At 70.4% G+C, this 53499-nt stretch carries 45 protein-coding genes, 4 tRNA genes and 1 pseudogene (1 of these 50 cut by a window edge); 22 read left to right on the forward strand and 28 right to left on the reverse strand.

What is annotated here, in order from left to right:
• The 3 genes in view from AB0E94_RS16660 to AB0E94_RS16670 are tightly spaced (each overlapping or abutting the next) and all read right to left on the reverse strand, a layout consistent with a single transcriptional unit that may run on beyond the window.
• Nucleotides 1–495, reverse strand: partial view of a GNAT family N-acetyltransferase gene (locus AB0E94_RS16660; protein WP_360326957.1) — the 5' portion only. The gene continues 126 nt to the left of window position 1, outside the view; only the first 495 of its 621 coding nucleotides appear in the window; the start codon lies at nt 493–495; its stop codon lies beyond the left edge, outside the window.
• On the reverse strand, nt 492–2129 hold the full coding sequence (locus AB0E94_RS16665; RefSeq protein ID WP_360326959.1) for an APC family permease: 1638 nt from the start codon (nt 2127–2129) through the stop codon (nt 492–494). The genes AB0E94_RS16660 and AB0E94_RS16665 overlap by 4 nt, the downstream gene beginning before the upstream one ends.
• A complete protein-coding gene (locus AB0E94_RS16670; protein WP_360326960.1) occupies nt 2126–2767 on the reverse strand; it encodes a GPP34 family phosphoprotein in 642 nt (213 codons plus the stop codon). The genes AB0E94_RS16665 and AB0E94_RS16670 overlap by 4 nt, the downstream gene beginning before the upstream one ends.
• A gap of 241 nt (nt 2768–3008) precedes the next feature.
• On the opposite strand from AB0E94_RS16670, the gene AB0E94_RS16675 reads away from it, so the two are divergent.
• Nucleotides 3009–3857: a helix-turn-helix transcriptional regulator gene (locus AB0E94_RS16675; protein WP_360326961.1), complete on the forward strand. Its 849-nt coding sequence runs from the start codon at nt 3009–3011 to the stop codon at nt 3855–3857.
• Nucleotides 3858–3897: 40 nt separating this feature from the next.
• Nucleotides 3898–4113: a DUF397 domain-containing protein gene (locus AB0E94_RS16680; RefSeq protein WP_360327141.1), complete on the forward strand. Its 216-nt coding sequence runs from the start codon at nt 3898–3900 to the stop codon at nt 4111–4113.
• Nucleotides 4114–4251: 138 nt separating this feature from the next.
• Here AB0E94_RS16680 and AB0E94_RS16685 read toward each other — a convergent pair whose 3' ends face one another.
• Both AB0E94_RS16685 and AB0E94_RS16690 read right to left on the reverse strand, forming a co-directional pair.
• Nucleotides 4252–5055, reverse strand: a complete 804-nt coding sequence (locus AB0E94_RS16685) for a hypothetical protein (RefSeq protein ID WP_360326962.1) — start codon at nt 5053–5055, stop codon at nt 4252–4254.
• 78 nt (nt 5056–5133) lie between these two features.
• Nucleotides 5134–5505 (reverse strand): hypothetical protein, encoded by a 372-nt coding sequence (locus AB0E94_RS16690; RefSeq protein WP_360326964.1) that lies wholly within the window; start codon nt 5503–5505, stop codon nt 5134–5136.
• A 181-nt stretch (nt 5506–5686) separates the two neighbouring features.
• Between AB0E94_RS16690 and AB0E94_RS16695 the strand changes: the two genes are divergently transcribed.
• Nucleotides 5687–7534, forward strand: coding sequence for a GGDEF domain-containing protein (locus tag AB0E94_RS16695; protein ID WP_360326965.1), 1848 nt, complete (start codon nt 5687–5689; stop codon nt 7532–7534).
• On the opposite strand, the gene AB0E94_RS16700 is transcribed toward AB0E94_RS16695, so the two are convergent.
• Together AB0E94_RS16700 and AB0E94_RS16705 are read right to left on the reverse strand one after the other, a co-directional pair.
• The gene (locus AB0E94_RS16700; protein ID WP_360326967.1) at nt 7504–8739 is read right to left on the reverse strand and encodes a YncE family protein; all 1236 of its coding nucleotides are present in this window, start codon (nt 8737–8739) and stop codon (nt 7504–7506) included. The genes AB0E94_RS16695 and AB0E94_RS16700 overlap by 31 nt on opposite strands.
• A 165-nt stretch (nt 8740–8904) precedes the next feature.
• A complete protein-coding gene (locus AB0E94_RS16705; RefSeq protein ID WP_360326969.1) occupies nt 8905–10338 on the reverse strand; it encodes a hypothetical protein in 1434 nt (477 codons plus the stop codon).
• Between the two features lie 146 nt (nt 10339–10484).
• On the opposite strand from AB0E94_RS16705, the gene AB0E94_RS16710 reads away from it, so the two are divergent.
• On the forward strand, nt 10485–11153 hold the full coding sequence (locus tag AB0E94_RS16710; protein WP_360326970.1) for a DUF305 domain-containing protein: 669 nt from the start codon (nt 10485–10487) through the stop codon (nt 11151–11153).
• A 2-nt stretch (nt 11154–11155) separates the two neighbouring features.
• Here AB0E94_RS16710 and AB0E94_RS16715 read toward each other — a convergent pair whose 3' ends face one another.
• Complete coding sequence (locus AB0E94_RS16715) at nt 11156–11728, reverse strand: hypothetical protein (protein ID WP_360326971.1); 573 nt, start codon at nt 11726–11728, stop codon at nt 11156–11158.
• 37 nt (nt 11729–11765) lie between these two features.
• Nucleotides 11766–12956, reverse strand: a complete 1191-nt coding sequence (locus AB0E94_RS16720) for a cytochrome P450 (protein WP_360326972.1) — start codon at nt 12954–12956, stop codon at nt 11766–11768.
• A 411-nt stretch (nt 12957–13367) separates the two neighbouring features.
• Between AB0E94_RS16720 and AB0E94_RS16725 the strand changes: the two genes are divergently transcribed.
• Complete coding sequence (locus AB0E94_RS16725; protein ID WP_360326974.1) at nt 13368–14924, forward strand: sulfatase; 1557 nt, start codon at nt 13368–13370, stop codon at nt 14922–14924.
• Here AB0E94_RS16725 and AB0E94_RS16730 read toward each other — a convergent pair.
• The 6 genes from AB0E94_RS16730 to AB0E94_RS16755 all read right to left on the reverse strand — a co-directional run bounded on the left by AB0E94_RS16730 (nt 14917) and on the right by AB0E94_RS16755 (nt 22434).
• Complete coding sequence (locus AB0E94_RS16730) at nt 14917–15570, reverse strand: NADPH-dependent FMN reductase (RefSeq protein ID WP_360326975.1); 654 nt, start codon at nt 15568–15570, stop codon at nt 14917–14919. The genes AB0E94_RS16725 and AB0E94_RS16730 overlap by 8 nt on opposite strands.
• A gap of 224 nt (nt 15571–15794) precedes the next feature.
• Nucleotides 15795–15867, reverse strand: a tRNA-Lys gene (locus AB0E94_RS16735).
• Between the two features lie 42 nt (nt 15868–15909).
• Entirely contained in the window at nt 15910–16176 is a 267-nt protein-coding gene (locus AB0E94_RS16740) for a hypothetical protein (protein WP_360326976.1), read from the reverse strand.
• A gap of 8 nt (nt 16177–16184) precedes the next feature.
• On the reverse strand, nt 16185–17546 hold the full coding sequence (locus AB0E94_RS16745; RefSeq protein WP_360326978.1) for a hypothetical protein: 1362 nt from the start codon (nt 17544–17546) through the stop codon (nt 16185–16187).
• Nucleotides 17546–20410, reverse strand: a complete 2865-nt coding sequence (locus tag AB0E94_RS16750; protein ID WP_360326980.1) for an ATP-binding protein — start codon at nt 20408–20410, stop codon at nt 17546–17548. Before AB0E94_RS16750 ends, AB0E94_RS16745 begins: the two co-directional genes overlap by 1 nt.
• Nucleotides 20407–22434 carry a hypothetical protein gene (locus tag AB0E94_RS16755; protein ID WP_360326981.1) on the reverse strand — a complete coding sequence of 676 codons (2028 nt, stop codon included), beginning with the start codon at nt 22432–22434 and terminating at the stop codon, nt 20407–20409. The genes AB0E94_RS16750 and AB0E94_RS16755 overlap by 4 nt, the downstream gene beginning before the upstream one ends.
• A gap of 181 nt (nt 22435–22615) precedes the next feature.
• Here AB0E94_RS16755 and AB0E94_RS16760 point away from each other — a divergent pair, with 181 nt between their 5' ends.
• Complete coding sequence (locus AB0E94_RS16760) at nt 22616–22924, forward strand: hypothetical protein (protein WP_360326983.1); 309 nt, start codon at nt 22616–22618, stop codon at nt 22922–22924.
• A 49-nt stretch (nt 22925–22973) separates the two neighbouring features.
• On the opposite strand, the gene AB0E94_RS16765 is transcribed toward AB0E94_RS16760, so the two are convergent.
• A tRNA-Lys gene (locus tag AB0E94_RS16765) sits at nt 22974–23046 on the reverse strand.
• A gap of 139 nt (nt 23047–23185) precedes the next feature.
• Between AB0E94_RS16765 and AB0E94_RS16770 the strand changes: the two genes are divergently transcribed.
• Entirely contained in the window at nt 23186–24403 is a 1218-nt protein-coding gene (locus tag AB0E94_RS16770) for an Ig-like domain-containing protein (protein ID WP_360327143.1), read from the forward strand.
• Nucleotides 24404–24612: 209 nt separating this feature from the next.
• Nucleotides 24613–25788 (forward strand): Ig-like domain-containing protein, encoded by a 1176-nt coding sequence (locus AB0E94_RS16775; protein WP_360326985.1) that lies wholly within the window; start codon nt 24613–24615, stop codon nt 25786–25788.
• A gap of 59 nt (nt 25789–25847) precedes the next feature.
• On the opposite strand, the gene AB0E94_RS16780 is transcribed toward AB0E94_RS16775, so the two are convergent.
• From AB0E94_RS16780 to AB0E94_RS16815, 8 genes are all read right to left on the reverse strand, one after another.
• Nucleotides 25848–26630, reverse strand: coding sequence for a hypothetical protein (locus AB0E94_RS16780; RefSeq protein WP_360326987.1), 783 nt, complete (start codon nt 26628–26630; stop codon nt 25848–25850).
• Complete coding sequence (locus tag AB0E94_RS16785; RefSeq protein WP_360326989.1) at nt 26623–27141, reverse strand: SigE family RNA polymerase sigma factor; 519 nt, start codon at nt 27139–27141, stop codon at nt 26623–26625. Before AB0E94_RS16785 ends, AB0E94_RS16780 begins: the two co-directional genes overlap by 8 nt.
• Before the next feature lie 41 nt (nt 27142–27182).
• Nucleotides 27183–28430 carry a cellulose binding domain-containing protein gene (locus tag AB0E94_RS16790; RefSeq protein WP_360326991.1) on the reverse strand — a complete coding sequence of 416 codons (1248 nt, stop codon included), beginning with the start codon at nt 28428–28430 and terminating at the stop codon, nt 27183–27185.
• Nucleotides 28431–28607: 177 nt separating this feature from the next.
• A tRNA-His gene (locus AB0E94_RS16795) sits at nt 28608–28683 on the reverse strand.
• A gap of 78 nt (nt 28684–28761) precedes the next feature.
• A complete protein-coding gene (gene orn, locus AB0E94_RS16800; RefSeq protein ID WP_360326992.1) occupies nt 28762–29352 on the reverse strand; it encodes an oligoribonuclease in 591 nt (196 codons plus the stop codon).
• A 204-nt stretch (nt 29353–29556) separates the two neighbouring features.
• Nucleotides 29557–30624, reverse strand: a complete 1068-nt coding sequence (locus AB0E94_RS16805) for a winged helix DNA-binding domain-containing protein (RefSeq protein ID WP_360326994.1) — start codon at nt 30622–30624, stop codon at nt 29557–29559.
• A gap of 83 nt (nt 30625–30707) precedes the next feature.
• The gene (locus AB0E94_RS16810; RefSeq protein WP_360326995.1) at nt 30708–34883 is read right to left on the reverse strand and encodes a hypothetical protein; all 4176 of its coding nucleotides are present in this window, start codon (nt 34881–34883) and stop codon (nt 30708–30710) included.
• A 144-nt stretch (nt 34884–35027) separates the two neighbouring features.
• Nucleotides 35028–36704 carry a copper resistance protein CopC gene (locus AB0E94_RS16815; RefSeq protein WP_360326997.1) on the reverse strand — a complete coding sequence of 559 codons (1677 nt, stop codon included), beginning with the start codon at nt 36702–36704 and terminating at the stop codon, nt 35028–35030.
• A gap of 56 nt (nt 36705–36760) precedes the next feature.
• On the opposite strand from AB0E94_RS16815, the gene AB0E94_RS16820 reads away from it, so the two are divergent.
• The 4 genes from AB0E94_RS16820 to AB0E94_RS16835 all read left to right on the forward strand — a co-directional run bounded on the left by AB0E94_RS16820 (nt 36761) and on the right by AB0E94_RS16835 (nt 39586).
• Nucleotides 36761–37309: a sigma-70 family RNA polymerase sigma factor gene (locus AB0E94_RS16820; protein ID WP_360326998.1), complete on the forward strand. Its 549-nt coding sequence runs from the start codon at nt 36761–36763 to the stop codon at nt 37307–37309.
• An 89-nt stretch (nt 37310–37398) separates the two neighbouring features.
• Nucleotides 37399–37890 (forward strand): MauE/DoxX family redox-associated membrane protein, encoded by a 492-nt coding sequence (locus AB0E94_RS16825; RefSeq protein WP_360326999.1) that lies wholly within the window; start codon nt 37399–37401, stop codon nt 37888–37890.
• The gene (locus AB0E94_RS16830) at nt 37887–38609 is read left to right on the forward strand and encodes a thioredoxin domain-containing protein (protein WP_360327000.1); all 723 of its coding nucleotides are present in this window, start codon (nt 37887–37889) and stop codon (nt 38607–38609) included. Before AB0E94_RS16825 ends, AB0E94_RS16830 begins: the two co-directional genes overlap by 4 nt.
• Nucleotides 38606–39586: a hypothetical protein gene (locus tag AB0E94_RS16835; RefSeq protein ID WP_360327002.1), complete on the forward strand. Its 981-nt coding sequence runs from the start codon at nt 38606–38608 to the stop codon at nt 39584–39586. The genes AB0E94_RS16830 and AB0E94_RS16835 overlap by 4 nt, the downstream gene beginning before the upstream one ends.
• On the opposite strand, the gene AB0E94_RS16840 is transcribed toward AB0E94_RS16835, so the two are convergent.
• The gene (locus AB0E94_RS16840) at nt 39587–39958 is read right to left on the reverse strand and encodes an Asp23/Gls24 family envelope stress response protein (protein WP_360327004.1); all 372 of its coding nucleotides are present in this window, start codon (nt 39956–39958) and stop codon (nt 39587–39589) included.
• Nucleotides 39959–40226: 268 nt separating this feature from the next.
• Between AB0E94_RS16840 and AB0E94_RS16845 the strand changes: the two genes are divergently transcribed.
• The 4 genes from AB0E94_RS16845 (at nt 40227) to AB0E94_RS16860 (ending at nt 42408) form a co-directional block, all read left to right on the forward strand.
• Complete coding sequence (locus AB0E94_RS16845; RefSeq protein ID WP_360327005.1) at nt 40227–40661, forward strand: S-adenosylmethionine decarboxylase; 435 nt, start codon at nt 40227–40229, stop codon at nt 40659–40661.
• Between the two features lie 20 nt (nt 40662–40681).
• The gene (gene bcp / locus AB0E94_RS16850) at nt 40682–41158 is read left to right on the forward strand and encodes a thioredoxin-dependent thiol peroxidase (protein WP_360327006.1); all 477 of its coding nucleotides are present in this window, start codon (nt 40682–40684) and stop codon (nt 41156–41158) included.
• A 200-nt stretch (nt 41159–41358) separates the two neighbouring features.
• Nucleotides 41359–42309, forward strand: coding sequence for a helix-turn-helix domain-containing protein (locus tag AB0E94_RS16855; RefSeq protein WP_360327008.1), 951 nt, complete (start codon nt 41359–41361; stop codon nt 42307–42309).
• Between the two features lie 12 nt (nt 42310–42321).
• Nucleotides 42322–42408 (forward strand) — tRNA-Leu (locus AB0E94_RS16860).
• 81 nt (nt 42409–42489) lie between these two features.
• On the opposite strand, the gene AB0E94_RS16865 is transcribed toward AB0E94_RS16860, so the two are convergent.
• Entirely contained in the window at nt 42490–43434 is a 945-nt protein-coding gene (locus AB0E94_RS16865; RefSeq protein WP_360327009.1) for an expansin EXLX1 family cellulose-binding protein, read from the reverse strand.
• 43 nt (nt 43435–43477) lie between these two features.
• Nucleotides 43478–44311 (reverse strand): MOSC N-terminal beta barrel domain-containing protein, encoded by an 834-nt coding sequence (locus AB0E94_RS16870; protein WP_360327010.1) that lies wholly within the window; start codon nt 44309–44311, stop codon nt 43478–43480.
• Between the two features lie 165 nt (nt 44312–44476).
• Here AB0E94_RS16870 and AB0E94_RS16875 point away from each other — a divergent pair, with 165 nt between their 5' ends.
• Genes AB0E94_RS16875 through hutH form a run of 6 tightly spaced genes read left to right on the forward strand, consistent with a single transcriptional unit; the run spans nt 44477 to nt 52302 of the window.
• The gene (locus AB0E94_RS16875) at nt 44477–45322 is read left to right on the forward strand and encodes a MurR/RpiR family transcriptional regulator (protein WP_360327012.1); all 846 of its coding nucleotides are present in this window, start codon (nt 44477–44479) and stop codon (nt 45320–45322) included.
• A gap of 27 nt (nt 45323–45349) precedes the next feature.
• The gene (gene hutU, locus AB0E94_RS16880; protein ID WP_360327014.1) at nt 45350–46981 is read left to right on the forward strand and encodes a urocanate hydratase; all 1632 of its coding nucleotides are present in this window, start codon (nt 45350–45352) and stop codon (nt 46979–46981) included.
• Nucleotides 46978–48132 carry an allantoate amidohydrolase gene (locus AB0E94_RS16885; protein WP_360327016.1) on the forward strand — a complete coding sequence of 385 codons (1155 nt, stop codon included), beginning with the start codon at nt 46978–46980 and terminating at the stop codon, nt 48130–48132. Before hutU ends, AB0E94_RS16885 begins: the two co-directional genes overlap by 4 nt.
• Entirely contained in the window at nt 48129–49541 is a 1413-nt protein-coding gene (locus tag AB0E94_RS16890; protein WP_360327018.1) for a formimidoylglutamate deiminase, read from the forward strand. The genes AB0E94_RS16885 and AB0E94_RS16890 overlap by 4 nt, the downstream gene beginning before the upstream one ends.
• A complete protein-coding gene (gene hutI, locus AB0E94_RS16895) occupies nt 49538–50725 on the forward strand; it encodes an imidazolonepropionase (protein WP_360327020.1) in 1188 nt (395 codons plus the stop codon). Before AB0E94_RS16890 ends, hutI begins: the two co-directional genes overlap by 4 nt.
• Nucleotides 50722–52302 (forward strand): histidine ammonia-lyase, encoded by a 1581-nt coding sequence (gene hutH / locus AB0E94_RS16900; RefSeq protein WP_360327022.1) that lies wholly within the window; start codon nt 50722–50724, stop codon nt 52300–52302. Before hutI ends, hutH begins: the two co-directional genes overlap by 4 nt.
• A 339-nt stretch (nt 52303–52641) precedes the next feature.
• Here hutH and AB0E94_RS16905 read toward each other — a convergent pair.
• A pseudogene (locus AB0E94_RS16905) lies at nt 52642–53454 on the reverse strand (MFS transporter); the annotation flags it as partial.
• Nucleotides 53455–53499 lie beyond the last annotated feature (45 nt).

Here is a 53499-nt window from a genome sequence, read left to right on the forward strand (position 1 = left end):
CAGATAGGCGGGGATGCCGGCCCGGTCCAGCCGGGAGTGGTGGCGGTCGAGCAGCGCGCTGCCGATGCCCTCGTTCTGCCGGCCCGGCCGGACCGCGAGGAACGCCAGATAGTGGTGCGGGTCGAGGGGGTGTTCCCCCTCCAGCGCCGCGTCCAGCTGCTGCACGCGGTGGAACGCGGTGTCGGACGCCTCCTTGACCCGCCGCTCGTAGTCCATCGGCGGCGGGATCATCGCGGTGAGCGGGAACCAGAGGGCGACTCCGCACATCCGGCCGTCGTCGGCGTCGGCGGTGCTGTAGACCTCGCCGTACTGGAGCGCGTACTCGACGAAGATCTCGAAGTATCCGGGTGACAGGCGCCGGCGCTCGGAGGCGTCCGGGTGCAGCCAGCGGGCGACCGGTCCATCCCACATCGCCTCGGCCACGAGGTCGGTGATCTCCTCGGTGTCGAACGGCGACACGTGACGGATCACGAGTTCCTGGATGGCGTACGTCATCGGGAGTCCCTACCTGAGCTGGTCGTCGAATAGTGGTCCTGGAAGGCCATCGAGTGGGAGTGCGGCCGGGGAGGCTCGGGGAACTCGAAGAGGGTCCGGCGTTCCACACCACGACCGATCACCGCGTACACGTCCGGCTTGGTGTATCTGACGATCGCCGCCCAGCCGGCGCCGAGGACGGCCAGCACCGCGTACCCGGTCGCGAAGGCCCAGTTGAAGATCGAGTCCTCGGCCAGCCCGAGCACGTCGCCGAGTCCCACCACGGTGGCGAACAGGATGATGCTGAGTAGGAAGAACGCGATCACCGGGGTGACCCGGCCACGCCACACGTTCTCCAGCCTCGGGTGTTGCACGAAGAACGCGATCACCGCGGCCGACGTGCCCCACATCAGGATCAGCACGCCCAGGCCGCCGACCACGGTGAGGTAGCCGAAGAGCTGGACCAGCGGGTCGGCCTGGGTGAACCAGTAGGCCAGGATCGCGATCAGGGACAGCACGCTCTGGGTGATCGAGCCGACCACCGGCGCGCCGGTCCGCGGGTGGGTGTAACCCCAGCGGCTCGGCAGCATCCGCTCGCGGCCCAGGGCGAACTGGTACCGGGAGACGGCCGCGTGGAAGGCCAGCAGGGCCGCGAAGATACTGGTCATGAAGAGCAGATAGCCGATGGTGATCATGATGTCCGGCACATGTGGACCGACCAGGCTGAAGACCAGGTTCGTCTCCTCCCGCTGGGCGTCCGCCACGATCCGGCCCGGTCCGGCGCCGACCGACATCGCCCAGGCGGACACCGCGCACATCAGACCGGCGAGCAGCACCGCGATGTGGGTGGCCCGGGAGATCGTCCGTTTCGGGTCCTTGGCTTCCTCGGAGAGCACGACGGTGGCCTCGAAACCGGTGAAGCCGCCGATCGCGATCACCATCATCGCGACGACCTCAGGGGTCAGCAGCTGTGCCGGGTTGAGCATCGCGACACTGACCTCGCCGTCCCGCGGGTTGGCCACCATCACCAGGTCGTAGACCAGCACCACGGCGATCTCGGCGACCAGCAGGATGCCGAGCACCTTGCCGCTCAGGTCGACCCAGAGCATGCCGAGCACCGCGATGATCGCCCAGGCGAAGAGCGCGCACACCACCCATGGGACGTTCAGCCCGAGTGAGGCGAGGATCCCGGCGGCGACGACGCCGAAGAGACCGAACAGGCCGATCTGCATCATCGCGTACGCCGGAAGGGCCACGAAGGCCGCCGCGACGCCGAGTTCCCGGCCGAGACCATGGCTGATGTACGAGTAGAAGGCACCCGAGTTCACGATGTGCCGGCTCATCGCCACGAAACCGACCGTGAAGATCGACAGGATGCCCGCGACCACTATGTAGACCAGTGGCAGCGCGGTGTTGCCGACCACCGCGTACACCGTCGTGATGGCTCCGATGATCACCGTGAGCGGGGCGGCTCCGGCGACGCCGAAGAAGACCACTGACGAGACGCCGAGCCGGTTGTTGGCCAGGGCCGCGCTGATGATGTCCGAACCGGGGGCGCCGCGCTTGGCGGCCGCCTCACGGTTCAGTTCGTTCAGCATCGTGCCGGCCCAGCGGTCGACGTTGTCCCGGCGTCGTTGATGGCGTCCGGGGCTCACCGGCGACCGACCGCGAGGGCGGAGCCGACCAGGGCCTCGGTGCACTCGACCAGTTCCTGGAGGTCACCGGGCAGGGAGGCGATCATGCTGGGCAGCGCGTGGTAGATGTGCGGGTAGTTCTCGAACCCGTACATCACATGCCTGGTCAGACCGGTGGAGACGACGAGACCGACCAGCATCCGGTCGGTGACGTTCAGCTCCATCCCGCGGACCAGCATGTTGGCGACCCGGGTGGAGGCCCAGGCGGCGGCGTTGCGCTGGCGTGCGGTGTTGGGCATGTAGAGGGTCTGTGTGGTGCCGAGCATCCGGCGCTTGGTCACCAGCTCGACCGCGCCGACCCGCATCAGCCGCTCCGCCACCCGCAACGCCGAGTCCTGCGCGAGGAAGGCGAGCCAGGTGCGGATGTCGCGGTGCTGCGGCTGGGCGTTGAGCAGGTCGAGGATGTCGTGGTTGAGCGCGTCGCGTGGCGGGCGCCGGTCGAGGACGATCAGGTCGCCGTCGCTGACGGCGATACGGCCTTCGAGGACCAACTCCGCTAGTAATGCGGCAGCCAGCCCCAGGCCGGTCGCACGAGGATGCAGCCGGGACCGCCCGGTGCGGTCCTCGTGTGCGATCAGGTAATACTGGTCAGCCAACACTCCGTCCACGCCCCTTAGACGCAAGTTCCAATGATCTTTTACCTAGGAATGTAGGAAACAAGACAGAACTCGATGTCCGCAGCATCATGTACCCAACATCAAGGTCAATACAAGAAGTACTAGACTTCTTATTCAGCACCCGCAGTATTTGATCATTCGAGAATCGCGATCATGAAATGGGTATCTGGATCGTGTTGGCGCGGTCGTAATATCGACCACATCAGGACCGTAGGGAGTCCAGGTGTCCGATATAGAGGGTCCGACGCTGCGACGCCGCCGCCTTGGGGCTGAGCTCAAACGCTGCCGGGAAGCCGCCGGCCTCACACAACAGGACGTGTCCCGACATTTCGAGTGGCACTCCGCCAAGGTGACCCGCATCGAGACCGCGCGGGTCGCGGTCACCCCGCGGGACGTCCGTGACCTGCTCACTCTCTACAACGTGCGCGATCAGAACATGCGCGAGGCGCTGGTCGAGCTGGCTCGCCAGTCCCGCGAGCGCACGTGGTGGACCGACTATCGCGACATCATGCGGCCGGGCAACTTCGTGGGCCTCGAGGCCGCCGCGTCGGCGATGCGCACGTGGGAGCCGGTGCTGATTCCCGGCCTTCTCCAGACCCCCGACTACATGCGGTCACTGATGAGAAGCGGTCGGCCGACCGACCCCGAGGAGCACATCGACAGGCGTATCGCGCTGCGCCAGACCCGCCAGGGCCGGCTCACCAGCGACCGTCCGCTGGAATTGTCGGCGTTCATGGACGAGGGCTCACTGCATCGGGTGATCGGCGATCGGACGGTCATGACCGACCAACTCCGCCATTTAATCGAGATAGCTAAATTGCCAAATGTTTTCCTTCAGATACTCCCCTTCACCGCAGGTGCGCACCCCTTCCTGAGCGGGCCGGCGGCGCTTTTGGAGTTCCGAGAGACCACCCATTTGGATGTTGTTTATATGGAAGGTCTTGCGGGAGACTTGTACGAGGAACAACCAGACATGGTTGACTGGTATCGGCAGGAGTTCGAGCGATTGAGCGCCATGGCGCTCGACCACCGCACGACCATAAAGATGATCGAGAGTCTGCTCGTCGCTTAGCACTCCCGAGGAAATCTCACATCGAAGGGAGGTGCTTGAGTTGCTCGCGCACCAAATCAACGGAGCTGTCTGGAAGAAGGGCAGCCGTAGTAACGGGACCGGCGGCAGCAACTGTGTCGAGGTCGCATTCCTCGACCAGGGAATTGCCGTCCGTGACAGCAAGGACCGGATGGGACCGGCCCTCATGTTCACGTCGGCGGAGTGGACCGCCTTCGTGGACTCAGCCAAGGACGGCGAATTCGACATCGTTTCGTGAAAGCCTACCGATAGGTGCGCACCGATGGAAGTCCTGCGCTGAGGCCCGGACTTTCACGATGTGCACCCGGTAGGCAGCGCCCGGTCGCTTCCAGCGACCGGGCGATCACGCATTCCAGAAACGTGAAATTGCTTCCGTTCATCCATTTCCGGAGTGGGCCGGGAACAGCCGGTGAGCGCCGTTTCCGACAGTGAGCGGCAAGTCACCCGCAGCCATGATGAAGATCGGCCAGGTCGCTACCCGTGACTCGGCGGTCACTGCTTCCCGTCGCAGACTGTCCCGGCCCCGGCGAGCCAGCTGCGTGTCGTGCCAGGCGGCCCGCTCGGCCTCGATCGCGCTCCGGTACACCCGCTCCAGGTGCTCGGCGCGCGCCCGGTCCAGGACGACCTCCTGCTCGGCCGGGTGCCGTCGCGGGTCCCAACCGGCCCGGCCGGCCAGGGCGTCCGCCAGCGCCGACATCGGCAACTCGGCCCGGGACACGGCAGCACGCACCCCCTCGTGCAGGAAGTGCTCGCGGGCGGCGTACTCCGCGGGGTCCTGAGGGGTCCTCGGCGTGCCGAAGGCCGTCGTCTCCCGGCTTCGCGCCCGCCGCGCGTCGGCCGCCCGGAACGCCGCCCACGTCGCGTCGACCCGATCGGCAGCCGCCCGCCAATGCGCCTGCCACCGCTCGACCGCCTCGGCGGCCTGCGCCGCCGCGACCCGGACCTCCAGCGCATACCGCACCGCCGCCTGCGCCTCGGCCGACTCGGCGGCCCGCCGCTCGGCCCGCCGCCGCCTGGTTCGCCGGACGAAGTTCGCCGCCTCCAGCAGGGCGGTGCCCGGGTTGCGAACTCCATCCGGATTCGCCAGCACCACCAGCGCGGGCAGGGTGAGCAGCATCAGCGCCGCCCAGATGGCCATCGGGGCCGGTTCGTTCAGCAGCATCTCGGCAAGGAGGTTCATGGCGGGTCCGTCCGCTCGTGGGGGAATTCGCACAGCGCAGGCGTCGCCCCGGCCGCCCGATCGGGCGAACGCGAGGTCTCAGGCCGCGTGCGGAGGAGCGCGGGAGACCGCGGCGCCCGCGGTGTCCTGCGAGGTCAACGCGGGGGCACGGTCCGCGGCCGGAAGGGTCGCGGCAGGCGGTTCGGCGTCCGGCCCGACGGTGGCCGGCGCTTCATCCGCGGCGGTACGGGCTACGCGCTCAGTCCGCGCGCAAGAGGCGGCCACGGGGCCGGAGGACGCTGGAACAGCACCGCGCGCGGGCGCTCCGGTGGCGGGCGCTGCGGTGGCGGGCGCTGCGGTGGCGGGCGCTGCGGTGGCGGCCGTTTCGGTGGTCCCGGCGAACAGCGCCAGAAGCAGGACGAAAAGGACGGAGATCGACCGCAGCAGCGCACTGCCCCGGCCCGTCGTCATGTCCACTAAAGTACCCGATTGTGGCTGATTGTCCGATCAGCCGCGCCGCAGGTCAGACCATGTCCGAGGCCGCTCCTCCGGGTTCGCCTGACCGGAACGGATCACTCACGTCCGCCCGGCTACGGCCGATGGAACGTACCGACCCGGAAGCCATCCGGAGCTGTCGCCGACGGGAGCCATCATGCCGAAGCGATCCGTGGTCACCGACCCGGTCCTGCTGGGTCTGGTGGCGCTCGGCGTGCTCCTGGTCCCCTGGTTCCTGCACTACGGCGACCGGCCGGCGGCCTCCTGGGGCCTGCAGACCATCATCGACGCCGCGAATGTGTACTTCACCTTCCGTACCGCCACCCACCCGGCCATGTCGGCCGCCGGGCGTCGGTTCTGGCGGGCCGCGGTGATCGCCTGCGCCGGCTGCCTGCTCGGTGACGGATATCAGACCGTCCTGATCCTGCTGGACCCGTCGACCACCGCGGTCAGCCCGGTCCAGACCGGCCTCGTCGTGCTGGGCATGGTCATCGTGGTCGGGGCGATGCTGCGGCACCCGCTCGGCGGCGCCGGGCGGCAGCGGCTGCGGCTCTGGTTCGACGCGGCCACGGTCCTCACCGGCGTGGCCGTCTTCCTCTGGTACTTCGTGCTGGCCACCGACCTGAGCGGGCGGCAGGCGGCCGACCGCTGGGGCGCCGCGGCCACCGCCGTGGTGATGCTCCTGATCACGTTCGGGCTGCTCAAGCTGATCCTCAGCGGCACCGCCCCGTTCACCCGTTCAGCGGGCATCGCGGCCGCCGTCGGGGTGTCCGGCACCGCCTTCGCCGGGCCGGTGACGCTCGGCCTGATCGGCGACCCGGGCCCCGGCGGCGGCGCGATCGTGGCGCTGCTGCCCTGCGTGCTGGCGTCGGCGGCCTTCCGGGTCCAGCAGCTGCAGGTGTGGCGGCTCGCCGAGACCCGGTCGGCCGGGATGGGCGGCCGGTCCAGCCGGCTCCCCTACTTCGCGGTGATCGCCACCCAGATCCTGCTGGTCGTCTCGCTCCGGGAGGACGAGGTCGACCTGCGGGTGTGGGGTGTCGCGATCGGGGCCGTGGTGATCACCGCGCTGGTCCTGGGCCGCCAGGTGGCGGCGCTGCGCGACAACGAGCGGCTGCTCACCAAGATCGACGGGCAGGCCGAGCGGTTCCGGGCGCTGGTGCAGAACACCTCCGACCTGACCCTGGTGATCGATTACAACGGGGACATCAGCTACGCCACCCCGGCCGCGTTCCGGGTTCTGGGCGTGCCGGCCGACGAGCTGGTCGGCAGCTCGCTCTACGACCGCACCCACCCGGACGACGGGCCACAGGTCGCCGAACTGACCGAACTGCTCGCCAACGACCCGGGCGCCGGTGTCAGCGCCCAGGTCAGGTGGCAACACGCGGACGGGTCGTTCCGATGGCTCGACCTGGTGATCAACGACCTGAGCGACAACCCGAACGTAGCCGGGGTGGTGCTCAACGCGCGGGACGCGAGCGAGACCCGGGCCCTGCACGACGAGCTGCAACGGCAGGCCACCCACGACGCGCTGACCGGGCTGGCCAACCGGGTGCTGCTGCACCGGCGGCTGAACGCCGCGACCGAGCAGGTCAGCATGCTGCTGATCGACCTGGACGGCTTCAAGGAGATCAACGACCGGCACGGGCACCACACCGGCGATCAGGTGCTGAAGGAGGTCGCGCAGCGGCTCGGCGGGCTGCTCGGCGCCGGAGAGCTGGCCGCCCGGCTGGGTGGCGACGAGTTCGCGGTGCTGCTGCCCGGCACCGACGCCACCGCGGCCGGCCGGCTGGCCGAGCGGATCGCCGCCGTGGTCGCCGAGCCGATGCCGATCGGGGGCGAGCTGCTCACCGTCGGCGCCAGTGTGGGCGTCTCGGCCGGTGTGCCGGGGGACGGCGACGGCCTGCTGCGTGAGGCCGACGCCGCCATGTACCGGCGCAAACACGAACGCAAGGAACGACGTGCCCAGGCCGTCGGTCAGGGAGCGGTCCAGCCCGCCGGGACCTGACCGATCCGTACCCGCTGGGGGTGATCGCCGACGGCGACCGAGGCGACCGCCTGGCCGGTCGCGAAGCTGATCGCGGTGACCCGGTCGGCGCCGGCCTCGGAGATCACGCAGTCCCGTCCGTCCGCGCTGACCGTGGCCCAGTAGGGCTTGATCGCGGTGACCAATGGACCCGGGGTGAGGGTGGCCCGGTCGACGACCGTCGCGTAGTCGTCCATGGTCCCGGCCACGCAGAGCTTCGCGCCGTCCCGGCTGATCGACAGGCCGTGGTGGCGGGAGTCGTTCACCCATGTGGTGCGGTCCGGGTCGGTGGCCGGGTTCTGCGGCAGGTCCTTGATCCGGGTGATCCTGTCGGTGGCCACGTCGTACTCGATGAGCCCGGCGAAGAACGAGACCTGGAAGTAGAGCTTCGACTCGTCCGGGGTGAAGACGGCGGGCCGGACCGCGTCGGACAGGTCGCTACGGCCGAAGGCGTCCAGCCGGGTCCGCATGTCGACGGTACGAACCACCCGGTACGTGCTGGTGTCCGCGATCGTGATCTTCCGGTCCCCCTTGGTGAAGTCCAGCCAGGGGTCGTCCAGGTCGGTGTTGACCTCGCCGATCGAACTGTTCCAGAGGTACCTCCCGCCGTCGGTGTAGATGTTCTCGTGCGGCTTGTCGCCCGTCGCGAACGAGCCGAGCTGGCGGCCGGTGACGATGTCCAGCACGTGCACGGTGTTGCCGGTGGAGGCGGAGACCGCGACCGAACGGCCGTCCGGGGCGACCGCCATGTGGTCGGAGCGGAAGCCGCTGACCGCGAAGCGCCACTTCAGGGCGCCGGTGGCCAGGTCGATCGAGACCACGTCGGCGAAACTCGGCCGGGAGACGACCAGGGCGTCCCCGGCCGGTGTCGTGTACATGTCGTCGACGAGCTGGTCGTGCCCCTCCCCCGGCCCCTGCTGGATGCCGAGGTAGAAGGCGAGCCGGATCGGGTTGAGGTAGATCTCGGCGAGCCGCTGCGAGCGGTCCGGGATGACCGACAGCCGGCCGATGCGCGTGTAGCCGCCGCTCGGCTCGATGACGTCGACCGTGCCGTCCCAGTTGTTGCCGACGAACATGACCTGGCGCAGAGCAGCCGCGGCCTGGGCCGGAGCGGTGAGGGAACCGAGGGCGAGCAGGCCGCCGACGGTGGCGGCGATCAGGCGGCGAAAGGGTACGGGTGAGGCCATCATTTGACTCCCATCAATGCGTTCCACTGTGTTACCAGCAAGTAACGACCATGAGACACGAGGGCCGTTCACATTGATAGATGTCGTTATCTACGATTCCCGGGAACGGCAGAGCCGGCGCCACCCGCTCGGGTCGCGCCGGCTCTGTCCGGATCAGGCCTCAGATCACCAGTACTTGCGGTAGTCCGTCTGGGTCTGGGGGTTGAACTGCCAGGTCCACTCCCGCTCCGCCTTGTCGATACGGCGGTCGCTGATCTCCAGAACGTCGAAACCCTTCTGGATGTCGTTGGAGTAGATGTGGCCGTTGTACCAGTACGCCGACCACGAACCGCCGACGATCAGGCGCTCGGTGCTCAGCGGGCCCCGCTCCCAGTACGCGATCTCCACCGGCTTGCGCGAGTTGGTGAAGTCCCACACCGAGATGCCGCCCTGGTACCACGCCTGGACCATGATGTCGCGGCCCTTGACCGGGATCAGCGAGCCGTTGTGGGCCACGCAGTTCTCGGTCGCGGCGTTCTCCCGCGGGATCTTGTAGTAGCTGCGGAACTCCAGCTTGCGCTTCTTGCCGTGGCCGGTGATGTCGTAGATCGCGTCGGCGCCCTTGTTCGCGCCGATCGACGGCAGACACTCCGCGCCGCCGCCGCCACCGAGCTCGTCGGTGAAGACCACCTTGGTGGCGTCGTTGTTGAACGTCGCCGAGTGCCAGAACGCGAAGTTCTCCGCGTCACGGACGGTGGTGATGACCTTCGGGGCCGCCGGCTTCGAGATGTCCAGCAGCACACCGTCACCCATGCAGGCGCCGGCCGCGATGTCCTTCTCCGGGTACGCCGTGATGTCGTGGCAGCCCGAGGTGGTGCGGGAGTCCGCGTCACCGGGGAAGCCACCGTCCGGGAAGAGCACCGGCGCAGCCACCAGGGCCGCCTCGGCGGGCTTCTTCAGCGGGACCCGGACGATCGAGATCTTGTCGTGCGGCTGCGCGCAGTTCGGCAGGTCGACGACGTCCAGGTTGTACGAGGACACGTAGGCGTACACCGAACGGTCGTGGCCCTTGCCCGGCACCAGCGTCAGCGTGTGCGAGCCGCAGTCGGTCTTGACCGCGGTCACGTACTGCGGGTTACGCGGGTCGCTGATGTCGAAGACCTTGATGCCCTCCCACCGCGGCGTCTCCGGCGGAGCGCTGTTCGGCACGCCGACGCTGTTGCAGGAGTTGTCACTGCGGATGCCGTCGGTGCCGAGGAACAGCAGGTTGCCGTAGACCGAGACGTCGTTCTGCGCGCCCGGGCAGAGCACCTGGACGGCCTGGACCGGGTCCTTCGGGTTGCTGATGTCCCAGACGGTGAAGCCGTTGTAGTTACCGGCGAACGCATACTTGCCCTGGAAGGCCAGGTCGCTGTTGAGTGCGTTCTCCGGAGCGAACGGGCCCGTCTTGGGCTCGTTGGCGATCAGTTTGATGTTGGGGCTACTGACGATCTCGTCCACACCCGGGATCGTGGCCGGGTCGGCCTGGGCGGGCGCCGTGACCAGGAAACTGGTCAGGACCGCGGCCGCCCCGATACTCGCCAGGCGCTTGAACCGCCCTCGTGGGGCAGGATGCCTCATGAAGATCCTTCCGCGCTACTTCCGGCTTGCTGGCACCGGAAACGCACGGCGAGTCGTGTCGCCAAGTACCCCCGGTGATAGCGATGTCGATCGTTACGATAGTCGTCGTGACCCTCTCATGGGGACGCTTGCTGGAAAGGAAATACATGCAACACCGACGCGCATGGGCCCTGACCGCCGCAACCCTGGTCCTTCTCGGCACGGTCGGACTCGCCCTGTTCGCCCGGTTCTCCAACGACGAGCCCGAGCCGGTCGCCGCGCCGTCAGCGTCCTCCTCACCGGCCCGGGTCCTGGTGCCCGGCAAGCCCGGTGAGTCCGCGTCGGTCACCGACTCCGATCACGTGCAGGCCCCCGAAGCCTCGCCGTACAACAAGGCCGACGTCACGTACGCCCAAATGATGATCGCCCACCACGCGCAGGCGCTCCAGATGGCAGATCTTGTACCCGACCGGGCAGCGGATCAGGGCGTGAAGAACATCGCGAGCCGGATCACCGCCGCTCAGGGACCGGAGATCGCTATCCTCCGCACCTGGCTCAGCGACCGTGGGCAGCCCGAGTCGGACCCCGCCCACGACCACGCCACCATGCCGGGCATGCAGTCCGCGGCGGCCCTCACCGAGCTGACCGCGGCCCGGGGCGCCGACTTCGACAGGCGCTTCATCGAGATGATGACGGCACACCACCGCGGCGCCCTGGAAATGGTGAACGTGCTGTTCAAGAGCGGCTCGGAGGAGCGGCTGGCGAAGATGGCCAAGGAGACCGCCATCGAGCAGGACATCGAGATCCGCCGGATGGCCGACCTCGGGGTGAGCTGACCTCAGGCCCGGCGCAGCACCGCCTGGACCTGCTCGGCGCCTGCGGCGAGCAGGTTGAACGCGTCACGGCTGACGTCCTCGTCCTTGCGCACGTCACGCAGCTTCTTGAGGAACTCGTCAATCTTGCGGGCAGCCTCCTTGACGTCACCACGGGACAGCCTGGTCGCGGCCTGCTCCAGCCGCCGGGTCAGGGCCTCGGCCGCGTCGTCGTCCAGCTCGCCCTCGTCCTCCAGCGCGTCGATCAGGCCGGCCAGGCCGGTGATCAGGTCACCGGGCTGGGCCGGGCGCGCGGACGGCGTGGTGGTGGTCACGGTCGGCTCGGGTTCCGCGGACTCCTCGGTCGCCTCGGGCTCCGGCGACGCGGTGGCCTCGACCGACGGGGGCGCCGCGACCGGGATCGGCGCCGGCTCGTCGTCTCCGCTGAACAGCCACACCACCAGCAGGATCAACGCGGCGGCGGCAGCGCCGGCCACGATCAGGGCGGTCCGGCGGTGGTTGGCCGCCCGGTACACGCCGCGCGGCTCGACCACGGGCAGCTGCGCGGTCGGCTGGTGAAGGTCGTGAGGCTCCGGCACGGCCGACATCATGCCAGGTCAACCCCGCGGCTGGGTTTCACAGCAGTACGGGCAGCCGGTGCAGGCCTCGCAGGAGGGTGCCGGGGCGCCAGGCCAGCTCGCCCGGATCGGTGGCGAGCCGCAGGTCCGGGAACCTGTCCATCAGGGCGGTGAACGCGATCTGCGCCTCCAGCCGGGCCAGCGGCGCGCCCAGGCAGTAGTGGATGCCGTGCCCGAACGCCAGGTGGGCGTTGTTGGGCCGGTCCAGCCGCAGCTCACCGGCGTCCGGGAAACGATCGTCGTCGCGGTTCGCCGAGAGCAGGACCACCACCACCGGATCACCGGCTGCGATGGTGACGCCGCCGATCTCCAGGGACTCGGTGGCGATCCGGAACGTGGAGGTCTCGACCGGCCCCTCGAAGCGCAGGAACTCCTCGATCGCGGCGGGCAGCAGAGCCCGGTCGGCGCGCAGCCGCTCCCAGCGCTCGCGCTCGCTCAGCAGCAGCCAGGTGCCGTTGCCGATCAGGTTCACCGTGGTCTCGTGACCGGCGATCAGCAGCAGGAAGACCATCGAGGACAGTTCCTGGGCGGAGAGCCGGTCGCCCTGCTCGCCCACCTGGATCAGGCCGGAGAGCAGATCGTCGCCGGGGCTCTGCCGGCGCTCGGCGAGCAGCGCGGAGATGTACTCGACGAGCGCGGTGATCGCCGGGGCCAGCCGGTCGGCCGCGAACGCGCCGGAGACGATCACATTGGACCACTCGCGGAACGCGTTCTGATCCTCGGCCGGGACGCCGAGCAGCTCGCAGATCACCTGGATGGGCAGCGGGAAGGCGAAGGCGTCGATCAGGTCGGCGGACCTCTCACCATCCAGCGCGCCGAGCAGGCCGGCGGCGATCTCCTCGATCCGCGGGCGCAGGCTCTCGATCCGGCGGGCGGTGAACGCGGCCGAGACGAGACGGCGCAGCCGGGTGTGGTCAGGTGGATCCACCGCGAGCATGTGCCGGGAGATCGCCGCGGTCAGGCTCGGCTGCCCGGCGCCGGTCGACCCGACCGCCGACGTCGACTTGGACAGCCGTGGGTCGGTCAGCGCCCGGCGGCCGTCCTCATATCTGGTGACCAGCCAGGCGTCCAGGCCGCTGGGCAGCTTGACCCGGCGGACCGGGCCGGTGCGGCGCATCTGGGCGTACACCGGATGGGGGTTGTTCTGGAACGCCGGGTCGGTGAAGTCGATCTGGAGATCCTGGGTCATAACGCCCTCCGGGGCCGCCGGGAACCGGATTCCGACGATACCCGTCGATACCGCTCCCGGTGGGTCCGTCCGGCGTTCAGACCGGGCGGCGGCGCGGCGCCCGCGGTGACCGGGGCGGCCGGATCGGCAGGTGCGGGCGGCGGGCGGTGGGTCGCCGGGGGCGGCGCGGTCGCGGTTCGATCGAGGCCACGACGATCACGACGTACGCCCGGGGCTGCGCGGAATCGGCCACTGGCATGGATCACCTCCAGGGAAGGTGTCCACTATCCGCCGGATCGGGGCTTGCACGGTGTCCGTTCAGACTTTCTTAATGATCATCTGTGCGAGAGGTAAGCAACCTCCAAATCCGGTGGACGTCTCAGCCGACTACCCTTCCGGGAACCCCCTCACCGATGGAGTAGCCGCGCCACCATGAGCTTCCGCACCCTCGGGTACACCGCCGTCGTCGCGGCACTACTGGTCACGGCCGGATGCAGCGCGAGCTCCACACCGCCCGGCTCGGCCGCCGCAGCCAAGCCCCTTCCGTCGGTGTCCGTCACGTCACCGTCACCGTCAGCGTCGACCACGCCGGCGCCGGCGGCGGCCGCCCGGCCGAACATCGTGTTCGTGCTGGTCGACGACCTGTCGATGAACCTCGTGCAGTACATGCCCAACGTGCGCAAGCTCCAGCAGGACGGCGCCACGTTCACCAACTACACGGTCACCGACTCGCTCTGCTGCCCGTCACGTGCCTCCCTGTTCAAGGGCCAGTTCCCGCACAACACCGGGATCGTGAAGAACCACGGGTCGGACGGCGGCTTCCTGCTCTTCCACAGCCGCGACCAGGAGCGGTCCACCTTCGGCACCGACCTGCAGAGCGCCGGCTACCGGACCGCGTTCCTCGGCAAGTACCTCAACGAGTACCAGCCCGGGATCCGGATGGGCGGCCCCGGCCCGTACGTGCCGCCGGGTTGGGACCAGTGGTTCGTGGGCGGCAACGCCTACCCCAACTTCGACTACAAACTGAACGAGAACGGCCGGGTCGTCTCGTACGGGTCGAAGCCGAAGGACTACCTCACCGACGTGCTCTCGGCGAAGGCGGCGAACTTCATCACCACCACCGCGGCGAGCGGGAAGCCGTTCATGATCGAGGTGTCCACCTACGCGCCGCACCACCCGTACACGCCGGCGCCACGGGACGCGGACCTGTTCCCGGGACTCAAGGCGCCCCGGACCGCGGCGTACAACCGGGCGCCGTCGGGCTCGGTGTGGCTGACCGGCACGAAACCGAAGTTGACCAAGGCACAGAAGCAACGGCTGGACGAGGAGTTCCGGCTGCGGGCCCAGTCCGTGCAGTCGGTCGACCGGATGATCGGCAACCTGCGGTCCACCCTGGCCAAAGCGGGTGTCGCCGACAACACCATGGTGGTGTTCAGCTCGGACAACGGCTACCACATGGGTGAATACACGCTGCCGTCCGGCAAGCAGACCGCCTTCGACACCGACGTCAACGTGCCGCTCGTGGTGGCCGGGCCCGGCGTGCCGGCCGGCCGCAGCCTCCCGCAGGTGGTGGCCAACATCGACCTGCGGCCCACCTTCGCCGACTGGGCCGGGCTGCCCGCGCCGGCCGAGGTCGACGGGCACAGCCTCACCCCGCTGCTGTCCCGGACCGAGCCGGCCGAGTGGCGGCACGGCACCCTGATCGAGCACCACGACCCGGCCACCGATCCGAAGGACCCGGACTTCACGAAGGACAGCGCGAACATCCCGCCGTCCTACGACGCGCTGCGGACCGGCACGTTCACCTACATCGAGTACGTGAACGGCGCCGTCGAGTACTTCGACCGGACCACCGACCCGGACATGCTCAAGAACGTGGCCGGGACGCTCAGCCCGGAACGGCTGGTCGAACTGCGCTCGGCGGTACGCGGCCTCGCCACCTGTGTCGGCGCCGACGCGTGCTGGGCCGCCTCGCGAGCGGTCAGCTGAGCCACTTCGGCGCGCTCTGCCCGCTGGCGTGGCCGAACGGCGACCCGCCCGACCCGTCCGGGCGCCGCACCACCGGGTAGACGCTCGAGTGCGCCTGCCAGGACGGCTGCGGCCGCGGGCGGGCCTCGGACAGCGCCCGGACCAGCGTCTCCAGCATGTCCTGGAGGGCCACGTGCAGACGGCCGTCGGTGATGATGCCGGCGGCGTCGATCGAGGCCATCTCCAGTGGCAGCCGGATGCAGGCCGGGCGCAGCAGCCGGGCGCCGCCGTGGTCGAGCACCGCCTCCAGGCCGGCCCGCGCGCCCTCGTCGACGCCGGGCCGGACCACCGACAGCCAGGCCGCCGGTTTGCCGCCCAGTTCGCCACCGTCGACCAGCCAGTCGAGCAGGTTCTTCAGGCTGCCGGGGAGCGAACCCGCGTACTCCGGAGTGCTGAACAGCACGGCGTCGGCCGCGTCGACCATGGCCCGCAGCTCGGCCACCACACCCCGGGGCGTCTCCCCCGGCACGAACGCGGGCAGGTCGCGCAGGTCCTCGTACAGGGTCGCGTTGATCTCCTGCGGGGCGAACCGGGCCGCGGTGCGCAGGGCGGCGGTGTGCAGGGAGCCGGTCAGGGTGCTCCCCGAGATCAGCAGGACGCGGGTCATGCCGCCGACGATACGACCCCGCCGGGCCGCGCCCCGACGCCCGGAAGGCTTACGTTGTGGCCGGTTTCCGACCCAGCAGGCGTACGGCCAGAAGCACTGCGATCCGTCTCACCCGCCAAATGATTGTCAACAAAGTCGTCGACAGAAGGAGGCTGGGCCGTCTTCACAGCAAGTCACAGATAGCAACGAGGCCCCACCTGAACAGGTGGAGCCTCGTCATGCCGTGCGCCGCGTAGGACTCGAACCTACAACCCGCGGATTAAGAGTCCGCTGCTCTGCCAGTTGAGCTAGCAGCGCCTTCCGACGGGCAGAACACTAACACACCAGGCTGAAAGCCCTTCAGCTAGGCCCGTCCTCGAAGAAGAACCGGTAGGCCTTCTCGAACTCCGAATACATCTCCTCGTCACTGTCGAACTCCGCCCGGGTGGCCTTGCGGAACTCCTCGGCCGTAAGGGCGCGCTCGCGCAACAGTGTCTGGAACTCGGCCCGAACCTCTTCCCGGCCACCGGCCGGCGCGTTGTCGAGGCTGTTACGAAGGCGCGGACGCGAACCGGCGAGCTCCTCGTCGAAGTAGGCGCCCAGCAGACGGATCACCGCAGATTCCATGACACTCCTCAAGAAGCCTTCGGCATGGCATACATCGTAACGAAATGGAGTTTCCCGTCCGCCCCGTGCTCGTAGACGGCCTTGATCGATCCGCCTTCGAGGTCGACTCGCTGCGGGTCGCCGGTCTGCGGGTCGAGGGTGTAACACTTGATCCGCTCATGCCCATCCTCGCCCAGCACGTCACTGATCGGGAACTCACCGACCGGGATGGTCTCGCCCTTGAGCAGCTCGCGTGCATGGGCGTCGGCGGCCGCGTAGTCCTCGGCCGAGTCGAAGGTCGAGGTCTCCTTCGCGCATTTGTGCTCGCCGCCGCTGACACCGTCGGTGTTCGAGCCGGTCATCGGATCGATCTTGCTGTTGTCCTCGACCTTCACCTGGCCGCTCGTCTTCAGTTCCGGCGCGCCCGTGTCGTCCCGCACCGGCTCGCCCAGCCGGTTGATCGCCTGCTGGTCTGTCGAGTCGAGGTGACGCTGCACACCGTGCCCTTCGGCCCGCATCTCCTGGATGCGCTCCGTGGTCTCCGGATCGACGTCCATCCGGTCCTCGATCGGTGTCGCCTTCAGGTCCTGCTCAGCGCTCTGGTCCGGCTCGGGTTCGGCGTTCTGGTCGCCGCCCTCGTGGGCCTTGGCCAGCTCGGACTGGAGGGTGTTCGCGGTGTCGTCGTGTGCGTCGACCTGGTCGCCCTGGCCTGAGGAGCCGTTCTCGCCGGCGGCGTTCTGCGCCTGATCCCCGGTCTCGACCGGCTGCCCCTCGTTCACATCGACGGACTGCCCGGTCTCCGCAACCGACTGGTTCTCCGGCAACGGATCCGGCGTCTCAGGCAACGGATCCGGCTGCTCCGCCAACGGATCGGGCGTCTCAGGCAACGGATCGGGCGTCTCAGGCAACGGATCCGGCTGCTCCGCCAACGGATCCGGCGTCTCCTGCTGAGCCTGCGGCGTCTCCTGCGGGATGGTGGCGGCTTCCGGGTCGGGCTCGGCGCTCAGGTCCTTGTTCGCCTTGAAATCGTCCAACTGGGACTGGACCTCTGGCGTGGGCTGTGCCGGGTCGAGGCCCAGCTCCTGGCGGGAATCCAGCTGCGCCTGGAATTCCGAGGTCGGCTCCAGGCCTTTCGGCTCGCCACCGTTCGACTCGCTACCGTTCGACTCGGAGTTCTGCGAGCCGTTGCCGGAGTCGTCCTCGGCCAGCGCCTTGGCGTACTCCTGCTGGGCCGTGTTCCTGGTGTCCTGCTGGGCTTCCTGCTGGTTCTCGTCGACACCGACCGGATCGGCGCTGTTCTCCGCCTTGACCTGCTCCTCGGTCGGTTTCGGCAGCTCCGGCGGCGGGGGCGGCGGCTCGGGCGGGCGTGTCTCCTGGACGTTCTCGGCCATCAGCCGCCACTCCGCACGGACGGTAGGAGGAAGCGGGCCGGCCAGGCGCAGCCGGCGAAGTCGCCGTCGATCAGCGCACCGGCCCGGGCGGCCCATTCGGGCTCACCGAACGAGCACCCTACCGCTCTCTCCAGCGCGCTGGGGGCCCGTCGACCGAGTGCGACGGTACGCCGTACCTCCGGATCGGAGATGTCCTCGTCGAACCAGACCCGGACCGCCGCAGCCTGCGCGCCCACCGTCTCTCCGGGAATGTCCCGGCCGTTGGCCTGCCGCCACTCCGCGGAGCGGGGATGGCGCGCGGCGGCGGAGTCGGCGCGGGCCGCGGCGCCGAGGACGTCGGCGATCCGCGACCACCGGTAGCGACGCGCCAGGAACTGCGGCTCCTCGGCCGCGCAGGTGAACTCGCCGCGCAGGAAGCCGTTGAGCACCCCGGTCACGTGCCCGGCCAGCGTCGCCGGATCGGACCTGTCGCTGAGCGCCGCCGACCGGGTCTCGACGGCTTCGTCGACCGCGTGGGAGAGGGCACAGTCCCGCAGCCGGGGCGGCATGGCCAGCAGGGGCCGGAGTCGATGGGCCCGGGGTACCGGGGTGGGCCAGCCGGTGAGGTGCCCGAGGACGGCGAGTTCGGCCCAGGCGACGAGCCAGGGCTCGTCCTCCAGCAGGCGCTGCGCCGACCGCATGTCACGCAGGGTGCACGCGCTGGAGAGGCATTCGCCGCCGCAGGTCGCGCTGCGCCGGCCGATGACGGCGCCGGGGCCGGCGGTCGGGGTGAGCCCGCCGCGTTCGCGGGCCGAGCCGTCCGGCATCCGGACCAGCACCGGCTGGTCCATGCCGTCGGCGAAGACGGCTGCGGTGCCCGGCTGCAAGGTGACCAGGAACTGGGACTGCCGTTCGGTGAGGTTGGCGGTGGCGCCGACGGCTTCCCGGTCGTCGGCGGCCGGCAGCCGGTGCATGATCTTGACGGCGGTGTTCTTGATCACGTCGGGCAGCAGCTTGCTCGGGATCTGCTCGGCCACCACGAGACCTTCGCCGTAGGCGCGGATCTCGGCGAGCAGCGCGGCGAACAGTTCGACCGCGTGCGAGGCGGGCCCGCCCTCGGTACGCCGCAGCAGCCGGTGCGCCTCCTCGAAGACACTGAGGTGCCGCAGCCCGAGCCGGAGCAGGGCCGGGTCGCGCCGGGTCTCCACCCGCAGGTGCTCGGTGAGCTGGATGAGCAGCCCGCCCATCAGGAACGCCTTGTCCCGGTCGTCGCCGACGTCCTCGATCTCGAACACCACGTTGCGGCGCATCAGCTCGGCGAGGTTCAGTGGGTGCCCGCCCTCGAAGAACCGGCCGGTGGTGCCGAGACGCAGGCTGGACAGCCGGACACGGATGAAACCGCGGACGTTGTCGGTGATCTCCTTGCCGTACCCGATCTGGTCGACGACGAGTTCCGCGGTGCGCTGGAGGTCGCCGAGCGTCGGGTACCGGGGCCGGTGTCCGGCGGTTCGCGGCTCGCCGAGCGCCAGGTCCCAGCCGAGGTCCTCGTAGCAGCGGGTCAGGGCGGCGCTGAGCACCTGCGGGAACGGCTCGTCGGCCTCGAACGCGGCCAGGAAGAGCGAACGGGTCAGGTCCAGGTGGGTCTGCAACGGGAATCCGGCGGCCGGTTCCAGCGGGTTGAACCCGGCCGGCGGCGCGTCCGGGTCGCCGGGCCGGATGGTGATCACCCGGTCGCCGCCGATCCGGTCGGCCATCTGCCGGTACTCGGCCTTGGCCGGTTCGACGACGAGCCACGGCAGATCCTGGGCGCTGGCCGATTCGAGCAGGTTGCGCACGGTCTGGGACTTGCCGGCGCCGGTGGCCCCGGTGACGAACGTGTGCCGGTTGAGGCTGGTCCGGGGCACCTCGAGAACGCCGGCCGGGGCCTCCGCCCGGTCCAGCACCGCGCCGACGGTGACCGCCGGGCCGCCACGGCCGGTGGTCTCCGGGGTGACGTCGAAGTCCGGCCGGGTGGCCAGGCGCAGGCCCGGCACCTCGTCGATCGGGGCGACGGCGAGCGAGGCGAGCAGGTGGGAGCTGCCGAGCACCGGGGAGTCCGGCACGTCCTCAGCGGCGAGGATCTTGTCCAGGTCGCCGAAGACCCCGGAGGGCATCAGGGCGTACGGCTGGTGGCTCAGGTCGGCCGAGGCGCAGAGCAGCCCGGCCACCGCGGCGGCGGACGCCGGAGTGTCGCCGCCGGCCAGCAGGTGCACCCGCCACATGCCGGTGGACCGGCCCTGCTGGAGCTCGCGGTGGCGGCGCTGGAGCCGGGCCGCGGCCACCGCGTGCTCAGCCGACTGGGACTTGGACTGGGCCTGCCGTTCCTCCAGCGCGATCTGCCGCGCGGCGGTGGCCAGCTCGGCGGCCGGCTCCGGGATCGCGAGCACGAACCAGCTGAACGGGCCGTGCCAGACGTGCAGCAGGCCCTCGTCCAGGGTGGGTCGCAGGTCGCCGTCGCGTAGCGCCTCGTCCTCGACGAGCAGCCCGTCGGTCAGCCCGGCCACCCGGGTCCAGACCGGCACGGCGCGCAGCCGCCCGGTCAGATCGCCACCGGCGTACCGGCGGCCGACCCCGCCGGGCGGCACGGAGAGTGGGATCCGCTGGTCGTGGTCCGGTTCGCCGGTGACGCCACCGGCCGCGAAGACCTCGATCGGCCCGCCGACGGCGGCCCGGTGCCAGCCGAGCAGCAGCCCGCCGCCGGAGTGGTACGCCGAGACGATCGCGGCCAGCCGTTGCCGACGTACCGAGTCGCCCTGGTCGTCACGGCCGTTCGGCGGGCGCCGGGGCAGTTCGAGCACCCGGGTCACCGGGAACTGCTCGAACAGCCCGGCGGCGCCGGTCGTCACTGCTGGCCACCCCATGGGCCCTGGTACGGCTGCTGCTGCTGTTGGTACTGGGGCTGCTGCGGCATGGCGTTGCCCCAGCCGTTGAGCGCGGTGTCGGCGTCCTGCGCGCCGGTGTCGTGCGCGGCCAGCGGCTGCGGCTGGGACGCGGTGACCTGGCTCGGCTGGCGGGTCGCCGGGTGGACGGCCTCGGCCCGGTCCGGCAGGGGCAGCAGGTCGATCGGCTGCATCGACACCCGCGGGAGGGTGACGATGTCCGGGTTGACCTCGACGGCCTGCACCACGGCGCCCCGGCCCTCGCTCTTGACCAGGACCATCGCGTACTCGGGGAGGTCCTGGAGGACACGCGGCTCCACGGTGTACTCGTAGACGCGCTGGGCCGCCTGGGCGTCGCTCCAGTTCTTCCCACGGGCGTTGGACTCGGTCTGGCTCCAGTTGCGGGTCTGGCTCCAGTTGGTGCCGCCGCTGCTGGAGTAGGTGCTGCTGCCGCCGCCGTGGCCGCTGGTGTGGCTGCGGCTCCAACCGGACGAGCCGCCGTGCGTCTCCGACTCGCCGTGCGTGTCGGCGATCGTGTGCGTCTCGTTGCCGCCGAGCGTGCGGGTCAGCTGGGAGAGCACGAACTTGTGCCCCTTGCCGATGAAGTCGGCGGCCTGGCCGGCCTCGGTGTGGTTGCCGAGCCGCATCAGCGCGACCTCGCCGCCGCCGATCGTCTGCAGGGTGTGCTCCCGCAGGTGGGCGTAGAACAGCACGAGGCGGATGCCGCGCCGCTCGCAGAGGGTGCTGAGGTTCTCGATGGCCCGGTGGTTCACCTCGTCGGCGCCGATCAGGACGAGCGAACCCATCGGGCCGCTCTCCTGCCGGACCCGGCGGGCCAGCCACTGCACGAGCAGGTCCTTGAGCAGCTCGGCCTGGGCGTTGCGCCGGTTGCCCTCGGCGATCAGGCAGGTCAGGTCGGCCTCGCCGGGCGCCGCCGACTCGGTGCCCATCTCCTCCAGCGGGTGCAGGAACGCCTCGATCCGGCGCAACTGCTGGTGCATCTGCCGGCGGGCCTCGTCGGGCTGGAGGTCGAGCAGGCGGTCGACCTCGTCCGGGGTGAGCGCGGCCTGGACCGGCCGGTCGGTGAGCACACGCAGGGCGGCGAGCAGGCGGCCGACGCTGATCGACGGCTCGAGGACGGCGCAGACCTCACGCAGCAGCATGGTGTCCTGGCTGCGCTCGGCCCGGGTGGAGCCGGTGGCGTCGCCGAACATCGACTCGACGAGGCAGTCCACGAACTCGTTGGCGCCGAGGCCGGCGACCAGGTCGAAGCGGGACATCTCGGAGGGCAGCCGGAACTGCTGGACGGTGCGCTCGGTCATCGACGCGAGCGTCAGCAGCTCGCCGCAGAGCGCTTCGCCGGTGAAGTCGACGAGGACCATCGGGCCGCGGGTGGCGAGCAGCGATCCGCCGAAGACGGTGAGCACGGCCTCCCAGCCGTACGTGGTGCCGCCGATGATGTCGACCCGGCGGGTGCTGTGCGACGGGGTGGCCGCACCCCACTCGTTCATCGCGTCGACGGCCTGGCGCTGCTGGTACTCGTGGTGCTGGCGGCGCTGGTCCCAGGCGGCGTAGGCCTGCTGGTACTGGTACTGGAGCTGCTGCTGGGCGTTGGCGATCTCGGCCTTGATCCGGCCCGGCTGGAGACCGAGCCAGACGGCGCCGCCGATGCCCGCGGCAAAGGCCAGGAAGGCGAGGAAGCCGACCGCGCCGCCACCGCTGCTGCTGCTCGCCGCGGCACTGCCACCGCAGCAGCTGATCAGCACGGCGAGGCCGACACCGCCGCCGGCGACCTGGAGCATCTTCTTGGTGAGGTTGTGCTGCGCGCGGGCCAGTTTGGCGAACAGGTACTCCGGCGCGGCGGGCGGCTGGGGCACCGGCTCCATGAACTTGCGCAGGTACAGATTACGGTCGTTGAAGATCCATCCCAGTCGTTCCCCGGGGGTGGCCAACTTGGGCAGATGATCGGAGATCGGCACAGGAGTGGTCATATTGGCGAACGCCCTCCGAAAGCGCGCAGACGGAATGTACTCAGGTCGGCAGTCTCGCCGCAGGCCCAGGCACTTGAAAAGGTCTGTTGGTTGAAAGTCGGCATTGATTGACCGAACGGTCCTCCCCCCAGTAGTGACACCAGCCGACGACATCGACCCGCCCGGCCTGCAAGATGGCCGCATGGAGTGGGTCCTTCTGGCTGTCGTAGTGCTGGTGCTGATCGGGGTGGTGGCCGTACTGGTCGGTGTCGCCAGGGTGGGCCGCTGGCTGATCCACATCGTCGGGCGGATCTTCGGCATCGGCCGACATGGATGGAGTGTGCCACGCCGGCAGCCGCGGTGCCTGCGCTGCCGCGGCACCGGGTGGCTCAACCAGGAGCCGGAACGCACCTTCAACTTCACCGGTGACGGATTCGAGGACCGGCACTCGCCGGCCACCGTGTGCCCGGACTGCGGTGGCACCGGCCGGGTCGACACGATCGGCCCGTGACACGCAAGAAGCCCCGACCGGGGCCGGGGCTTCTGTGTCGTCGAGAGAGTGCGCCGCGTAGGACTCGAACCTACAACCCGCGGATTAAGAGTCCGCTGCTCTGCCAGTTGAGCTAGCAGCGCGCTGTCGTGCAACGAGAAAAACGTTAGCACGGGCTGTGAAGATCCTTGAAATCGGCCGCCAACCCCCGGAAGGGGGACCCGTCGGTTGCGCCGGTGCGTCAGTATGTCTGCGCTGAGAACTAAAGAACGGGGCTTGACGATGGTTGTCCTCCGCCGCTCACTGGCGACGATCATGGCGATCGGCCTGATCGCTTCTACCGCCGCGTGCAGCGACGACTCCGAGCCGGCCTTCGCCGAGCCGGGCCCGTCCGCCGGCGCCAGCTCCGGGGCGTCCGCCCCGGTCACCGAGAGCACCACCGCCGCCGGGCCGGTCACCCTGGCCATCACGCCCGCCGCCAACAAGAAGGATGTGCCGGTCAGCGCCGAGATCGGGGTCAAGGTCGGCAACGGCGAGGTGTCCTCGGTCACGCTCACCGACGCCAAGGGCAAAGCGGTCGCCGGCAAGCTGCGCGAGGACAGGTCGGCGTGGGTGCCGGACAAACCCCTCAAGACCAAGCAGCGGTACGCGGCCAAGGTCGTCGCCACCGGCACGGACGGCACCAGCACCACCGCGACCACGTCGTTCACCACGATGGGCGCGCCGGGCCGGGAGACCGGGACCGGGCTGTACCTGTTCGACGGCAACACCTACGGCGTGGCGATGCCGGTCGTGGTCGAGTTCAACCCGGGCATCAAGAAGGCCGACCGGGCCGCGGTGCAGAAGCGGATGTTCGTCGAGACGTCGCCGGCCCAGCCGGGTGTCTGGTCGTGGACCGAGGCCGGCACGCAGGCGTACTACCGGGCGCCGGAGTACTGGCAGACCGGCACCACGATGAAGGTCCGGATCGCGGTCGGCGGCCTGCCCACCGGCAGCGGGCGGTACGGCGACCAGGACCGGTCGGCGACCGTCAAGATCGGCCGCAAGTTCGAGATGAACGTCGACAACGCCTCGAAGAAGATGACGGTCGTGCAGAACGGCCAGACGGTCAAGACGATCCCGGTCAGCCTGGGCAAGAAGAGCACCCCGTCGTCGAGCGGCCACATGGTGGTCATGGAGAAGAAGGCGGCCACCGTCTTCGACACCACCGACACCGACGGCGCGAGCGGTTACCGCACCAATATCGAGTACGCGCAGCGACTGACCTGGAGCGGTCAGTACATTCACTCGGCTCCATGGTCGACCGGCTCGCAGGGACGCACGAACGTGTCACATGGATGTGTCAATGTGTCCCCGTCGAACGCCCGTTGGCTCTTCGACAAGTCCCTGATCGGCGACCCGGTCGTGGTGAAGGGCACCGGAGACAAGCTGGACTACGGCAACGGCTGGACGCCGTGGGACGTGAGCTGGGAGAAGTTCAAGGCGGGCAGCGCCCTGTAAGAGATCGCTCGTGGTTTCTTCTCCCCGGTGGGGTACATCGATGGCGTAAGGCCGGTCACGGCACGAAACCGGGATTGGTGCGACGCTGTTTTAGGAGCACTATTGGGCGCCGGGGAGAACGACGCCGTGAGGGGACCATGGAGATGTATGGAATTCGGTCGGCAGGGCGATCCCGAGGCCGGGGGCGCCTGCGCCTCGCGGTGGCCGCGGTGCTCGCGGGCACACTGCTGCTGACCACCGCGTGCAGCGGCGACGACGAACCCTCCTGGCAGGGCGGTGGCAACACCCCCGAGGGGACCAGCGCGTCGCAGGCCCCCGCGGCCGAGCCGACGCTGAGCACCGTCGCGGTGACCTCTCCCGCGGCCGACGCGAAGAACGTCGAGCTCTGGTCCGAGGTGAAATTCAACAGCGAGGACGCGGCGAACACCGAGGTCAAGGTGACCAACGCCAAGGGCGCCGAGGTCAAGGGCACCCTCGACAAGGATGAGAACGTGTGGCGCCCGGCCGAGGGCCTGGCGTGGAACACGAAGTACACGGTGAACGTCAGCACCCCCGGCGCCGAGGGCAAGACCAACAGCGTCACCAGCTCCTTCACGACCATGAAGGAGCCGTCGAACCTGGTGCGGGTGACCAGCTTCCTGGCCGACGGTCAGAAGGTCGGCGTGGGCATGCCGCTGATCATGAAGTTCGGCCGGTCCATCCCGGAGAAGTACCGGGCCGAGGTGGAGCGCCGGATGGTGGTCACCGCGACGCCGGCCCAGGAGGGCGCGTGGCGGTGGATCAGCGCGACCGAGGTGCAGTACCGGCCGAAGGTGTACTGGCAGGCCAACTCGAAGATCTTCTACGCGGTCAACCTCAAGGGCGTGAAACTCGGTGACGGGTGGTACGGCCGGTCCAACCTGACCGTCGACATGAGCGTCGGCCGCGAGATGATCATGACGGTCTCCAACAAGACCAAGAAGATGACCGTCAAGCAGGACGGCAAGGTCATCAAGACGATCCCGGTGAGCCTGGGCAAGGCGAGCACCCCGTCGTCCAGCGGCACCATGGTCGTCATGGAGAAGGCGGCGCACACCGTCTTCGACACCACCGACGAGGACCCGGTCAACGGCTACAAGACGCCCATCGACTGGGCTCAGCGGATCACGTACAGCGGCCAGTTCATCCACGCCGCCCCGTGGTCGGAGGGTGTGCAGGGTCGGCGGAACGTCTCGCACGGCTGCGTCAACGTCTCCGAGGCGCTGGGTGAGTGGCTCTTCCAGCGGACCATGATGGGTGACGTGATCACCGTCTCCGGCACCGAGGAGAAGCTGAAGAACGGCAACGGCTGGACCGTCTGGAACATGAGCTGGGAAGAGTTCAAGAAGGGCAGCTACCTGAACTGACGGCTCTTCCCCGGCACGCCTCAGGGCGGGCTCCCGATCACTCGGGGGCCCGCCCTGAGTCATTTCGGCGGGAACGCGCCGGTCACGACGGCCTGCCCGGACGCGGCGGTGGCCAGCGCCCCGTAGGTGTCGGCGGCCGCGCTGCGTTCGCCCGCGGCGTGTGTGTACTGCGCGGCGAAGACATAGCTGCCCGGCGCGAGCGTGCCCTGCTTCAGGGTGAACCGGTAGACCAGCCGGTCCTTCTCGTCCGCGACCGTGATGGTGATCATGTCGGCCGGGATGGTGGACCACTTCCCGGCGTCCTCGACCCCGGCGGTCTTCGCCACGTTGATCACCATGTCCAGCGCGGTCATCGGCTCGGTGGTGGTGAGCGTGACGTTGCCCTGCGCCCAGGTGCCCACCGAATGCGTGTCGAGGGCCGCGGCCGAACTGAGGAACCTGTCGGCCGGCTGCCAGGCCGGGGTGACTGTGGACGGTGGGGGCGGCGGCTTCTCCACCGGCCCCTGATGGGCGGGCGCCTCCCGCTGCGGCGTCTTGTCCCGGGCCGGCGGGGACGGCGAGGCGATGCCCGGCGCCGGTGACGGCGAACCCTCGGTGGCCGCCGGTGTCCGGTCCTGGTCCGGGCGGTCGCCGGCCAGCCTGATCCCGGCGAACCCGACCACCAGGGTCGCCACCACCGACGCCGCGGCGGCGACCGGCCGCAGCGACAGCGCCCACCGGCGGGCGGCCGGCTCGGAGCGGCGCACCACGATCCGGGTCAGCATCACGCCCCGGTCCGGCAGGTGCCGGTCGGCCTCGTGGCGCAGCACCGAACCCAGATCGGGCTGGGGGCGCTCAGCCATGGTGGCCTCCCATCATCAGCGGCATCCCGCGCAGGAACTCACTCAACTGGGCCGCGCCCCGCGAGGTGTGACTCTTCACCGCACCGACCGAGATGCCGAGGATCGTGGCGACCTCCCGCTCCGGCACGTCGAACGCGTACCGCAGCACCACGCACTCGCGGCGCCGCTGCGGAAGTCGCTGGAGCGCCGCCCGTACATCCAGCACCGCTGGGGTGTCGCTCTCGCCGCGCTCGCGGCGCAGCAGGCCCAGCCGCAACAACCCGGACCGTTCCCTGGTCTGCTTCCTGATCCACTGGCGGGCCAGGTTGGTCACGATGCCGCGGGCGTACGCGATCGGGCTGTCCGCGGCCTGGACCCGTTCCCAGTGCCGCCACACCTCCACGAACGCGTCCGCGGCCAGGTCGTCGGCGGCCTGCGAGTCACCGGTCACCAGGTAGGCGAGCCGGGACAGGTCGACGTGATGGTCGTCGAAGAACCGCCGGAAAGCGTATTCGGTGCCAAGGTCGGACAACTCATCGTTCCTGACCGTCGGTGGATACGGGGCGGCCGGGATCAGCCGATCTTCACGGAGTACGCGGTGGTGTCCAGCCGGCCCGAGCCGGTGAAGATCTCGGTGCCGGCCTGCACGCTGGACAGATACTTGGTCTTGGCGAGCCATCCGCGTGCCACCAGATCGTCGGTGAAGCCGGTCAGGTCGAGAGCAGCCGCCGAGGTGTTCGAGGTACGCACGAACGAGTACACCTCCCAGCCGATGTTGCCCCGGTAGAGATCCCAGGTGGTGCCGGCGATCGTCACGGTCGCCTGCTTGGTGCCGACCGGGCCCGCGCCGCCGGACTTGTACAGCCACACCATGACCTCGTCGGTCGGGTTGTTCTGCCAGTCCGGGTTCGCGATGTCGTGCAGCCACAGGTCGTAGGCGACGTTCATCACGTTGCCGGTGGTCTGGGTGACCTGGAAGTTCCAGTTGGTGGTGACGGCCTTGCCCGCGCTGAGCTGGACCGGCAGGCCGGTGCCGGTGGGCACCTTCCAGCCCCAGTGCCAGCCGAGGACGGCGCTGGCGTACGACTTGACCTTGGTGTTGTCGCCGGCCCAGGTCCATCTGGTGCCCCAGCTCAGGTTGTCGCCGCTCAGGCCGTTCTCCCAGACGCACTGCGAGCCGGTGCCGTCGGCCTTGCCCCAGACGTTGTTGTTGACCCAGAACTTGCCGCGGACCAGGGCGGCGAAGTCGGTGCAGTCCTCAGGCCCGGTGGCGCTCGTGCTCTTCGAGGCTGACGGCGAAACGGACGGGGAGGTTGTCGGCGTCCTCGAAACCGAGGGCGAAACCGAAGGCGAGGCAGTTGGGGAGGCCGCCCGGGAGGCTGTTGGGGAGGCCGCCGGGGAGGCCGGGACCCCGCCGCAGGTCACCCCGTTGACGGTGAAGGCCGTCGGGATCGGGTTGGCGCCGGTCCAGGTGCCGTTGAAGCCGATCGTGACGTTGCCGCCCGGGTTGATGCTCCGGTTCCACCCGGCGTCGGTCACGCTGACCTGGCTGCCGCTCTGGGTCCAGGCGCCGTTCCAGCCGCCGGCCACGGTCTGCCCCGACGGGAAGGCGAACCCGAGCTTCCAGCCGTCGATCGCCGCCCCACCGGTGTTCTTGATCTTCACATCGCCGGTGAACCCCGAGCCCCACTGGCTGACGACGGAGTACGTGACCGAACAGGCGGTGGTCTCGGCGGCGTCGGCGTTGAGGACACCGAAGACGGCGGCCGCGCTGCCGACGGCCAGCACCGAGAGCGGTACGACGATGCGCTTGGCGAGCATGAGGGGAGCTCCTGGGGGACGACGAGTGATCCACACCCCTGTGGCTCGGCGCCCGTAAAAGGTTGCGCGCTCCCACGAGAAATTTTCCGGACTTCCAGATGATGGGAGCGAGTCCACAGGAAATCCGACTTCCGGGAACAAAACGAAAGGCCCCGTCTCATGACGAGGCCTTTCACATGGGGTGATCGACGGGACTCGAACCCGCGACCCCCGGGACCACAACCCGGTGCTCTACCAGCTGAGCTACGACCACCATGCCCTCACGGGTATCCAACCCCGTGGTGCCGCCCAATCATAGCGACCACCCCCGGGGACCCGTCGAGCGGGTTACCTACAGCTCGGCGGCGACCGCTTTCGCCGTCTCCACATCCGGGCCGGGCTGCGGGACGAAGATGGTGCGGCGGTAGTACTCCAGCTCGCGGATGCTCTCCCGGATGTCGGCGAGCGCCCGGTGCGAGAGGCCCTTGGCCGGCTGACCGAAATACACCCTCGGGTACCACCGGCGGCACAGCTCCTTGATCGAGGACACGTCGATCATGCGGTAGTGCAGGTGGGCGTCGAGAGCAGGCATGTCGCGGGCCAGGAAGCCGCGGTCGGTGGCGATCGAGTTGCCACAGAGCGGCGCGGTCCGCGGGTTCGGCACATACTCCCTGATGTACGCGAGAACCGCCTCCTCCGCCTCGGCCATGGTGATGGCCGAGCGCCGCACCTCGTCGGTGAGGCCTGATTTGGCGTGCATGTCGCGCACCACCGGCGGCATGGCGTCCAGCGCCGCGTCGTCGGCGTGGATCACCAGATCGACGCCTTCACCCAACACGTTCAGCTCGGGATCGGTGACCAGAGCCGCAACCTCGATGAGCTTGTCCTTGCCCAGGTCGAGACCGGTCATCTCACAGTCGATCCACACCAGAAGATCCGCCACGCCGACAGCCTACGCCGGGCGACGCGCCGCTGTTCGGCACGTTCCTGGCCCGACCCACTCAACGTGCTGTTTGTCCGGTTTGTTGCCCCGACTTCCCACTTCGCCGAATGTTGGGTAAAGTGTACTTAACGGACGAAGCCCCCCTTCGGTTACTCCGTTCCCCCCGGTAAAGGGCCCTCCGTGTCGGCAGCGCGGAGGGCTCTTTCATGCCCACCGGATCCGCGCCCGCTCCCCCGGCGCCACGAAACCCACCAGCCGCTCCGCTTCGGCCTCCACCGCCGACCGGTCCGCGGCGGCCAGCGGGCGGAACGGGGCGATCTCCACCTCCGGGCCCGTCCGGGACCAGGTGGCCGCCACGAAGCCGTCCACCAGCACCGTCGGCCGCACGATCGACCAGCCCGGCATCACCAGCGGCCGGTCACCCGGATGCAGGATTCTCGACCGGTCCGCGTGCCCCAGAACCGCGTTGTCGAACTCGGGGAGCAACACCACCGGGGCAGGGGCGCCGGCATCCTCGATCGGCGCGTGCGGGACGTCGTACAACTCGATGCCGTTCTCGTCGCGGAAGACCCGCAGCCGCGGCCGCAACGTCCGGAACAGCTCCGCCATGCGGGTCAGACCCGACCAGACCTGGACGTCCTTCACCGACGCCGGCCCGAACGCGGCCAGATACCGCAACACCAGCGTCTCCGCGTTCGGCCCGGCCAGCGGCCGCCGCAGCCAGTCCTCGGCGGGGACGCAGGCGATCCTTCCGCGATGCCCCCAGGTCCCGGCCGGCGGCGGATGCAGGAGAGCAAATCGCAGGTGTACGACGAGAGCCAGCTCCCCGAGGTCCGCCTCCGGAAACCGTGCCGCCAGCCGCCGGGCGAGCTCCGGACGGGTCATCGGCCCCTCCGCCATGATCTCCCGCCCGGCCGTGTCGAACGCCTCCGGATCACAGCCGCCCAGCCGCCCGGCCCGCCCCGCCATCCGTTCCAGGGCCGGTTGCAGCGTCGGCCGCAGCCAGGCGTAGTCCGCACCGGCGCACAGATGCTGGGTGCCGCGGAGAAGCGCGCTGCGCACCACTGTCCGGTCGTGCAGCAGCCCGGTCAGCTCCCCGATGGCGAACCCCGACGACCGTGCCCACAGCCCCACATAGGGCGAATCCGACTCCTGCCCCTGAACCGCCACCAGCTGCCCGACGATCTCTTCAGCCGACCGCGGAACCCGCTCGGCAAGCAGCTGACGCCGCAGATAGGTGCGGTTCAGGACACGCGTGGAGAGGACTGTCATGCCTCGACGGTAGAGCTCTTTGCGGCCACTTCCTGACCGCAAAGCGAGACGGGCCGCCCCTTCCGGGACGGCCCGCCTCCTTCTCAAGCCTTCGGTTCCTCGGTCTCGGCGGACTTGCTGTTCTTCCGCCCGCCGCCGGCGGGTTCGGTCTTCGAGCGGTTCTGTCCGGCCACCGTCCGCCGGCGGCGGGGTTCGCTGCCCGCCGCCGCGGCGAGCAACTCGGCGGCTTCCTCCCGGTAACTGAGCGGCCGGTTACCCGCGCCATGACCGGAAACCGCCTTCTGTGGTACGCCCTCCGCCGCCCCGCCCGCAGCCTGACCGCCACCGGAACGGCCGCTATCGGATCGGCCGCCACCGGATCGGCCGCCATCGGATCGGCCACCGCCGGCCTGGCCACCGCCGGCTGCCGTTCCGCCGCCGGCTTGGCCGGTGCGCGCGGCCACTGATTCCGCGGCCTTCTCCGTGGCCTTTTCCGCGGCCCTCTCCGTGGCCTTCTCCGTGGCCCTCTCCGTGGCCCTCTCCGCCGCTCTCTCTGCCGCCTTGATCCAGGCCGCCGGGGCACGCCGTGCTGTCGGAGCCGGGCGAGCCGGAACCGTCTTGCTGCCGACCCGTCCCTGCGCCCGGGCCAGCAGGCCGTCGCCGGCGTTCCCGGCTCCGGCGCTCTTCCGGGCTCGGCCGGTCTCGTTGCCGTCGCCCCGGCCCGGCTTCTCCGGACCAGTGACCGGTCCCGCTGCCGCTTCCCCGCCGGAGGCCCTGCCCGCGGCCACTTTCCCGGTCGGAACCGGGTCTGCGATCGGGCCGGCGGACCTACTCGGAGCTGCGGGTTCTCCGACCGGAAGGCCCTGGGCGGGTGCGACGCTGACGCGGGTGGGGACCGGAGACGGCTTCTTCGGCAGCGCGCCGAGCCCCTGCGCCTCCACCGTGTGCACTGATCGCCGCGGTCCGCTGGGGTCGGGCATCTTTGGAGTCGACTCAGGCGATCCGCTCGCTACCGGGACGCCTGCGGCAGGCTCGGACCGGACCGGACTCGCGGCTTCCACGGCGTGGATCGACGAGTGGCCGGTTCCGGCCGGGCTGTCCTTCAGTGCCGAAACCTTCGCTGCCGACCCGCCCGCAACGATTCCAGCCGCGGTCTCGCCAGGTCCGGTTGCCGGCTGCCCGGCCGGGTCCTCTCCGGCCGCCTTCGATCCCGCCTTCTCAGGCTTCGCCGTCTCGGCCGGGGCCTTTCCAGCCCGGTCCTTTCCAGCCGGGACCGTTCCAACAGGGACCGTTCCAGCCGTGACGGTTCCAACCGGGACTGTTCCAGCCGTGACGGTTCCAGCCGTGACGGTTCCAACCGTGACGGTTCCAACCGTGACCGTTCCAACCGGGACCGTTCCAGCCACCCCCGACCCGGCCGCCACCGTCGCAATCGCGGCTTTTGCCGTCACTGCCGGCTCGACCGCAGGATTCTCCGCCTGCACCGGCCCAGCCACAGCTTTCTGGGACTGCTCGGCCGGGGCCTTCTCGGCGGGTTCGCCCGGGAGCGGCCACTCCGGTGGCGCACCGATGGGCGATTTGTCGGACGGGGCGGATCTCTGGTCCTTTTCAGGTTCGGGCCTCTTCTGCGGCGGAGGCTGGGGGGCGTTCCGGTTCCTGGTCTCGAATTCGGCGGCGGCCGGCGGACGGTTTCCCTTGGCCGGCTTCGGCGACGGACGCTGCGCCGGACGGGAACCGGTGGCCGGGGCCGAACCAGGCCCGGGAACCGAACAAGAAGCCGCCGTCGTCGTCACGGGACCGGAATCCGACCGAGAAGCCGCCGTCGCCGTCACGGGACCGGAATCCGACCGAGAAGCCGCCGTCGCTGTTACGAGACCGGAATCCGACCGAGAAGCCGCCGTCGCCGCGGGACCTGACGCCGGACGAGGAACCTCAGTCACCGTCTCGGAATCCGGTGCCGAGCTGGTGCCTGCGGCCGCCGTCGCGCGGCCGGCAGCCGAGCGGGAATCGGTCGTCGCTGTTTCAGAGCCGGGAACCGAACGAGAACCAGCCGTCGGGTCGGGACCGCGAACCGCACCGGAAGCTGCCGCCGGAACGGGCTCGAGGGCTGGACCGATACGGCTGATCGCGGTCGCGGTCCAGTCGGTGACCGCCGGGCCGGTGTGCAGGGCGAACCTGGTCGCCGGCGGTTCGTTGGCGCGGGTCTTCCGGCCGGACGCCGCTTCACCGGCGGGGCCGGCCGGGTTGTCCGAGATCACCTTCGCCGGAATCCCCACAGCGATCTCCGCCGCAGTCTGCTCGGGCGTTGCCGCGACCGTCTGCTCGGAGGTTGCCGCCGTGGCCTCAGCCGGAGTCACCACGGCGGCCTCGGGGGTTGCCTCCGCCGGAGTCACCACGGCGGCCCCGGGAGTCGCCTCCGCCGGAGTCACCGCGGCGGCCTCGGGAGTTGCCGCGGCGTTCTGGCCGGTGATTGCCGGGACGGCCGGTTCCGGCTGAGGTGCCGCGGCGGTCTCCCGGGTGGCGGGCGTGGTCTGGCGGGTGGGCGGGGTCTGGCGCGTGGGCAGGGCCTGGCGGGTGGGCGTGGTCTGACTGTCCGCCAGCTTGTGGTCTGCGGGCTGCGGGGTGGGTGTGTTCTTCGTCTCTGGGGAGGGGGTCTGGGTGGGGACCTCGCCGTCGTCGCGGCGGGGGGCGGCGATCGGGATGCGGACGTTGGCTGACTTGTTGCGGCTGCCGGGCTGGGTGGGTGCGAACTTGCCGGCGTTGCGGCGGGCGGCCTCGGCCAGGCGGGCGGCGGCTCGGGCCTCGGTCTGCCGGGCCCGTTCGGGGGCCGTCGCGGCCACCCACGCGCCGACCGCGGTGGCCTGGAACTGCGGCACGTCGGCTGCGGACTGCGGGCGGCGTTCACCGCGTCGGGCCGGGACCTGACCGGCTTGGAGCCCGGCGAGCGCGGAGGTCTCACCCAGCATGCTCAACGGCTGACCGGGCGCCGGCGTGCGAGCCCCGGCGGAAGCCCCGGCCAGGCCGGCCGACGGCGTGCGAGCCCCAGCGGGAGCCCCGGCCAGGCCGGCCGACGGCGCGCGAGCCCCAGCGGGAGCGCCGGCCGGGTCGGCCGTCGGACCAGCCGCGATCGCGGTGGACGAAACGCCGGCGGACGGGCCGGACACAGTGCCACGTGAGCCGGCCGACGGAGCGGGAGGCGCGCCGGCCGTCGTCGTGGCGGACGGGGCGGCAGCGGGAGTGGTGGCGCCGGGCAGGGGGACGGCCGGGGCGGTGAGGGTGCCGACGGCGGTGCGGCGCTGGGGATAGCCGGGGCCGGGCCGATCGTCGTCGTCGTCGAAAGTGGGGGCGGTGGGCGTACCGCTGCCGGGGGTCGGGTCGAGGGTTGCGGTGGAAAGGGTGACCGGCTCGCCTGCGGGGAGTTCGGGAACTGTGGCCTGGGCGTTCGGTGGCCAGGCGAATTGCGGGAGCGCCGGCGGGCGGGACCGGACGTCGGCGAGGGTGCGTGGGCGGTGGGCGCCGCCGTTGCGGACGCCGGAGAAGTAGGCGACGCCGCTGGGCAGGGGCAGGGGTGCGCCGATGGCGTGCATGAGTTCGGGGACCTGGCTGGGTTCGACGACGTAGACGATCTCCCGGCGGCGGCCCGGCCAGGCCAGCACGATGACGCCGGCCATCACCAGCAGGGTGCCGAGGGTGAGCAGGCCCCAGGTGGTGGTGTTGAGCCAGCCGGGGCGGACCTCGGCGATCACGGCGAGCCGGAGGACGGGAGCGCCGCCGGGATTCATCAGGACCAGGCTGTACGGGCGGTCGGTGAGCCGGCCGGGGGTGAGGCTGATCTGGCCGGGGCCGCTGGCGGTCCAGAAGTCCTGTTCGGCGGGGGTTCCGGTGGGGGCGTGCCGGCCGCCGACGCGGGAGGTGGTGACCGGCAGCAGGCCGGTCCCGATGTCGATCGCGTCGATCTCGGTGTGCGGGACGCCGGCGAGGTATCGGGCGACCTGGTCGGACGGGGCGAGGCCGAGGAAGGCCCGGCCGTCGACGGTGGCCGCGGAGAGGCGCAGCTGGGTGTCGCCGATCCGGGCGAACGGGGCGTCGTCCCCCAGGAGTTTGCCGATGTCGGGGACGACGACGGCGTATCCGGGGACGGTGAGCCGCTGGAGCTCGCCGCTGAACGCGCCGCCGGGATCGCGATGCTGCATGACCGCCCACAACCCGCCGCCGCCGAGCAGCGTGGGTAGTCCGACGGTCAGTAACACCATGCCGAGGATCGTGCGGAACACCCGCATCTTCTCTCCCCCTTCCCGGGCCCTACCTCGCGCACCATACAGACGCAAATAACCCCAAAGTGGTCAAATCGGCACGCGTTCCCCGATAGATATGAAACGAGGCCCGAACCCCCACCGGGGCCGGGCCTCGCCGAACGCGTCGAGTCAGGAGATCTTGGCGGTCATGGTCAGCGTGTCCTGGTCGATCTCGCTGGTCCGGGCGGTGAACTTGAACGTCCACTCACCCGCCTGCGGCAGCCCGATGTCGCCGATCGCGTGGGAGTCGGTGATCCGCAACAGCGGGATCTCGATCGCCTCGATCCCCTTGGCCGGCAGCGAGGCGGTCGCCTTCCACTCCACGACCGGCAGCGGCTTGCTGTCGAGCGTGTACGCGTACAGGTGGATCGAATTGTTGCCGACCGTCGCCGGGAAGATGCTCACCTGCAGCGACATGTTCTTCGAGGAGATCGTCTGCGCGACCGTGGTGCTGATCGGCCCGGTCTCGGCGGCCTGCGCGGTCCGTGGCGGCGGCTCCTGCACCAGGAACGACGTCACGCCGAGGATGACCGCGATGATCGCCAGCTCGGCCGCGACGATCCGGCGCAGCGGGCCCGGCGAGTCGTCGTCGGCCCGCTCCCCGACCAGCTTGCCGACCAGCTTGCGGGAGAACGCCGCGACCCCGATCACCAGCGCCGCCAGACCGATCTTGGCGAGGATCATCCGCCCGTACGTGCTGTTGAGCAGCCCGTCGAGGTCGGACACCTCGATCAGCGCCTGCACCACCCCGGCGAAGACCAACACGCCCACCGCGGTCATCGCCCAGCGTGACCAGATCGGCAGGATCGCGCCGAGCTCGCGGCCGGTCGCCTTCGGCAGCAGGAACCCGAAGAGCATCACCAGACCGCCCACCCATACGGCCATCGCGGCCAGGTGCAGGGCATCGATCACAACCGACACCCCGGCCACCGGCGAAGCCGTCGGATGACCTGTCAACGGCCAGGTCGCCAGGGCTGCCACGCCGAGCACGCCGAGCAGTGCCAGGTCCAGTCTCGACTCGCCGCCACCGGGGCCGTCGAGCAGCGGGCGCAACAGGAACGCGGCGGCCACCACCACGCCCAGACGCACCAGCATGACCGCGCCGAAGGTGCTGCCCAGCACGTCACGGATGTCACTCACAGTCACTTCGAACAGGCCGGTGCCGAGCGTGTACGGCGCCTGGAGCCACAGTCCGAGCAGGGTGCTGCCGGCGACCAGCCCGATACCGGTCCAGACCACCCGGCCGGGGCCGCGACGGTCCAGCCGGTGCGGCCACAGCAGCGCCAGCACCAGCACCGGGCCGACCAGGAGCACCAGTCCGGCGTACCCCAGATATTTTCCGACCGGGATCAGGGCCTTGACCACCGGATCAACCGTGACGTCCGCATCCGCGTCGGCCGCCGGAGGCGTCGACGCCGCGCCCACCGAATAGGTGATCGTGCCCGCCACCGGGTGGCTGTCGGCCGAGGTCACGCGGTAGGTGACCAGATACGTGCCGCGTTCGCCGCCGGACCGCAGCGGGATCGTCACCTCGGCGCCGTTGACGGCCGGATCGCCCTGATCGGCGCGGGAACCGTCCGGCGCGAGCACCTGGATCTTGCCGGAGATCAGCTGGACCGACTCGCTGAACTTCAGCGTCACCCGGTTGGGCGCGTCGGGCACGACCGAGTTCGCGGCCGGGTCACTGCCGACCAGGGCCGCGTGCGCGCTCGCCGGAGCGGCGGCCAGCAGCGACCCGAAAAGTCCGATCAACAGCCCGACCAGCGCAGTTGTCACCCGGCGTCGGTCCATGGTCATGACTGGCATCCCTGCATGGTTCCAGATCGCCACTCGCATTGCCTGAGCGCGTACCATGACGCCTCGTGACGGCAGGCGACGGAGAAACGGACGAGACCACCGCGCTGGCCCTGGCCGCCCGCGACGGCGACCGGGCGGCGCAGGCCGCGTTCGTGCGCGCCACCCAGGCCGAGGTCTGGCGATTCACCGCCGCGCTGGTCGACCCGGGCGTCGCCGACGACCTCACCCAGGAGACGTTCCTGCGGGCGTTCCGGGCGCTGCACAGCTTCGAGGGCCGGTCCAGTGTGCGGACCTGGCTGCTCGGCATCGCCCGCCGCGCCTGCGCCGACCACCTGCGGTCGGTGGTGCGCCGCCGCCGGCTCGACGCCCGGCTCGCCGCGCAGGCCGTCGTCGAGTCGCCGTCGCCCGACCCGGCGCACCGGCTCAGCAGCAACGACCTGCTCAGCCGGCTCAGCGAGGACCGGCGGACCGCGTTTCTTCTCACCCAGGTGCTCGGTTTGTCATACGCGGAGGCAGCCGAGGTCGAGTCCGTTCCGGTCGGCACCATCCGCTCCCGCGTGGCCCGCGCCCGCGACGAGCTCATGGACGCGGTGACACAGGCCCGGGCGAGTTAGGACTTCCTGCCCTGGTTCTGTGAAGAAGCTGCGGATCACGATGGTCGGGGAACTCACGCGGAACGGACCCCGACTAACCCAAGGTGACCATGGAAACCTCACGGCAGACCCGGATGGCGGTCGCCTGGCCGTGGATCGGCACGGCGGCACGCGTCGTCCTCGGGGTGGTCTGGCTGATCGCCGGGGCTCTCAAGGTCGGTGACCTGGCCGCCTCGGCCCGGGCCGTGCACGCCTACCAGGTGATGTCCTACGACACCGCCCAGGTGGTCGGCGCGGTCCAGCCGTTCCTGGAGATCGCGCTCGGCCTGCTTCTGCTGATCGGCCTGTCGACCCGGCTCACCGCCGCCATCTCGGCGGTGCTGATGGTGGTCTTCATCGCCGGCATCGCCTCGGCGTGGGCTCGCGGCCTGCGGATCGACTGCGGCTGTTTCAGCGACGGCGGCGCGCTCGGTCAGGGCGAGAGCACGGCGTACGGCATCGACATCCTGCGCGACCTGGCGTTCCTGGCACTCTCCGGGCTCCTGGTGTGGCGGCCCCGTACCCGGTTCTCATTCGACGGCGTACTGCTGGGGGAAAAATGAGCAAAGGTAAGGATCGCGCCGCCAAGGCGCGGCAGATCGTCGCCGACCAGAAAGCCGCCGAGCGCCGTCGCACGGTGACCCTCTGGACCTCGGTGGCAGTGGTTCTGGTCCTCTTCGTGGCCGGCCTGATCGGCTACACCACGCTCAACGGGCAGGACGAGGGCCGGCTCGTCACCCCGAGCGTCGCCGTCGACGAGGGCACCGCGTTCGCCGTCGGCACCGGCCCGGTCGTCGTCGACGTCTACGAGGACTTCATGTGCCCGGCCTGCGGAAGCTTCGAGACCGCCAGCGCACCCACGCTCAAACAGCTCGCCGGCTCCGGGAGGATCACCCTCCGGTTCCACCCGGTGGCGATCCTCGACCGGTTCTCCAACGGCACCGAGTACTCCACCCGTGCCGCCGCCGCGTCCGCGGCCGCCGCCGAGGCCGGCAAGTTCACCGAGCTGCACGACGTGCTCTACGCCAACCGGCCGGAGGAGAACTCCGACGGGCTCAGCAACGCCAGGATCATCGAGCTGGCCGCCTCGGTCGGCATCACCGGCGACACTTTCACCAACGCGGTGAACGAGGGAACCTACAAGGCGTGGGCCACCCAGGCGACCGAGACGTTCACCAAGCGGAACTACACCGGCACCCCGACGATCCTCGTCGCCGGGCAGCAGGTCGACAACCCCACCACCGAGGCGCTCACCGAGGCCATCGACAAGGCAGCCGGGTGAGGCGACTCCTCAGCACGATCCTGGCGGTGGCCGGCGCGATCCTCGTGCCGGCCACCCCCGCGTCCGCCCACGCCGGCGACACCACGTCGGTCAGCGACTACCGGGTCACCGTCAGCGGGCTCAGCAACCCCCTCGACGGGCTCACCGTCCGTGTCGTCGAAGGTGGGGCACGACTCGAACTCAGCAACGACAGCGGGCGCACCATCGAGGTCCTCGGGTACTCCGGCGAGCCGTACCTCGAAATCCGGCCGGACGGCACCTACGAGAACGCCGGCTCGCCGGCCACGTACATCAATCAGACCCTCGGCGGCGAGACCCCGATCCCACCCGCCGCCGATCCGACCACCGCGCCCACCTGGCGCCGCGTCTCCGGCGACACCACGGTCCGCTGGCACGACCAGCGCACCCGCTGGACCGAACCGGCGCCGCCGCCCGAGGTCACCGCCGCTCCCGGCCGGCCGCACCGCCTGCGGGAATGGTCGGTTCCGCTGCGCGACCAGGTCCGCACCTTCGAGATCCAGGGCACGCTCGACTACGAGCCACCCCCGGCGGCCTGGGCCTGGTGGCTCGGTTCGGCCCTGCTGGGCCTCACCGTCGCCATTCTCGCCCGGCGGTGGCCCAGGTCCGCGGGTCCGCTCGCCTTCCTGGGTGGATCAATCACCTTGGGGTACGTGGTGACGACCGCACTGGACGGCGCCGGCTGGGCGCCCGTGCCGATCCTGGCCGGGCTGCTCGCCTGCGCGGCGATCTGGCGGAGCCCGCCGTTCTACCTGACGCTGTCGGGTTTCATCCTGGCCGCGTTCGCCGGGTTCGGCAGCGCCGACGTGTTCTTCGCCGCTGTCGTCCCGGCGGCCGGGCCGGCGTGGTTCCCGCGGGTCGCGGTGGCGTGCGCCATCGGCGTGGGCGCCGGTCTCGCCCTCACCGGCGTCCTACGCCTCCGCGCCGCGACCCCGTCGCCCGTCGCCCAGGGCTCTTGATCAGACTCCGGCGATGTCGTCCACGTTGACGTTCACGGCCAGCACGTTCAGGCCGTAACCCTGGAGCGCCGCGGTCACCGCCTGCTGAACCGCCGCGGTGACCTCGGCCACCACCCGGCCGGCCTCCAGGACCAGCACCACGTTCACCGTCACGTCGCTGCCGGTCACCTTCGCGGTGACACCACGGCTGCCGTCACCGACCTGGTCCAGACCGACCTTGTCGAGAACGCTGTTGAAGAAGCGGGCCACGTCACCGCCCAGCTCCGCCACACCCGGGACGGACTTCGCCGCCGCGACCGTGATCTTCTCGACGACCTCGCTGGAAACCGTGGTGGTGCCCGGCTGGGTCGTGCCGTCCGTAGCCTCGCTCATCGCGCTGATCTCCACTCTCGACGCCTGTGCCGCGCAGCGTACTCACGCTCGGCGCATCCCGGCCATCCCGGTGTCCGTGAAATTCTCGCGAAGGCTGTCACTCGGCGCGCAGAACACCCTGCCGAACGGTGCCGTTTCCGTTCCCGAGCGGCATTCGGATCACCCGAAAACCGGTTTCCGAAAGGCCCGCGAAACGGAATCCACGGGGCCCGATTATTGGCATGAACGATTACGGACACGGGGCGTGAACAATTGCTAACGTTCAGTTATGTCCAATGCTATCGACCATTACGGGGACGAACTCACCCTCCGGCTCTCCGGCATAACCGAGACCCGGCTCCTCGACGACGACGCGGCCCTCACCCGGTTCATGCGTGAGCTGGTCGACCGCATCGGCATGACGGTCATCGCCGGGCCGCTGGTGGCGACCGAGAACGGCCCGCCCGAGAAAGCCGGGAAATCAGCCGTCGTCATCCTCGCCGAATCACACGCGGCCATCCACACCTACCCGCACCTGCGCGAGATCTTCGTGAACATCTTCTCCTGCAAACCGTTCCGCGAAGCCGACGTGCTCGACGAATTCCACCGGCTCGTCGGCGACTACGAGATCACCGAGCACACCTTCACCCGCCGCGGTGAGGAATGGCCCCGCGACCTCACCGCCGCCCGCGAACTGTGGAGCACACAACGAATCCCCGGATGACCCGCACTATCGTCGGTTCCATGACAGACAACGTGCGTCTCAGCGCCGGCGACGCCGCGCCCGACTTCACCCTCCCCACCGACACCGGCGACAGCCTCTCGCTCAAGGACCTGCGCGGGCGCAAGGTCGTGCTGTACGCCTACCCGGCCGCCATGACGCCCGGCTGCACCAAGCAGGCCTGCGACTTCCGCGACAACCTGGCCTCGCTGAAGGCCGCCGGATACGAGGTCGTCGGCATCTCCCCCGACAAGCCGGCCAAGCTCGCCAAGTTCCGGGAGCACGACGCGATCACGTTCCCGCTCGTCAGCGACGAGGACAAGAGCGTCCTCACCGCCTACGGCGCCTTCGGCGAGAAGCAGCTGTACGGCAAGACCGTCACCGGAGTGATCCGCTCCACCTTCGTCATCGACGAGAACGGGGCGATCGAACGCGCGCTCTACAACGTCAAGGCCACCGGCCACGTCGCCAAACTGCGCCGCGACCTGGGCCTCGACTGACCATCGTCCCACCGGCCGAAACGCCATCCGTCTCACTGGTCGAAACGTCAGCGGAAAAGCCCTAACTCCGGGCAGCCCCGGCCGATGGTGAGGAGGAACCTCCCCCGGCAAGCGGAACCCGGACTCACGGCGGTCGTCATGCGGTACCAACCCGCAAGGCGGCCGCCGTGCACGTTCTCCGCCTCTGTACATTAGTCACCATGACGTACGCCAAGTACACACGCGACATGTTGACAGAGGCGGTCGCCGCTTCGACCTCGATGGCGGGCGTCCTGCGTCACCTCGGCCTCCGCCTCAACGGCGGATCACACGCCCACCTGCGCCGGCGGATCACCCAGCTCGGCATCGACACCTCGCATTTCCTGGGGTCCGCTCACGCCCGGGGCACACGCAGCCCGCGCCGCCGCCGACCGGAGGAGATCCTGATCGAGCGCCCACCCGAATCCAAGCGGCAGGCGCCGACCCTGCTGCGCCGGGCGCTGGAGGAGACCGGCCGGCCGTATCTCTGCGCCGAGTGCGGCATCGACGGCAACTGGAACGGCCGATCGCTGACCCTGCAGGTCGACCACATCGACGGCCGGTTCTGGAACTGCCAGGCGGAGAATCTCCGGTTCCTCTGCCCGAACTGTCACAGCCAGACCGCGAACTACGCCGGCCGCAACCGGCCCCGCTATCGGATCGCGGTGGTCCGGGTCGACGAGCGGGGCGATCCGGTGACCCCCGCGGAGCCATCCGGACCGGTCACCGAGGAGAGCCGGATCGATGTGATCCGCCGGGTCGCCCGGAAGGACCTGTCGGTCGCCGACGCCGGACGGGCCCTGGGCTGCAATGCCGGCCACGTGTACACGTTGATGCGGCGGTGGCAGAACACCGGGACGCTGGCGCCGGCTCAAGCGCCACGAAAACCCCGGATCCCCGCCGCCACCCGCACCGAAATCGCCGCGTTCGCGGTGGCGAACCCCACATTGGGCCCGCGCAAAGTAGCCGCCGCCCTCCGGTCAAGGCCATCAGTACCGATCACGGTCTCGGCATCCACGGTGGAGAACATCCTCCGAGAGGCCGGATTGAACACCGCCGCGGCCAGATCGGCCGCGAGCAGTGCGCGGGAGAGACATCCGACCGATTACACTCTTCACAACGCTTTGCCTTGACGGGCAAATCGGGCGGGAGTGGCGAAATAGGCATACGCGCGGGTTTTAGGTACCCGTGCCCGTGAGGGCGTAGGGGTTCAAGTCCCCTCTTCCGCACCAAACAAAAGCGGCCCGGCATACGCCGGGCCGCTTTGTCGTGCTGCGAGTCAGGTCGCGCGGCTGGTCAGGTCGCGCGGCTGGTCAGCAGGATGATGGGGCGCCTTCGGCGGCGGCCAGGTCCACCAAGGGCTGGTCGGCGGCGGTGGGGTCGGCGCTCGGGGCCGTGGCGGACTCCGTCAGCGGGGGCGTTGTGGTCGCCGACGCGGTGGGGGCTGCGGACTTCGCGGTCTTGGCGGCCGGGGACGTGGTGGCCTTCGCCGTGGGGGTGGTGGCCTTTTCGGCGCTGGTCACCGTTGTCGAGCCGCCGGTGATGCGGGCGCTCGTCTTCTGGACGGCGCCGGGGGACATCTTTATGCCGGAGACGGTGGCCGTGTTGCCGTACACATCGGTGATTTTGATCTTGAAGGGTCCGGGGCCGGCCCCGGCGTCGATGAGCCAGTAGTTGTAGTCGGTGCGGTGGGCCGTCTTGAAGCTGCCGCTGCCGCTGGCGACCTGGACCTTCGAGAGCAGGTTCGCGTGGTTGTCGATGCGCGCCGCGAACCAGTACTGGGAGGCGCCCTCCTTGATCCGCACGCTGATGCCGGCGGGGGTGGCCGGGTTCGTCACCAGCTTGTACTTGATCGGGATGATGCCGTCGATCTCGTTGCCGATCTTCTTGAACGCGGTGCGGCTCAGGTCGATGTGGCCGGCGGGGCACTCGGGGCAGGAGTCGAAGACCTTCACGCGGACCTTGCCCTTGGGGCCGGTGACGTCGAGGTAGGCGCCGCAGGACGCGCCCTCGGAGTACTCGGACGGGCCGAGCGCGACGTAGAGGTCGTCGGCGGGCACCTCGAACGAGCAGTTTCCGGAGGCGCCGGCGAGGTCGTAGAAGGTGGCCTTGCCGGATTTCTGGGTGGTGCTCGGTGGAGCGGCGCAGGCCGATCCGCCGTTCGTCAGGAGCATGGCGACGCCGAGGATGCCGGCGAGGACGGCGGCGCCGCCGGCGGCGAGCCATCGGGCACTGAACGGGGATCGATGAGCGCTCACGACCTGGCATCCTGGTCGCCCGGCGGGGGTGGGGGCAAATCTTCTAAGACTCTCCTAAGGCTGGCTCACCCTCCACGGTGACCTGGTCACCCACTCGGATGCGGCCGGTCTGGCCGGCGGTGAGGTCGGGGATGAGGTTGACGGCGAAGAGGAGGCCGCCGTCGATGCGGCGGTGGCGGCCGAGGACGTGCAGTGGCTGGCGCCCGGTTTCGCCGGTTTCCTGGTCGACGGTGGTGACGCGGCATCTGGCGCAGGCCTTGGCGACGCGGAAGGCGAGGTCGCCGATGCGCAGGCGATGACCGATCCAGTCGTCCTCGGCCCAGGCGGGCGCGCCGGTGACGACGAGGTTGGGGCGGAAGCGGTGGATGGGGACCGGGTCGTCGCCGGACTCGAGGAGCCAGTCGTTGACAGCGTCGAGGGAGGCGGTGTTGGCGAGCAGGACGGGGTAGCCGTCGGCGAGGCTGACGCGGTCGTCGGGCTGGGCGGAGCCGGACACGATGCGGGTGGTGGGGTCGGCCTGCCAGATCAGGCGGGCGTCTCGGCCGAGGAAGGCGCTGACCCAGGTGGTGTCGGCGATGCGGGCGGGGACGGGTGGCTTGGCCCGGAAGATCCGAACCTGGATCTTGGGCGCGTCGGCGGGCTCGGGCACGTCGATGTCGGGCATGCCGGGTGCGCTCAGATGGAGGCCGCCGGGGTGTGGGCGGGCGGTCAGCTGGGTGAGGACGGTGGTTTCGCGCTGGGTGATGCCGACACCGTCGGCATCGACGATCATCCAGCGGCGGTCGGCTGCCAGGCCCCATGGTTCGACGACGGCTTCGTCGTGGTCAAGGCGGTGACATCCCTTGACCGGGTACGTGTGGAGCGAACCGATCCGCATGTCAGCAAGCCTGCCACAGTGCCGCTGAACAGCAGCTGAATAGCGATCGGCCGATATCGGCGCGCCCGGGGTGATCGCGTGCTCCGGGAGCCGGCGTGCCCCGGTCGGGCGTTGAACGGACACGAAGTCTGGTTTTCTGAAAGAATTTATGCATAAGCTGACTAGGTGAATGACGGAGCGGTCAAAGCGGCCGGGCGGGTGCTGGATCTCTTTCAGGGCGCGCGCCTCACCCCCACCCAGCGACGCATCGCGCACAGCCTGGTCGAGCACGCGGCGAAGGCGGCCTACCTGTCCGCCGCCGAGGTGGCCGAGCTCGCCGGGGTCAGCCAGCCGTCGGTGACCCGGTTCGCGATGGCGCTCGGTTACTCCGGCTATCCGGCGCTGCGGCGGGAGCTGCGGGTCCGCACCGACGACGCGCCGGCCGAGCCGGCGGCGCGCAACGCGATGCAGCGCGCGGTGCATGCCGAGACCGAGCACCTGCGGCGGCTGGCGGATCAACTGCACGACCCCGATGACGTACGCCGGGCGGCCGCCCTCCTGATCGGGAGCCGTCCCCTGCCGGTCCTGGGCCTGCGGGCGGCGGCGCCGCTGGCGGCGTACTTCGGGTATTTCGCCGCCAAGGTGTTCCCCGGCGTGCGGGTGCTCGACGGCGGTGGGACCAGCCTGCTGGACCGGCTCGATCAGGCCCGCGCGGACGGCGCCGGTGCGATGCTGGCCATCGTGCTCCCCCGCTATCCGCGCGAGTCGGTGGAGGCCGTCCGCGAGGCACGGGCGGCCGGACTGTCGGTGGTCGCGATCACCGACTCGGCGGTCAGCCCGGTGGCCGAGCACGCCGACGTGGTGCTGCCCGCCGCGGTCGGCACCCAGCTCGTGTTCGACCTGCACACCGGGCCGATGGCGATGGCCATGGTGCTGTTGCAGGCGATGTGCGACGCGGCCCCGGAGCCGGTGCAGCAGCGGCTCGAGGAGTTCGAGGCCACCGCCGCCCGGCGACACATTTTCCTGGCTTGAGTTCTGGCCCCAGTGGAGGAGACGAGGATGTCCGAGATCCGGGCGCCGCGCGGCACGGCGTACACCGCACAGGGTTGGCCGCAAGAGGCCGCCAAGCGGATGCTGATGAACAACCTCGACCCGGAGGTGGCCGAAAGGCCGCAGGATCTGGTCGTCTACGGCGGCACCGGCAAGGCGGCGCGGGACTGGCCGTCGTTCCACGCGATCGTGCGTGAGCTGGACGCGCTGAAAGGCGACGAGACGCTGCTCGTGCAGTCCGGCAAGCCGGTCGGTGTGCTGCGCACCCACGAGTGGGCGCCGCGGGTGCTGATCGCGAACTCGAACCTGGTCGGCGACTGGGCGACCTGGCCGGAGTTCCGCCGGCTGGAGCAGCTGGGCCTGACCATGTACGGCCAGATGACCGCCGGCTCGTGGATCTACATCGGCACGCAGGGCATCCTCCAGGGCACCTATGAGACGTTCGCCGCGGTCGCCGCCAAGAAGTACGGCGGGGACCTGGCCGGGACACTGACTCTGACCGGCGGCTGTGGTGGCATGGGCGGCGCGCAGCCGCTCGCGGTGACCATGAACGGCGGCGTCTGCCTGATCGTGGACGTGGACCGGACCCGGCTCCAGCGCCGCGTCGACACCCGCTACCTGGACGTGATCGCCGACTCGCTCGACGAGGCCGTGTCGGTCGCGCTGAAGGCCAAGACGGAGCGCAAGGCCCTGTCGGTGGGTGTGGTCGGCAACGCCGCCGAGGTGTTCCCGACGCTGCTGGCGAACGGTGTCGCGATCGACATCGTCACCGACCAGACCAGCGCCCACGACCCGCTCAGCTACCTGCCGGTCGGCGTCGAACTCGCCGACATGGCCGAGTACGCGCGGACCAAGCCGGAGGAGTTCACCGACCGGTCCCGCGTCAGCATGGCCAAGCAGGTCGAGGCGATGGTCGGGTTCCAGGACGCCGGGGCCGAGGTGTTCGACTACGGCAACTCGATCCGGGGTGAGGCGAAATTCGCCGGGTACGAGCGGGCCTTCGACTTCCCCGGGTTCGTGCCGGCGTACATCAGGCCGCTGTTCGCCGAAGGCAAGGGCCCGTTCCGGTGGGCGGCGCTCTCCGGTGACCCGGCCGACATCGCCGCCACCGACCGGGCCGTGCTCGAGCTGTTCCCGGACAACGACCCGCTGGCCCGGTGGATCCGGATGGCCGGCGAACGGGTCGCCTTCCAGGGGCTGCCGTCGCGGATCTGCTGGCTCGGTTACGGCGAGCGGGACAAGGCGGGTGTCCGGTTCAACGACATGGTGGCGCGCGGTGAGGTGAGCGCGCCGATCGTGATCGGCCGGGACCATCTGGACGCCGGTTCGGTGGCGTCGCCGTACCGGGAGACCGAGGCGATGCTCGACGGCTCCGACGCGATCGCCGACTGGCCGCTCCTGAACGCGCTGGTCAACACCGCGTCCGGGGCGAGCTGGGTGTCCATTCACCATGGCGGTGGAGTGGGCATCGGGCGCAGCATCCACGCCGGGCAGGTGTGTGTCGCCGACGGCACCGCGCTGGCCGGGCAGAAGCTCGAGCGGGTCCTGACCAACGACCCGGCGATGGGTGTGCTGCGGCACGTGGACGCCGGATACGAGTCGCACTCGGCCGGTGGCGTGCAGATCCCGATGGCCCGATGAGTGAGTTCGCCAAGCTGTGGGCCGAGATCGCGCCGATCGGGCGGGCCGACAGCGGTGGTTATCTGCGGTTCGCGCTGACCGAGCCGGAACTGACGCTGCGCGACTGGTTCCGCGGGCAGGCCGCCCAACGGGACATGACGGTCACCGAGGACGGGAACGGGAACCTGTTCGCGTGGCGTGGTGAGCCGTGGGCGCCGGGAACCGTGCTGACCGGGTCGCACTTCGACTCGGTGCCACACGGGGGCGGTTATGACGGCCCGCTGGGGATCGTCAGCGCGTTCCTCGCCGTGGACCGGGTGCCGGCGGACCGGAAGATCGGGATCGCGGCCTTCGTCGAGGAGGAGGGCGGGCGTTTCGGCGTACCGTGCCTGGGGTCGCGGCTTTTGACCGGGGTCATGGACCCGTCTCGTGCCGCTGCGCTGACCGATCGTGACGGCATCTCGTTCGGCGAGGCGCTCGGTGCCCGGCCGGCCGGGCGGATGGCACAGGTTGCCGACATGGCCGCGGTCGTTGAATTGCACATCGAACAGGGTGTCGCGCTGCAGCGGCCGGTCGGGGTGGCCAGCGCGATCTGGCCGCACGGCCGCTGGCGGATGGACTTCGCGGGCGTCGGTGATCATGCCGGCACCACCCGGATGACCGACCGGCACGATCCGATGCTGACCTTCGCGTACACCGTGCTCGCGGCGAACGAGGAGGCCCGCCTGTCCGGGGCGCACGCCACCGTCGGCCGGGTCCAGGTCGAACCGAACGCCACCAATGCCATCCCGTCGCTGGTGCGTGGCTGGCTCGACGCCCGCGCCGCCGACACCGCGACCCTCGACCAGCTCGTCGACACGGTGGTGAAGACCGCGACCGAACGGGCCGGACGGGACGGCACCACGCTGTCGGTCACTCCCGAGTCGGTGACCGCGGAGGTGTCCTTCGACAGCACGCTGGCCACCCGGCTGAGCGCCCTGCTCGACGACGCGCCGATCCTGCCCACCGGCGCCGGGCACGACGCCGGGGTGCTGTCCGCGCACGTGCCGACGGCGATGCTGTTCGTCCGTAACCCGACGGGTGTCTCGCACTCCCCGGCCGAACACGCCAGCGACGCCGACTGCGAAGCCGGCATCGAAGCCCTGGCCACGGTGCTGGAGGACCTCTCATGAGGTCGGTCTTCCACGCGCGGTACGCCTGGGTCGGCGACGGTGTCGCCGAGGACGTGCGGATCGAGATCGAGAACGGCCGGTTCACCGCGGTCACACCCGGCTCGCCGGCCGAGGGCGAGCCACTGCCCGGCCTGGTGCTGCCCGGCCTTGCGAACGCCCACTCGCACGCCTTCCACCGGGCGCTGCGCGGTCGCACGCACAGCGGCCGGGGCAGTTTCTGGACATGGCGGGAGCAGATGTACGCGGTCGCCGCGGCCCTCGACCCGGACAGCTATCTGGCGCTGGCGCGGGCCGTCTACGCCGAGATGGCGCTGGCCGGGATCACCTGCGTCGGCGAGTTCCACTACCTGCACCACGCGCCGGGCGGGGTCCGGTACGCCGACCCGAACGCGATGGGCGCCGCCCTGATCCAGGCCGCCGACGAGGCCGGCATCCGGATCACCCTGCTCGACACGCTCTACCTCACCGGCGGTGTGGACGGGACGCCCCTGCAGGGCGTTCAGGAACGGTTCGGCGACGGCGACGCCCTCGCGTGGGCGTCCCGGGTGGCCGGCCTCCGCGGCGGGCCGCACTCGCTCATCGGGGCGGCGATCCATTCGGTACGGGCGGTGCCCGCCGACCAACTGGCCGAACTGGCCGGCCGTGCCCCGTTGCATGTGCACCTCTCCGAGCAGCGCGCCGAGAACGAACAGTGCCGGGCCGTGCACGGCTGCACGCCCACCGAACTGCTCGACCGGCATGGTGTCCTCGGGCCCGGCACCACCGCCGTGCACGCCACCCACCTCACCGACGGTGACGTCAAACTGCTCGGCGACAGCGGCGCCGGGGTCTGTTTCTGCCCCACCACCGAACGTGATCTGGCCGACGGCATCGGTCCGGCCCGGCGGCTCGCCGACGCCGGGGTGCCGCTCAGCCTGGGCAGCGACAGCCATGCGGTGATCGACCCGTTCGAGGAGCTCCGCGGGCTGGAGATGAACGAGCGGCTGGCCAGTGAGAGCCGCGGCCATTTCCCGGCCGCGTCGCTGGTGACCGCGGCGGCCGCTCATGCGGCCCTCGGCTGGGACGATGCGGGCGTCATCGCGCCGGGCATGCGGGCCGATCTGGTGGCGATCTCCCTTTCCACGGTACGGACCGCGGGCGCCCGCCCGGACCAGGCGATCCTTGCCGCCACCGCCGCCGACGTGACGCACGTGATCTCCGGTGGCCGGCGGATCGTCGCCGACGGCGTGCACACCCTGGTCGACGTCTCCCGCGAACTGGCCCAAGCGCTCGCCACCCGCACGCCCGTGCCTTCTCCCAGCCCCGCCTCCTCGTCCGCCGGCCCCGCCTCCTCGTCCGCCGGCCCCGCTCGTTCCGCTGGCCCTGCCCTCTCCCCCGCCGGTTCGCCGGTCCTGGACGGTCCGTCATGAGCCTGCTCGTCACCAACATCGGTGAGCTGGTCACCAACAGTGACCGCCGTCTCGGGCTGGCCCGGGACATGGCGGTGGTGACCGAGAACGATCGGATCACCTGGGTCGGCCCGGCCAGCCGCGCGCCGGCCGCCGACGACATCCTCGACGTGGACGGCGCCGCGGTGCTGCCCGGATTCGTCGACAGCCACGCGCACCTCGTCTTCGCCGGTGACCGGGCAGCCGAGTTCGCGGCCCGGATGGCCGGGGAGCCTTACACCGGCGGCGGCATCCGCACCACGGTCGGCGCGACCCGTGCGGCCGGCGACGACGAACTGCGCCGGGCCACCGCCCGGCTGGTCACTGAGATGCGCCGGCAGGGCACCACCACCGTCGAGATCAAGAGCGGTTACGGCCTGAACGTCGACGACGAGGCTCGCTCGCTGCGGATCGCCTCGGAACTGACCAGCGAGACCACTTTCCTCGGCGCGCACGTGGTACCGGCCGAACACGCCGGCGACCCGTGGAAGTACGTCGCGATGGTCACCGGCCCGATGCTCGCGGCCGCCCGCCCGTACGCCAAATGGATCGACGTCTTCTGCGAACGCGGCGCCTTCGACGAGGACCAGTCGCGCACCATCCTCGCCGCCGGGCAGGCCGCCGGACTGGGCCTGCGGGTGCACGGCAACCAGCTCGGTCCCGGCCCCGGGGTGCGGCTCGCCGTCGAGATGGGTGCGGCAAGCGTCGACCACTGCACCCACCTCGACGACGCCGACGTGGATGTGCTCGCCTCCACCGCGATCGACTGCATGTGCGCCGACGGCGGCCACTCCACCACGGTGGCCACCCTGCTGCCGGGGGCCGAGTTCTCCACCCGCTCGCCCTACCCGGACGCGCGGCGGCTCCTCGACGCCGGGATCACCGTGGCACTGGCCACCGACTGCAACCCGGGGTCGTCCTACACCTCCTCGATGCCGTTCTGTATCGCCCTCGCCGTCCGCGAGATGCGGATGACCCCGGCCGAGGCGGTGTGGGCGGCGACCGCCGGCGGCGCCCACGCGCTGCGCCGGGACGACGTCGGCCGGATCACGGTCGGCGCCCGCGCCGACCTGATCGTTCTCGACGCGCCGTCCCACCTGCACCTGGCCTACCGGCCCGGTGTCCCCCTGATCCGTTCCGTCCTGCACAACGGAGTGCTGCAATGATCGTCACCGTCCAATCCACTGGCGTCTCCGCGGCCGACGTCGTCGCCGTCGCCCGTTCCGGAGCCTCCGATTCCTCCGCTGCCGACCTCGGCGGCGCCGGCAGCGGCGTCCGCGTGGAGATCTCCCCCGAAGCCGTCGAGGCCATGGCCGCCAGCCGGGCCATCGTCGACGGCATCGAAGCGTCCGGCCGTCCCGTGTACGGCGTCTCCACCGGGTTCGGCGCCCTCGCCAGCACCTCCATCGAACCGGCCCGCCGTGCCGAACTACAGCACGCGCTGATCCGCTCGCACGCCGCCGGCATCGGCGCGCCCATGCCCCGCGAGGTGGTGCGGGCCATGATGCTGCTGCGGGTCCGGTCGCTGGCGCTCGGCCGGTCCGGGGTCCGGCCGGTCCTCGCCCAGGGTCTCGTCGACCTGCTCAACCACGACATCACGCCGTGGGTGCCGGAACACGGGTCGCTCGGCGCGTCCGGCGACCTGGCGCCGCTCGCCCACTGCGCTCTCGTGCTGCTCGGCGAAGGCTGGGTGCTCGGCAAGGACGGCTCGCGGGTCGCCGGCGCCGAGGCGCTGCGCGGCGCCGGTCTGCACCCGCTCGACCTGGCCGCCAAGGAGGGGCTGGCGCTGATCAACGGCACCGACGGCATGCTCGGCATGCTGCTGCTGGCGATCGCTGACGCCCGCCACCTGTTCACCATGGCCGACGTGACCGCGGCGCTGGCCATCGAGGCGATGCTCGGATCGGACCGGCCATTCCTGCCCGAACTGCACGACATCCGGCCGCACCCGGGGCAGGCCGCCTCGGCCGCGAACATCCACCGGCTGCTACAGGGCTCGGCGATCATGGACTCGCACCGCGACGACCTGGCACATGCCGTGCAGGACGCATACTCCATGCGCTGCGCCCCGCAGGTGGCCGGCGCGGCCCGGGACACCCTCGACTTCGTCATCACGACCAGCGGGCGGGAGCTCGTGTCGGTGGTGGACAACCCGGTCGTGCTGCCGGACGGCCGGGTCGAGTCGACCGGAAACTTCCACGGGGCGCCGCTCGGTTTCGCGGCCGACTTCCTGGCCATCGCGGCCGCCGAGGTGGGGGCCATCGCCGAACGCCGGGTCGACCGGCTCCTCGACGTCACCCGATCCCGGGAACTGCCGCCTTTCCTGTCGCCGGACGCCGGCGTCAACTCGGGGCTGATGATCGCCCAATACACCGCGGCCGGGATCGTCGCCGAGAACCGCCGGCTCGCGTCGCCCGCATCGGTGGACTCACTGCCGACCAGCGGCATGCAGGAGGACCACGTATCGATGGGCTGGGCCGCCGCGAAGAAGCTGCGCACCGTCCTGGACAACCTCACCAGCCTCCTCGCTGTCGAACTGCTCTCCGCCGTCCGTGGCCTGCAACTACGTGCCCCGCTGACACCGTCGGCCGCCGGTCGGGCCGCCCTGGCCGCGGTCGCCCCGTTCGCCGGTGAGCCCGGCCCGGACGTGTTCCTGGCCCCGGTCCTGGAACAGGCCCGCGCGGTCGTCTCCGGCCCGGCCCTGCGCGCTTCCATCGAGGCTGCGGTCGGCCCCCTCCGCTGACGGAGTGCCCGGGTCAGGAGCCGGCCGCCCGGCCTGCTCCGCCCGGGACGGCGCCGTAGCGCCCAGGAGGGCAGGCCGCAGTTCGACGCCGCCGGGCTTCGAACCGCTGCCGGTCTGTGCGGCGGAACCGCTACCGGTCTGTTCAGCGGGCCCCGGAGCCGGGCGAGAGGCCGCCGCCCGCCTGGTCTGTTCGGCGGAGCCCGGAGCCAGGCGAGAGGCCGCTGGCTGCCTGGTCTGTTCGGCGGAGTCCGGAGCCGGCCGAGAGGCGGCCGGCCGCCTGGTCTGTTCGGCGGAGTCCGGAGCCGGGCGGGAGGCGGTCGGCTGCCTGGTCTGTTCCACGGTGCTCAACTGCGGGACAGCGCGGAGGGTGGCCACCACCGCAGCCACCGTGAGCAGGCCGCCGGCGATGATCGCCGGGCGTGGGCCGATCACGGCGCCGGCGGCTCCGTGCAGCAGGTTGGCCAGTTGGGGGCCGCCGGTCAGGACCACGGTGAGCAGGCCCTGGACCCGGCCGAGCAGGGCATCGTCGGTGTGCGCCTGGGTGATCGTGTTGCGATGGGTGCTGAGCACGAAATTGACCGCGCCACCGAGCACCAGGGCGGCCAGCGCCACCCACAGGTGGGTAGTCAGGCCCAGGACCACCACTGTGGCGCCCCAGGCGATCGCGGCGGCGGCCATCGTCCGCCCGGGGCGGCGAACCCGGGTGAACGTGCCGGAGAAGAGCCCGGACATGATCACCCCCGCGGGGTAGGCGGCATAGAACAGGCCCAGCACGGGACCGCCGCCAGGCGGGTCGCCGTAGGTGTGCGAGGCCAGCTCCGGGAAGAGCACCACCGGCATACCGAGAACCATGGCGGCCAGGTCCACCGCCAGGACGGCCATCAACAGGCGGCTCGTCCGGAGATGGCGCAATCCGTCACGGAGACCCCGGCCGGCACGCCGCGAACGCTGCGCCGAAGCATCCTGAGCCGCTGATCGACCCGGCGACGGCGACCGCGACGCTCGAGACGGTCGCGCGGTGGCGCCCGCTCCGGGCGATCGCACCGCGGAACCGCTTCCGGACGGGTGCGTGGTTGCGCCCGCTCCGGGCGATCGCACCGCCGAACCGCTTCCGGACGGGTGCGTGGTTGCGCCCGCTCCGGGCGATCGCACCGCCGAACCGCTTCCGGACGGGTGCGTGGTTGCGCCCGCTCCGGG

This window comes from Actinoplanes sp. NPDC026670 (genome assembly GCF_040638175.1).
Classification (GTDB): Bacteria; Actinomycetota; Actinomycetes; order Mycobacteriales; family Micromonosporaceae; genus Actinoplanes.

What these genes read in the sequence shown, in the direction of transcription:
- AB0E94_RS16685 (WP_360326962.1), bottom strand. Translation starts at nt 5,055, where the DNA reads ATGAACCTCCTTGCCGAGATGCTGCTGAACGAACCGGCCCCGATGGCC.
- AB0E94_RS16690 (WP_360326964.1), bottom strand. Translation starts at nt 5,505, where the DNA reads ATGACGACGGGCCGGGGCAGTGCGCTGCTGCGGTCGATCTCCGTCCTT.
- AB0E94_RS16695 (WP_360326965.1), top strand. Translation starts at nt 5,687, where the DNA reads ATGCCGAAGCGATCCGTGGTCACCGACCCGGTCCTGCTGGGTCTGGTG.
- AB0E94_RS16700 (WP_360326967.1), bottom strand. Translation starts at nt 8,739, where the DNA reads ATGGCCTCACCCGTACCCTTTCGCCGCCTGATCGCCGCCACCGTCGGC.
- AB0E94_RS16705 (WP_360326969.1), bottom strand. Translation starts at nt 10,338, where the DNA reads ATGAGGCATCCTGCCCCACGAGGGCGGTTCAAGCGCCTGGCGAGTATC.
- AB0E94_RS16710 (WP_360326970.1), top strand. Translation starts at nt 10,485, where the DNA reads ATGCAACACCGACGCGCATGGGCCCTGACCGCCGCAACCCTGGTCCTT.
- AB0E94_RS16720 (WP_360326972.1), bottom strand. Translation starts at nt 12,956, where the DNA reads ATGACCCAGGATCTCCAGATCGACTTCACCGACCCGGCGTTCCAGAAC.
- AB0E94_RS16725 (WP_360326974.1), top strand. Translation starts at nt 13,368, where the DNA reads ATGAGCTTCCGCACCCTCGGGTACACCGCCGTCGTCGCGGCACTACTG.
- AB0E94_RS16730 (WP_360326975.1), bottom strand. Translation starts at nt 15,570, where the DNA reads ATGACCCGCGTCCTGCTGATCTCGGGGAGCACCCTGACCGGCTCCCTG.
- AB0E94_RS16740 (WP_360326976.1), bottom strand. Translation starts at nt 16,176, where the DNA reads ATGGAATCTGCGGTGATCCGTCTGCTGGGCGCCTACTTCGACGAGGAG.
- AB0E94_RS16745 (WP_360326978.1), bottom strand. Translation starts at nt 17,546, where the DNA reads ATGGCCGAGAACGTCCAGGAGACACGCCCGCCCGAGCCGCCGCCCCCG.
- AB0E94_RS16755 (WP_360326981.1), bottom strand. Translation starts at nt 22,434, where the DNA reads ATGACCACTCCTGTGCCGATCTCCGATCATCTGCCCAAGTTGGCCACC.
- AB0E94_RS16760 (WP_360326983.1), top strand. Translation starts at nt 22,616, where the DNA reads ATGGAGTGGGTCCTTCTGGCTGTCGTAGTGCTGGTGCTGATCGGGGTG.
- AB0E94_RS16770 (WP_360327143.1), top strand. Translation starts at nt 23,186, where the DNA reads ATGGTTGTCCTCCGCCGCTCACTGGCGACGATCATGGCGATCGGCCTG.
- AB0E94_RS16780 (WP_360326987.1), bottom strand. Translation starts at nt 26,630, where the DNA reads ATGGCTGAGCGCCCCCAGCCCGATCTGGGTTCGGTGCTGCGCCACGAG.
- AB0E94_RS16790 (WP_360326991.1), bottom strand. Translation starts at nt 28,430, where the DNA reads ATGCTCGCCAAGCGCATCGTCGTACCGCTCTCGGTGCTGGCCGTCGGC.
- AB0E94_RS16805 (WP_360326994.1), bottom strand. Translation starts at nt 30,624, where the DNA reads ATGACAGTCCTCTCCACGCGTGTCCTGAACCGCACCTATCTGCGGCGT.
- AB0E94_RS16810 (WP_360326995.1), bottom strand. Translation starts at nt 34,883, where the DNA reads ATGCGGGTGTTCCGCACGATCCTCGGCATGGTGTTACTGACCGTCGGA.
- AB0E94_RS16815 (WP_360326997.1), bottom strand. Translation starts at nt 36,704, where the DNA reads ATGCCAGTCATGACCATGGACCGACGCCGGGTGACAACTGCGCTGGTC.
- AB0E94_RS16825 (WP_360326999.1), top strand. Translation starts at nt 37,399, where the DNA reads ATGGAAACCTCACGGCAGACCCGGATGGCGGTCGCCTGGCCGTGGATC.
- AB0E94_RS16830 (WP_360327000.1), top strand. Translation starts at nt 37,887, where the DNA reads ATGAGCAAAGGTAAGGATCGCGCCGCCAAGGCGCGGCAGATCGTCGCC.
- AB0E94_RS16840 (WP_360327004.1), bottom strand. Translation starts at nt 39,958, where the DNA reads ATGAGCGAGGCTACGGACGGCACGACCCAGCCGGGCACCACCACGGTT.
- AB0E94_RS16845 (WP_360327005.1), top strand. Translation starts at nt 40,227, where the DNA reads ATGTCCAATGCTATCGACCATTACGGGGACGAACTCACCCTCCGGCTC.
- bcp (WP_360327006.1), top strand. Translation starts at nt 40,682, where the DNA reads ATGACAGACAACGTGCGTCTCAGCGCCGGCGACGCCGCGCCCGACTTC.
- AB0E94_RS16855 (WP_360327008.1), top strand. Translation starts at nt 41,359, where the DNA reads ATGACGTACGCCAAGTACACACGCGACATGTTGACAGAGGCGGTCGCC.
- AB0E94_RS16870 (WP_360327010.1), bottom strand. Translation starts at nt 44,311, where the DNA reads ATGCGGATCGGTTCGCTCCACACGTACCCGGTCAAGGGATGTCACCGC.
- hutU (WP_360327014.1), top strand. Translation starts at nt 45,350, where the DNA reads ATGTCCGAGATCCGGGCGCCGCGCGGCACGGCGTACACCGCACAGGGT.
- AB0E94_RS16885 (WP_360327016.1), top strand. Translation starts at nt 46,978, where the DNA reads ATGAGTGAGTTCGCCAAGCTGTGGGCCGAGATCGCGCCGATCGGGCGG.
- AB0E94_RS16890 (WP_360327018.1), top strand. Translation starts at nt 48,129, where the DNA reads ATGAGGTCGGTCTTCCACGCGCGGTACGCCTGGGTCGGCGACGGTGTC.
- hutI (WP_360327020.1), top strand. Translation starts at nt 49,538, where the DNA reads ATGAGCCTGCTCGTCACCAACATCGGTGAGCTGGTCACCAACAGTGAC.
- hutH (WP_360327022.1), top strand. Translation starts at nt 50,722, where the DNA reads ATGATCGTCACCGTCCAATCCACTGGCGTCTCCGCGGCCGACGTCGTC.